The following is a 57,671-nucleotide window of genomic DNA, read 5'->3' on the forward strand; positions in this document are numbered from 1 at the left end:
AGGCAAAACAGCTGCAGCCGCAAGATTTGCTATCCCTTCCTCCATAAAAATGACACCTATTCCAGCTGGTTGGTTATCTGCAAAAGCGAGGTAAAAGACCCAGTTCTTATTGCCATAAAGCACCTCATTATTTTCAGCTATCCCCTGGCTGAGGAATCCAGGCATGCCAAATCCCTTTGTATAAACCTCGCCGAAAAGATCAAAATCAGTTCTTTGCATCCTGCGTATATCAATACCAGCATGAATGGGAAGGTCCTTAAGATCTGAAGGCTCCGCAAACAAAGTGGTATGGAAAGCACATTGATAAAATCCTTTTTGATGAAGCATCTTCAGTAAATCTGATGATCCGTTTGACGGTGTGATCTCCAATCGAATGGGAATCCCTTTTCCCTGGTAGAAATCAACTATTTGATCCAGAACTTCGGCATCGGCTTCCTTAAACCCCTTTACGAGATTGAAGGTTGGACCCGGAATATTCCTGGCAAAAAAAACGGTTGTCTGGCCAATTCTTTTAATCTCCACACCCATTGGGTTTCCATCCCGATTTTGAATAGCTGTCAACCTGGAGTGCAGCACACTGGTCTCTGCCTGATCCAGCCTGTCAGCTAAGTCACTTTTCATCACTAGATTCATAATTTGCACCTCATTTATTAAACGTCAAGCCTTCCAAAAGAATGCAATATTTTATATCGCTTAACTGCAAGTATTCCTTTCCAATAATTGCGTGCGATTTGGAATTCATTATCAAATTGTCCCCAGCTCCAGGAAATATCCCATGTTCCTTCATTTGAGATCTGCTCAATATAGGAATCAAGATTATCATCAATTAAGTTTCCAAATTTCATAGAAAGAGAATCTTCAGGATGCTCAGCAAAATCCAATGGAGTGGCTGTATAGCCTAATCCCCAATCTCCTTTGTTCTTCCCGGCAGCTTTGTATGCAAGAGTATTCACTTTTTCAGTCGTATGCTTGAGAGAGTAATTAATTCGGGAATCAAATTCAGGTTCCTGCTTAGACATTAACTTTATCAACTGCTGAAAGTTATTGAGTTCATGTCTATCCATCTCATCAGCTTCCATTAAATATGCAACTGCATTCTTTACGGTTTCCCATCCTATTTCAGCAGCACTGCTTCCAGGCAGTGACCAATGCAATAAGAACCCGGCAAGCTCTGCACTTGGATTATAAGACCAAGTTTCCTGAACACCCTCGGTCCAATGCCACCAAGGAGCATGGGGGTAGTCGTTGTTTGAAGGCATCACTGATGGCCAAATTTTCTTCTCATGCATATAGCTGTGTTCCAAATAATTCACTAGTTTTTGTACAACATTTAACCCGGGTTTTGCTCCAATTTCCATCAAAATTTGTCCGGCCGTCCAGGAAGCCATCGGTGACGAGTAAGGTGACCAGAAATCAGGTTCAATGCCATGGCCGAATCCTCCATCTTCATTCTGAAAAGCTTCAATACATTTTATTACCCCTTCATCATTACGATCCTCAAAATGGTATGACCATAAAGCAGATTCAAGAGGCCTTGCATTCCTTTTTATCCATCTGCCTGTATTCTCAAATCTTTCTTTTGTTATCTTCATAAATAATTTCCTTTCTTAATTAGGAGCGTTTGATTACTTATTAGTTTTCTAGCTGGAATTTCAATTTCCTTTTTTAAACAATAAAAAAGGAAAAGAGTCAAAGCTCTTTTCCTAATCAATCCACTTTACAATATCATCGAATGGTCTGCGTGTTTTCGGCCTTGGGTCTTTCACCCTGTACCCAAATGCACACATTACTGACAGACCGAAGCTTCCTTCTTCAAGCAAACCTTCCTCGCCAAGCAGCTTATTCATTTTTTCAATGTCAAAGCCTTCAATAGGGCAGGAATCTATGCCAATTTGCGCAGCAGCGGTCATCATATTCCCAAGTGCGATGTAGCTTTGCTTGCAGGCCCAATCAAAAAGAGGGCGGTCTCCTTCCAGAAGATCAAAATCAGACTTCTGGAATTCCTCAATCCGCTGTAAATATTTTTCCATCATTTCTTCCGGCATACCCAGGGTATTTCTAAAGTGATCCTGCAAATACTGGGAATCATATTTAGTATCTTTTTTCGTTCTTGCCAGAACTAAAACAAAGTGGCTTGCTTCAGGCAGTTTACCGAATGCTCCCCAGGAGGCATTCTTAATTTTCTCACGGAGCTCCTGGTTCTGAACAACCACAAAACGCCACGGTTCAAAACCAAATGAACTTGGTGACAGACGGCCTGTCTCCAATATAAATTGAAAATCTTCTACGGGGATTTCTTTATTTGGGTCAAACTCCTTTGTCGCATGCCTGAATTGATAGGCATTCAGAATGTCTTCCTTTAAAGTTTCCTTTTCACGCAAACCCAAACACTCCTTTTCTGACTGTTCTAATTTTAACGTAACACATTACAGCATAACATTCATGAAATCAGCTTTTAGTCTGCCCTTTTCACCATCGTTCCTAGTCATTTGGGGACTGTCTTTGTAAATCCATAGACAGTCTGATCATGTCCCGGCAATGAATTCCATTTTCATGGATATCTTCTTTGTAATGCCGCACAAAAAAATCTCTATCGACCCCAGTGATTCTAAAACCGCATTTTTGGTAAAGAGCCAGCTGTACAATACTGGAATTCCCCGTACCAATTTCAAGGGTCTTATTTCCACCTTGAAAAGCATGCTCAATTGCATGCTGAAGAAGCTTTCTGCCGATGCCCTCTCCCTGGTATTTTTCACTAACGGCAATATTAACAATCTCACAGGTTCCTGGCCTTGTAGCAAGAAGGATATAAACGCCGACTGCTGCTCCGTTAAGTTCTGCAATATATGTTTTCCCTCGATTTAGATAATCCTCAATAAATTCAATTGAAGGATCTGCCAATAATAGCAGATTCATAGGAGGGGGCTCTGAATGGCCAATACTTCGAATCTTCATTACGTCCTCCTTTTTATGTCAAGCTGGCAAAATAATCTTCGAAAATACTTTCTGTTTGTTTTTTTGGATCAAAAACGGAATGTCCTCTTAAATCACGTCTTTGTATTCCCCTCTTCCTTGAGAAAGTTTTTCTCCTATCCACCTGAACATTCTTCCATTTGAAAGGTTCCCATGAATGCATATTACTGGAAGGCTGTCATTCTAGAATGCAGGTATCCATTCCAGATAATGAAGGGTAAAGCCTTCCTCTCTCTCTATAAAATGATGATCCATAGCAGTCATCTCCCCAGTGTATTTTTAATTGCTTTTATTATTTGATTTTCCTTTTCATGCTTATCGATATATTCAAAATATCCAATTCTATTTCCCCATGGATCCGAAAATGTAGCCCACTTAACAGGGACTTCTTTCCTTGTATGGATATCAAATGGTGTTATTTTTAATTCTGTAATTAGTCTTTCACGTTCCTGTTCAAGATCCGGCACGCCCAGCCTAATTGGACCGCTTCCTATACTGGGGGTACCCTCAGCTATCTGAAGCCAGCACCCTGTAATGAGTTCCCACTCTGCAAATCCTTCATGCGGAATGCAATCAGGCTTTTTATTAAACAGAGTTTCATACCACCACAGACCCTTTTTCATATCCAGAACCCGGAATTGAACCGTCATTTCATAGATCATTTCAGCCCCTCCAATCTCATGCCAAATTATGTAATTCGTTAAAATCATCACATTTCCTTTATTTTATTGTTTTTGAATGAAAGTAAAGGGAATTAAGAGTATTGGATAATAGAAAGGGAGTTGATTAAACATGCCAATTAATGCTTTGGTGTTAAACTGTACGCTAAAAAAGAGCAGTGAACCCTCCAATACCGGTGCACTTATAGATGAGGTTATTAAATTTTTTGATGAAACGGAAGTGGAAACAGAGGTTATTACAGCTGCAGACTTTAAGATTGGTTACGGCATTACTTCTGAAGCTGTGGATCAGGAGGATGAATGGCCGGATATTTTTAAGAAGGTGGAAGAGGCAGATATCCTTATCCTTGGTTCTCCCATATGGCTTGGCGAGCAGAGCAGCATCACCACTCAAGTTATCGAAAGATTATATGGGGGAAGCAGTCTGACCAATGAAAAAGGCCAGTATATTTATTACAACAAGGTTGGCGGCGTTGTGGTGACTGGCAATGAAGATGGGGCCAAACAAGTTTCCCGTTCTGTGCTATATTCACTCTCCCATATGGGATTCACCATACCGCCAAACGTTGACACCTATTGGGTTGGAGAGGCTGGTCCCGGCCCATCCTTCATTGAAGCTAAGGGCTATGAAAATGACTTTACAAGACAGCATGCCAAAATAATGGCCTACAATTTAATCCATTTTGCCAGAATGTTAAAAGCTCATCCTATACCTGCGGAAGGAAATATCGTCAAAGGCCAGTAACATTAATAAGAAGTAAAAAACCAGCATTGGCCCTAAATGCTGGTTTTTACTCTTTATTTTTTAGGAGAAATCTCCATTCCCAATTGATCTAATGCGTAGTTGATACCCTGCTGCAGAATAGAAAAACATGGAATTTGTGTTTGCTTATTACCGCTCTCGATTATTTGGAGGCTGAGATCCGGTGAAATCCCGACGAATATGCAGCTGCTGCCCAAAAGGGAAGCAGCCCTGACAAATTTCTTAAGGAAATCCAGAGTATATTGATCTACACCCTTTAATGCAGTTAAGTCCAGTATTAAATACTCAGCTTTATATCTGGGAAGATTCAGTAATGTTCTGTTCAGCAATTCCTCTGCCCGCAGCTCTTCATATCTTCCAACCAAAGGGATGACCAAAATGGAGTCGATCACAGGTATAATAGGAGAAGAAATCTCTTTAATGATTTCAGATAATACTCTGGTCTGCTCAGTAATTTCCTTTTCCAGCTCTTTCTGGGCGCTTTGAGTCCGCGCCTTTATCATTGAACTGATATTCTGGGAAGGTGTAATTTCGGATATAAAAAATTCATATTCGGAATACGGATCCCCCTGGACCTGGCTATGTCTCACCTTATACCACATATTTGTTTCAAACAGGCCGCTTAACACCCCTGCCCAATGTCCAGGCAAAAAAGCACCTTCTGTTTTTTTCTTTTGAGCCATATTAATCTTATATTCCCAGCCGCTGTTTACACGTACAATGGCTTTCTTTTCTTCAAGACAGAAGGAAACAATGTCTGTTTTTCCCCATCCGGCAGTTAGATAAATATTGGGCAGATGATTGATAATGTCTTCTTTTTCTTTATTCGATTCCAAATAAAATTTGCTGACAATTTTCCCTGTACGGTATCCAGCTGTTTCCATCACAAGCTCGGCCGACTTTTCACCAGAGATTTCTTCAATGGAGTCCAGCAGTGTCTTGAAAGCTGTGTTAACCCAAAATACCACTACTTCGTCATTCTCAAATCTAAAAGTTGCATCATCCAAATCCCAATCGAATAAAGATCCATTTACATTTATTTCATACTTGGAAGAGTTAGTCTCCATCGAATGCCCCCTCATTTAAAACATTCATTACTGTCTAGTCATCTATTTAAAGAACATTATTATTCTACCCTCCAGATTATTTCGGAGTCAAAAATGTATATGCTGCCGTTAAATTCTTATTAAATATGAAAAAAGGCCATGAAAAATAGCTGCTGAAATTTGCCGCCTGCGAGCCCAAAATCCATTCAACCTTCCGCATCTCATCATGCAAAGTTTTTATTCACCTCCAAAAAAGGATAGGCAAGCAAGTCTTCCCCGCTTATACCTACCCTTCTTCTTCCCACTTAATCGTAAATGTACTGCCTTTTGCCGAACTTTCTTTTAAAAATAAATTTGCGTTCAGAGCATTAGCCAGCAGTTTGCTGAAAGGAAGCCCCAAGCCAAGCCCTCTAACTTTCAGCTTCTTCTGTTCCCCCCTGTAAAAACGCTCAAAAATATAAGGCTGCTCCTCTGCGGCTATTCCTGATCCGTTATCATGAACCTCAATAAATCTTTCAGTTAAAATAACAGTAATGCTGCCATCTTCATCAATGGCATGATAAGCATTATTCAATAAATTAATCATAACCTGCTGAAGACGGTACGGGTCTGTTGATCTGCAAATGGTTTCAGCGGGCACTTTCACACTATAGTGAAAATGGCCTTTCTGTGATAAAGCCCATTGCCTCACAATATCATTCAAGAGCTTATTCATATCACAGATTTCAGGCCTGATTGAAAAGGCACCAGCCGATAATGAATTAAAATCGAGTAAATCCTCAATCATTTTCTGCAAACGGCTTACTTCTTTTAAGGAAATATCAAGAAATTCCTCTTTTTCTTCACCGCTTACAACATCGTCACGCACTGCCTGAATTAGGCCGCTTATAGATGTGACAGGTGTTTTCAAATCGTGTGTGACCCCAGCCAGCAATTCTGCCCTTAGTTTTTCTAGGTGCATTAGCCGCTCTGTCATTTCTTTAAACGATATGATTAAATTATGAATCTCTTCCTCATTGGCCCTGGCTTTCAGGTCGATTTTATAGTCTCCTTCGCTGACTTTCGAGGCAGCCTGAGCTACTTCCTGAATAGGCCGCGAAATTTTCCTCGAAAGAAAATAAATGACGCTCCATCCAAGCAATCCCAATCCTGTGAGCATGATAAATAACAGGGAATATTCCTGATTTACGTTCGTCAAATCATCTGCGCTTTGGACCACCACGACCCATCCAACCTGGTTATTGTCGAATGATATTACCGACTTGACCGCATACACGGCCTGCCCATCCTGTGTATCCAGTTTTTGGACATTCTTCTGGTTCTCAAGCAAATCTGCAGGCAAAGTACCGAGATTAGGACCAGCCTGGTTATTCCTCTGCATACGTCCAGTTTTCTTATATAAAATTTGTCCATTTAAATCACTTATAAAAACCTGGGGATCAAATTTAAATTCCAGGAGCTTCGCTCTTTCCTCAAGCATTCTGTTAAAAAAAGGATCGAATTCAATGCCGCCGTCCTGCTGTACGACACGCCCCGCTGTTTCATCAGCAACATACTGCAGCAAATTCAGCCGGTTTTCAAGGGTTGTCTGCCTGATCCACCACATAGATCCCGCTGCCAGTATGATAAGTCCGATGACAAGTGTAAAAAGATAGCGGGTTGTCCAATAGCGGAGCAGTGTTGTTCTTTTGTTACTTTTCATAAACATGGAATTGGTACCCCATTCCTCTGAGCGTCCTTATTTCACCTTCTGTTTCCGGCCAGTCCGTTAATGCCTGCCGTATCCTTTTTACGGCCAAATCGACAGCACGGTCGCTTCCGTCATAATCCATTCCCCAGACATGTTCAATCAACTGATCCCTGGTGAAAGTTCTGTTTGGCCTTTCAGCCAAAAACAGCAGCAAAGATAAATCCCGCGGAGTCAAACTTACTTCCTTGCCATTCAGGAAAATGGTATGCGCATCAAAATTTATCGTTAAGCTTCCATATTGCTTTATTTGATCATCCGTGTACATATTTGCTGATCGCCGTAAAACGGCATTCACACGTGCAACAACCTCATCCCCAATAAATGGCTTTGAAATATAATCATCTGCACCTGTATTCAAACCCTTCAACTTGTAATCGATATCCCCCAGCGCTGTAAGCATGATGACAGGACATGCGCTTTTTTCACGTATTTTTTCGAGTACACCCCAGCCATCCATGCCAGGCATCATAATATCCAGGATCACAAGCTGAGGTGAGTGATTGAAAAATTGCTCAAGGGCATTGGTGCCGTCATATGCTGTTAGAACTTCAAATCCTTCCCGCTGCAAATAGGCGCTTAAAACCTTGGAAATAGCTAATTCATCTTCTGCTACAAGGATTTTTTTCATTTTTACCTTCCTCCAATAAATTAACTATACAGAAAAATCCCCGAATTTGTACACGGGGATTTTTAAAACTTATTACAAAGAGCCTGAATCTGTACTTGTATCAGTAAGATCTTCTTTAGATACCCGCTGTTTCATGCTGCCATCTTTGCCATGCCCATAACTGCCTCTCATTTCCTTTTTGCCAAATCCTTTGATCCCCATAAATGTTTCTCCAAGAACGTCCTGTAATTTAGCACTGTCTTTTTCTTCTATTTCCTCTATTAGGTCTGCTGTTGATTTGTCATTGGTGGGAATACCCAAGTCCTTAGCGAGGTCTGCCACTTTTTTCTCCCTAACCTCTTTGGCGATTTGCTGAATGAATTTCCCATCTATAGATATGCCCAGTTCCTTCGCTTCTTTCTTGACCTTCACGGAAAAGACCTCTTGTGCAGCTTCCCTGATATCTTTGCCTTCTATGGAGATTCCCAGCTTTTCAGCCTCTTTTTTTACTGATGCTGTAAATATCTCTTCAGATAAGGTCTGCAAATCTTTTCCATCAGCAGAAATTCCAAACTCCTTTGCCTGCTTTTTTAAGGAAGCAGTCTGTATATCCTTCTTTAGAGTCTCCAAATCTTTGTCTTCAGTCGATACTCCCAGTTCTTTTGCCTTCTCTTTCAGCTTTGCTGTACCGATTTCTTCATGGAGAGCTTCTGCATTTTTTCCTTCTGTCTTGATGCCCAATTCTGCTGCTTCCTTTTTCAGCTTAGTAAGCAATACTTCTTCCTTAAGGTCTTCAGTGTCTTTCCCCTCTGTTTTAATCCCAAGCTCCTTCGCTTCTTTCAGAATTTCTGCTTCCCTGATTTCCCCAATTAATGTTTCAGCATCTTTTCCTTCTGTTTTAATATCGAGCTCTTCAGCCCTTTGAAGGATAGATTCAGAGTCATTAGTACCCCCCCTGCCTTGATGGCCAGGCCCCTTGCTTTTAAATTTCCAGCTTAACCCGCCTTTTTCTGCAGAAGTATCTGTATCTGCGGCAAAAGATGTTGTTGCATACCCCCCTGCCAGTAATAAACCGGCAAGGCTAAAACCAATGATTGTTTTTTTCATTACTATACCTCCTGATCATTTTCAAGGCCAAGCATTCTTAACCTCGACTTTACTATATCGGTGCAATATGTCAGGAAGATGTCAAAAAAATTTACTAATAAAAAACTGCACCTCCATTTGTTAGTTGTGTCTAACAAATGGGGTGCAGTTCAATGCCGCATTAATCGGCCAGACGGTTTTTTAGCCTGCTTCCCTTATTTCTTCATTGATAAATCTCTTCTTCTGGATAAAGATGAGCCTCATTGAAAGACAAACACCTGCAGCAAGAAGCCCGAACGTAAGGCCAAGCCAATATCCAGTAGCCCCAAGGCTGGTATGATGTGCAAGGACGTAGCCAGCAGGCAGACAGATCAGCCAATAGGCAACCAATGTGATTACAAAAGAAATATTCACATCTTTATATCCTCTTAATGCAGCTTGTGCAGTAGCTTGGATGGCATCGGAAATCTGGAAAAACAGGGCGTAAATTAGAAAATGGGCAGTTAAGGTAATAACAGCGCTATCAGTAGAATAAAAACCTGCAACTTCATAGCGGAAGAAAACAACCAGCAGCCCAGTAAACAAGGCAATCAATACGGCTAAATAGATGCCAAGCCAGCTGTAGGCTTTTGCATCCTTATACCTGCCTGCCCCCACTTCAAATCCGACTAACACTGTCTGCGCCATAGAAATGCTGATCGGGATCATATACAGGAAAGAAACAATGTTTAAGGCGGACTGATAGGCCGCAATAGTTGTCACATTGAACCTGCTGATTAAGATGGTCACCACGGCAAACATACTTGTTTCAAAAAAGATTGACAATCCCATGGGTACTCCAATCTTTAAGATTTCTTTACATTTATCCCATGAAAAATCATGAAGCCCGCTGAATATCGTATAGCTCGAAAAAGGCTCCTTCGTTTTTATTATAAAAGCAGTCATGACAAGGATGAACCAATAAGTGATAGAAGTTGCATACCCTCCTCCTGCTCCTCCCAATTCAGGAAATCCCCAATAGCCAAATATCAGGACATAATTCAGAAAGAAATTGATTGGAAGCGAACAAAACAAAATCACCATTACAACTCTCGTTTTGCCGAGTGCATATATGAAAGATCTTAAAACATTAAATATGAATAAAGGAATGATTCCAAAGCTGAGTCCCACAAGATAGCCCCGAGCCGTTGTTTCCACAGCATCAGTAAGATTCATACTCCCAAGCATCGGGTCAAGCAAAAATGAACCCAACAGGATGACGGCAAAGGCAATAACAAAGCCAAGAAATATTCCATTTTTCACGATAGCAGAAACTTCCTTGTTCTTTTTCTCTCCAAACGCTTGAGCAGCAATTGGAGAAACAGCCATTAAAATTCCGCTGAGCCCGGTAAAAACAGGATTCCAAATGGAGGAGCCTATCGCTACGCCAGCAAGGTCTGAAGCATTATATCTTCCCGACATGATCGTATTAAAAAAGACCATTGCAAACATGCCCAGCTGCGTGATTAGTATAGGAATCAGCATGATGGTAATTTGCCTGATCTTCTCCTGTAAAGTAAACGTCTGATACATCCTAAGGACTCCTTCTCAAAATAGTAAACACAAATATCATTATATTATATCTTTAAGAATAAAGACCTTACTTTTATACAAAAGAAAAAGAGCTGCAGAAGCTCTTTTTCCAGGACATCACTCATTTTCTTCTTCAACTATATATTTAAGTTTTTGCAGCTTATTATTCCAGAATTGTTCATAATAGGACAGCCATTGCTTCAATTCTGTCAGCGGCTCAGGCTGGAGATGGTAGATTCTTTCTCTGCCTGCCTTTTTCCCTTTTACTAACTCAGCTTCAGAAAGGATATGAAGATGTTTTGATATGGCAGTCCGGCTTATGGGAAAATGAGCGCTTATCTCTGAGATCGGGCGTTCTTTTTCGGCCAGCAGCCTCAATACTTCTCTCCTCGTTGGATCGGCGATTGCCTGAAACACATCATGTTTCCTGGCAGAAGCACCCATTATTCCTCAACAACCTTGCCAAGCTTCGCAAGAATTCCAGTCCATCCCTGAGACATTCTTTCACGGATAACCGCACTCTCGGCTTGAGCTTTCTCAACTAGTTCATCTGCCTGTTTCCAGCCGCCATGTATAAGCGTAAATTCAGTTTTGCCGCCCAAATCTTTCAATAGAAAAGATACAAACCAGCCATCTGTATCCCATTTAAAAGAAAGCCGATTAGGTTCATCCAGTTCTGTGACCTTACACGGGGACGGACCAAATGGGGACTGAATATGAAATTCATAGCCCAGCTCAGCCTTAAAATCATTTGGCATAAACCAGGCTTCAATCCCTTCAGATGTAGAAACTGTCTTCCAAACTTTTTCAATCGGTGCATTAAGTATAACTGTCTGTTTAATATCCTGAAGTGTTTCCATTTACATACTCTCCTTTAATTATAAAGTACAACCTTTTGGTTTCACTTAAATCATATACAACCTTTTGGTTTTATGTCAACTGGAATATTATGATGTTTCCTAAAATAAAGCCTAAATATGCAGGTTAATCCATATAATTTACAGAATTATTCTAATAACTAAAGGAGGGATCATGATGCAGGAAACGATTCAAGCCCAAAAACTTTCTGATCTGGAAACTGCGATTCTTACATATGTGCGACCCGATACTTTTCCGCTGGCTATAAGAGTTTTAAGAAAAGAGGAGGAACTGCCTGACAGGGTAAAACGTCCGGCAAGAGACTTTGGCAAAACATTCAGCATCTGCCAGGGTGTGACCATGTCAAGAAGATATGGCTGGTCCATTGCCATGGGCAAGGAAGACTTATCATGCCCAATTGCCAAAATCGCTTTTGGATTTGAAGTGGAACTGGACTATTACTCAAAAGGAAGCTTAACAGATGGCATGTATACAAAAACCTGTGACCTTGGTGCCTTAACCGAAGCGGCCGTTCCTAAGTTTTCAAAGGAGGAAGCGGGAACTATTTTAATGGCTCCTCTGGGGAGAGCAGCATTTGAACCGGAAGTAATCACTGTTTATGGGAATTCAGCCCAAGTCATGAGAATGGTTGCTGCTGCCCTCTATCATACGGGCGGTGAAATTACATCCACATTTACAGCTAGAGCTGACTGTGCCGATATCGTTATTAAGACCATAAAAACGGGTAAGCCACAGGTGATCCTGCCATGCTATGGCGATAGGGTTTTCGGGCAGACACATGATCACGAAATGGCCTTTACTATTCCTTTTTCAATGTCAGATGAATTTGCTGAGGGATTAAAGCAGACCCACAAAGGCGGTGTGCGCTACCCTGTCCCTACCTACCTTCAGTATGAGGCAAAGTATCCGGACACATATGAAAAGCTGAACGAAATGTTCGACAGCCTCCCTTGATTTATTGATGCTGGTGCCCTAAGAGAGGTACCAGCTTGTTTCATTTTCGGAAAAGGGTAAAATAGAAAAAGACAGCTATTAAGAAAAGAGTGAAAATTTTGAGCAGCTTATTCCCATCCCTATATGATTTGGCCATGCTGCCTCTTGAAATAAGAAAATTCCGGAAAATCAGAAGTGAAATTCTTTCCATGGCGGACGGACGGGTACTTGAAGTTGGCGCCGGCACAGGCATTAACTTCCCATTATACAAAAATGCGGCTCTGGTCGATGCCATTGAACCAAGTCAGGCAATGATTGAAAAATCTATTCCACGCAAGAATGCGGCTGGTGTTCCTATCCATATCCACCGGCAGTCTGCTGAAAATCTTGAATTCGCAGACAAAACATTTGATTCAGCAGTTGCCACTCTTGTTTTCTGCACCATACCAAACCCTGACAAAGCACTCGCGGAGATCAGACGAGTCTGTAAGCCAAAGGCAAAAATACTATTCTTTGAACACGTAAAAATGGAGCAGCCCGCTCTGGCATTTGCCCAGGAAGCCTTAACCCCTCTATGGAAACGAATTTGTGACGGCTGCCATCTAAACCGTGATACACTTCTGGCTATACAGGATTCCGGCATGAAGGTTACAAACGTGACTTCCTATTATAAAGGATTGTTTCTAGTAGTGGAATGTGAGAATAGCGATGGCAGTCGTTGATTTTTTATAAGCGGCACCAATTGTGATTATTTGGGGATTGCAACTCTATTTTTGTTGATAGCAGCTGATTAGCTGCGGTTTTTCTCCCTCTTACCTTTTTACGCGTTAATCCAGCTGGTTAACTACCATTTTCCTCCTCCACACCACATTTTTGGCGTTAATGCGAAAGATTATTTCCCATTTTAAAATCATGATCTCTTTCGGCTTTTTTCAGAGTACAAATTCAGTTCTCCACAAAAAAGAAGGCCGATTCAATCAGCCTCCTTTTACTACACCTTTTTTAATTCGTAGTTCCGGTTATCCACCAGCTTCTTATCATCCTTCTTAATTGAGCCTGCCGCTGTTAATTCCAGGATTGGTTTGACCCTGATCACGTCCTGAATTTTTGATGAAAGCTCAGAGTCCAACCCTTGCTCAGATTCTACGAAAATAGTAAGCTGATCCTGCCCGTTCTCATTTGTGACAAAAGCCTGGAAAACCGAATACCCTGCTTCATTCAAAACCTGTGCAAGCTGTTTTTCTCGTACAAACATTCCTTTAACCTTTACTCCATCACTAACACGCCCCAGCACTCCTGCAATCCGTTTTCCCTCGTACCCTTTAACCCAGCGGGAGAGGTCGCCTGTGCCAAAGCGGATGAGCGGGTAGCTTTTATCAAATAGAGTGACAACCACTTCACCTTCTCCATCTGAAACCTCCCACCCAGTCTGTGGTTCACAGATTTGTACAATGGCAGAATCAGTTATTCTCAGGCCAGGGCCCTGCTTGTCTTCAAAAGCAATGCACCCGCAATCGGCAGTTCCATAGCCTTCATATACCGAAATCCCATTGTCTTCACACCTTTTCCGCATTTGTTCAGTCAGCATTTCAGCAGTGAAGAATACTTTGTTAATCGCTATTTCGTTACCAATCTTCCATCCTTTCTCTTCAATGGCATCGAGCAAAAGGTTAAAGAAGCTCGGAGTTCCCACATAGCCGGTTACCAGGACATCCTTCATGATTTGGATCTGCAGCTCCCGATTCCCGGTTCCGGCCGGAATTACAGTTGCACCTAATTCACGAAGTGCCGAGTCAAACATAAAGCCTGCCGGTGAAAGATGATAGGAAAATGTATTCTGTACAATATCATCACTGTTAAACCCGGCTGTCCTGAGAGCTTCTGAAAAACGCCAAAAATCCTTCTCAGTGGTTTGCGGATCATAAATTGGACCTGGTGACATAAAAATCCGTGCCATCTCATTTGGCTTTACAGCTGCAAGGCTTCCGAAGGGCTGGTCTGCTGATTGCAATTCCGGCAATCGATCTTTTTTAAGCACGGGAATTTTTTGTAAATCCTTGAGAGATAGAATGTCACTTGGAGAAATGCGTGCCTCTTCAAGCTGACTTTTAAATCCTTTGGCTCTGTCATATGCATGCTGAATCACTTCCTTCAGCTTTTCCACTACAGCCACCTCTTTCTTCTTTTATAAGATTTAATATCTTTATAGCTTTTCCGTCCCTTATCTCCCATACCAAGGTAAAATTCACGCACATCCTGATTGGAAAGGAGCCGGTCCACCGTTCCATCCATTACAATCCGGCCGTTTTCCATGATGTATCCATAATCGGCAATCGATAAGGCAACATTGGCATTTTGCTCAACTACCAATATCGTGGTACCCTCTTCTTCATTGATTTTTTTGATGATCCCGAAGATCTCTTTTACCAATAGCGGGGCCAGTCCCAATGAAGGCTCATCGAGAAGCAGCACCTTTGGCTTTGCCATAATCCCCCTGCCAATGGCCAGCATTTGCTGCTCTCCTCCTGACAGATATCCGGCCTGCCTGTGCTTCAGCATTTCAAGCTTTGGAAAGTAATGATAAACTTTTTGAATATCACTTTTAATATTCTTCCGGTCTTTCCTGGTATGTGCACCCGCAATCAGGTTATCTTCCACAGAAAGGTGCTTGAACACGCGCCTTCCTTCCATGCACTGAAAAATCCCTTTCTTTACGATGGTTTCAGCATCGCTAACATCAATGCGCTCCCCATACAACTCGATAAATCCGTCTGTCACTTCACCATTCTCACTCTTCAACAGTCCGGAAATGGCTTTAAGGGTGGTGGTTTTCCCTGCGCCATTGCTGCCGAGCAAAGCAACTATTTTCCCTTTCGACACCACCATCGACATCCCCTTTAGTACAAGGATGACCTTATCGTACATCACTTCGACATTGTTAATTGTCAGCATACATCTGTCCTCCCAGCTTTATTAACTCTTTCTCTATTTATTCGTTCCAAGGTCAAGTTCTGAATTATTTGTTGTTTGCTGGTTTTCCAGGTTTGTTTGCAAAACCTGAGATTTATTTGCGAATGCCAAGCGCTTGTTTGCCAAATTTCGAATTTATTTGCATAGTTCACAATTTAGCGATATTCCAAGCCTGTAAAAGTTAACAGGAGGCGGGTAAAAAACCTCGCCCCCCATCATTTTAGTAGCCGATATAATCAGTGAACACTTCAAACTGCCCGTTCTTCACTTCTGCCAATCGAATTTGGTTGGTGCCAGCATGATTGTCAGGTGAAAAAGTAACTGGAGCGGCTAGACCGCCAAGATCCAGATTTGAGATTTTCTCCAGGCCGGCACGGATTCCTTCACCTGAAGTCGGGTCTTCAGCAAGTTTTAGGCCTTCAACCATAATTTTGGCGGAAACCCATCCCTGGATAAATTTCTGGTTCTTGTCTTCCAGCTTTTCACCCTTGCTTTCTACGAACTTCTTGATTTCTTCCATTCCAGGAAGATCTTCATAAGGGAATGCATGTGTGACAACCCCGATAAATCCTTCAGCCGCATCACCCGCAATTGGAAGCAAACCTTCACCTGCAGCCCAGTTTAAACCGATGAATTGTGTATCAAGGCCAAGCTTTTTAGCATCTTTTAGAATCGTTGCGGTTGCCCCCCAAGTTTGGTTGATAATCGCATAATCAGGATTTTTCTTTTCCATGTTCAGTAATTGGGAGGTTGCATCAAGTGTTTTCAGGTCAACTATTTGCTCATCAACAATTTCAATGCCATTTTCCTTTGCATAATTCTTGGCATCTTCAATTGGGGATTTTCCAAAAGCCGTATCGTTGTATATTAATGCTACAGTAGGTGTGCCGCCAGTGTGATTGTCTTTTATCCATTTCAGTACGGATCTTGCCTGATCTGAGTATGAAGCTGCGGCCAGGAAGTTATATGGGCTTTCGTCAATATTTTTTAGATTCTCTGAGTATGAAGCCGAGATGAATGGAAGTTTGTCAGCTGCCACCTGCTGGCGAAGCGCTTCTGTGTCACCTGTCCCCCATCCTAAAATGGCCGATACTTTATCTTTTGATTTCAATTTCTGATAAAGTTTTTGGGCTTCAGGAATTTTATAAGCATAGTCATCACCGATTAATTCGAGCTTATATCCATTGATCTCCTTTCCTGCAATGGATTCAAAAAATGCTTTTTCACCCTCTGCATATGGTGTTCCAACATCCCCGGTACCGCCCGTAAGGTCAAAGATACCGCCGATTTTGACTGTGCCTTTCTTGTCACCCGATGCTTCCTCGCTGCCTCCTGAACAGCCAGCCAGCATTCCAGCCATTAATGTTGCTGCCAATAAACCTTTCCAAACCTTCTTCATAATGTTCCCCCTCATTTTTACCTCTTTTTTATAAAAATTTGAAAGTTTTACTTTCAAAATTTTCAGAAATTATTACCCGGGAATTAATAAGAAAATGGCCATAGTTTAAAGTAGTCTTTAATATTTTTCCATATTTTCGCGAGTCCCTGCGGTTCATAAATCAGGAATAAGATAATCACTAGGCCAAATACTACCTCTTTCATACCTATTAAGACTGCAGATAAGTCTGGAAAAACCCCGCTCATCATTTCTACACCTGATCTTAGAACAACTGGAAGCAATGTAATGAAAACAGCTCCGTAGATCGACCCGAATACACTCCCTAATCCGCCGACCAGTATGATTGCTAAGTATTCGATGGACACTGTAATGCTGTATAGCTCTGGACTTACAACCATGGTATAGTGGCCCAGTAAAGCTCCGGCAATGCCAACGAAGAAGGAACTCACAATAAATGCCAATACCTTATACTTAAACAGATCGATTCCCATCACTTCTGCTGCTACATCACGGTCACGTACTGCTATGAATGCCCTGCCGACCCGCGACCGGAAGAGGTTCAGGGTGAAGGTGGCCGTAATAATCAGCACTGCAAACATCAAATAATAATAGCTCCGCTCACTGTAAAAGACAAAACTGCCAAGTTCAGGCCTTGATAGAACCATTCCGGCTGTTCCGCCTGTCAGCGCATCCCAGCGGGAAATAATAAACAAAATGATTACCTGTGCTGCCAGTGTCGCAATGGCTAAATATAATCCTTTTAGCCTTAAGGAAGGCAATCCGAATAGTCCGCCTACAATCGCCGTCACAATGCCGGCTGTCGGCATGGCAATCCAAAAGCTTAATCCAAGCTTGGCTGTCAGAATGGCCGACGTATATCCGCCTACTCCGAGAAACGCGCCTACCCCTATGGAAATCTGGCCCGTAAAGCCCGTCAGGATGTTCAGGCCAATCGCACCAATCGCGGCAATTCCGCAAAGCGTTGCCAGTCCAATGATATAATCGGATGCAAACATCGGAAAGACTGCAAATATTGCCAGAAGAATGAATACCCGCATCCTTACTCTGGAGATTTTCCAGATGGCCATATCTTGTTTATAATTTACATGGAATTCTCCACAATCCATTACAAAAGGATTTCTCATCGGTTACACCCTCTCGATTTCTTTTTTTCCGAACAAACCATATGGCTTGAACATAAGGATAAATACGAGGATGACAAACGGCATAACCTCTTTCAGACCGCCACCAACCAATGGATCCAGATATCCGCCAGTCAAGCTCTCAAGAATGCCGATGATCAGTCCCCCGATGATGGCCCCGGGGATACTGTCAAGTCCTCCTAAGATGGCAACCGGAAGTACTTTTAAGCCGATCGCTGAAAGGGATGCATTAACACCATTTATGTTCCCGAGAAGGATGCCACCAACCGCAGAAACAATTGCAGCAATTGCCCAGGCAACTGCGAAAATCATCTTAACGCTGATACCCATTGACATAGCCGCCTGCTGATCATCTGCGGTTGCCCTCATCGCAATTCCCAGCTTCGAATATTTGAAAAAGAGGGTGAAAATGATAAGCATAGCCACAACGATTAAAAGTGACCATAAATAGACAGGTGCAATGACAATCTCACCAAGATTAATCGGCTGTTCTGAGAAGATTTTTGGAAACACACGTGTTTCATGTCCCCAAATAATATGGACAATCCCAGCAAGAACACTCGATAAACCGATCGTCGCCATTATCATCGATATGACCGGCTCTCCAATAAACGGACGCAGAACAATACGTTCAATGACAAATCCTAAAACGGCACTGAACATAAGCGCAATTAAAAGGGCTGCAATAAACGGAATGTTGTAGGCTGTAATAAGCGTTAAACATACATACGTTCCAATTAAAAGGAACTCTCCTTGTGCAAAGTTGATGGCGTCACTGGATTTATAAATAAGCACAAAACCCAGTGCCACAAGTGCATAAACACTTCCTACAACTATTCCTGTTACGAGCATCTGCAAGAAAAAAGTCATTAAGCTGCCCCTCTCCTTCATCCAAAAAAATGACTTGAAGCGTTGTTTGGATGGTTTGTTCCATGCCATCACGATACTTGATCGTGCCATTGACACGTATTTTTTTGTCCTCTGTATAAAGACCATCGATTAAGGCCTGATATTTTCTAGCAACAAACTGCCTGCGGACTTTCTTTGTTCTTGTAAGCTCTTCATCATCTGCATCCAGTTCTTTATAAAGAAGAACGAATTTTTTCACCCGGGCTTTTTCAGGCAGGGTCTGATTGATTTCCTGCACCTGTTTTTCGATCAGTTCCAGCACTTCCGGTTTGGATGATAAATCGGTATAAGTTGTATAGCTGATTTGATTTTTCTCTGCCCAGCGCCCTACATTTTTCATATCAATATTGATCATGGCAACCACATATGGGCGATCCTTCCCGATTGCTACCGCTTCCTGTATGAACGAACTGAATTTCAGCTTATTTTCGATAAATTGCGGGGAGAACATCTCACCTGTATCAAGGCGAATGACATCTTTAATACGGTCAATGATATACAAATGCCCATCTTCATCCAGCCTCCCTGCATCCCCTGTATGTAGCCAGCCATCCTGAATGGTTTCGATTGTACTTTTCTCGTTTTTATAGTACCCTTTGCAGACGCTTGAGCTTTTGATCAGAATTTCTCCTTCATCAGAAATTTTCACTTCTGTTCCAGGAATAGGAATTCCAACACTGTCCAGCTTAATGTCTCCGTCCCTGTGCACAATAGATATGCCTGAAACTTCTGTCTGCCCATAAATGCTTTTCACATTGACTCCTATGCTGTGGAAGAACTCAAATACATCTGGGCCTAAAGGGGCACCTCCGGTATAAGCGCGCTTGATCTTCAGGAGTCCGAAATGATCGCGAATCGCACTGAACATCAGATAATCAGCAATTCTATAGAGAACCTTCGTTCCAGTGCTGACAGGTTTGTTTTCAAAATGTGCTTTGGCTGCCTTCTCGCCTATCGGCTTGCACAAATTATATATCTTTCTTTTTAGCCAGCCGCTGTCCTGAATTCTGACCTGAAAGCGAGATACCATATCTTCATATATTCTTGGAGGTGAAAACATAACCTGTGGCCCAATTTCCCGAAGGTCTTCCAATACGGTTGCCGGCTCTTCAGGGAAATTAATCGTCATCCCATTGTATAAGCCCATAGCAAAGGTCATCATCTGTTCCCCGATCCAGGCAAGCGGAAGGAATGATACATATTCATCCTTATCAGTCAGCGGATCGATGTCTGATAGGTTTTTAGCCATGTCTATCAGATTCCTGTAAGTAAGCATCGTTCCTTTCGGATTGCCTGTCGTTCCTGAAGTATATGATAAAATAGCCACGTCATCTGCAGAACCTTTATCAACTTCCTGCGCAAATAAATCAGGCTGCTCAGTGTGATAAACCCGTCCCATTTGCAGAACCTCTTCAAATTCAAAAAGGAAATCCTCCCGGTAACTTCTCATGCCCCGTGAATCATAATAAATAATCGTTCTGACTTTAGGAATGGAGTCTTTAATCTCCAGAAGCTTATCCACTTGCTCCTGATCTTCTGCTACTATTATAGTTGCGTCACAATTATCAATGATGTAACTAAGTTCAGCAGGTAAGGATTCCTGATAGATTCCGACTGAAATGCCGCCCAAGCTTTGCACAGCAAGCTCACTGATTACCCATTCAGGTCTGTTATCGCCAATAATGGCTAGCTTATCCTCCCTTTTCAGACCTAAAGATGCCAACCCCAAGCTGAAATTCATAACTTTCTCCAAGAACGCTTCATACGTGATTTCATTCCAAATTCCAAATTCTTTTTCTCTTAAAGCAACTTGTGACCCTTTTGCGTAAGCCCTTTCAATCAGCAGCTGCGTAAATGTCATGCTCATAGAATCGCTCCCCCCTCCTAAAAAATAAAACTAACTTTTAGCCGAATTATCTGTTATACGGCATTCTCTTCTCCCAGATAAGCTTCTATGACTCTAGGATTATTCTGAATCTCTTCGGGCGTCCCGTAGCCAATCAGTTTCCCGAAATCAAGAACTGCAATGTGATCGGATAAATCCATAACAACTCCCATGTCGTGTTCAATTAATATAATGGTTGTATTCATTTCTTCATGAATGTCGATAATGTATCTGGCCATGTCCTCTTTTTCTTCACTATTCATGCCTGCCATCGGCTCATCCAGAAGAAGGATGTCAGGTTCCAGTGCCAGAGCCCTGCCGGTTTCGACCCTTTTCTGCAATCCATACGAAAGAGTTCCCACGGGAGTATTGCGGATATCCTCAATTTCAAGAAAATCGATTACCTGCTCAACTTTTTTCCGATGTTCAATTTCCTCTCTTTGCGCCTTTCCCCAATAAAATCCTCCTGCAAGAAGCCCGGTTTTCATTCTGGCATGCCTGCCAAGCATCAGATTGTCCAAAACAGATAAATGCGGAAAAAGTTCGATGTTCTGGAATGCCCGGGCAATACCCATACTGGCTCTTTTGTGAGGTTTATAGCGGGTAATATCTTCCCCTTTGAAGTGGATGGAACCAGATGAAGGCTTGTATAGTCCGCTAATGCAATTCAGCATACTTGTCTTCCCTGCCCCATTTGGCCCAATAAGCGAAAAAATCTCTCCTTCCTGCACTTCATATGAGACATGATCGAGAGCTACTACACCTCCAAACCTTAAAGTAGCATCTTTTATCTCTAAAATCCCCAATCTTTCAACCCCCTTTATTTCGATAAGCAAAGTATTTTTTATAAAATTATGAATAGTTTAAATATTCTTTACATGTTTATTTTCTCCTTTTAATATTTAAAATATTTTTCAGTGCTAAGCTATTTTTCATTTCTATGTGATTGAGAATATTGATATGACAAATTCCTTATGTGTAAGTATTTTTCACTATGAGCTAAGTCGTAAATAGTATGCACACTCTTTATGTAAATAGAAAGAAGAATAGCTGAACACAATGTGCCCAGCTTAGTTTGGTCTTAGTCCAGCTTCACCCATTATGAAGGCTGCTGATGCCCCGCTTTTGGATTACTAGTTAAATCACGACTAAATCATTTCCTCTCTCAGATTTTCCTTAAATGTATGTGCTGTCCCTTTTTTGGCATTTTACTGCAGCATGGCAGGTTTGCAACAGATCCATTAATTTCTTATTGGCTGGTGATTAAAAAAGTGCCGCTTACATAACAATGCTAGTAATTCGAAATTAAATAAAAGGAGAATCTGACTTGATCTGTTTGTGTGAAGAGCTTTCCTTAGCCTATTGCGGCCGAGAAAGAAAAATAGCCATATTAGAAGATAAACATACTGTTTTAAAAAACTTTGGTCTAAACGATGAAAGCTGGCTGAGCTTTTGGAATATTGACTGCAGACTCCTGACTATGTTTTATCGATCCCTGGATGCGCATTATGAATGGTTTATTGTCGTCTATGATTATGAAAAGTTCTGTTCAGACAGAGAAATAAAAGAAGCCATAATTTTGCATGAAATTGGACATATTACCTATCCGGCTGGAAAGAATATAATCTGTACAGATACTGAAGTTCAATGTGATCGGGTAGCTATTGATTACGGCCAGAAGGAAGGAATCAAGAAGATTTTGGACCTCACCCTTATAATGGCACGCTCGCTTAATAATGAAGTGCTGCTGAATATGACAAAAGAAAGACAAAAACAATTACACTTTATATAATCCAAGCATTTAAAAATTTTTTCAGCAGTACATGTAGCACGGCAAGTTTTGCATGATCTTTAGATGATCGAGTTCTAAATGTTCCGAAGATAGGAGGGCAACCTGCAGTTCACTAGGTTTCTGGGGCCAGGCAGAATCCCATGATACTTTTAATGTGGATTACATATGAAATTTATGGTACTCTTTAATCTTAGAATAGGAAGTGATGATATTGATAAAAATTGAAATTCCCGAGCCAAATCTCGTCATTACAAGAAGCAGGCAAACGGGGCAGGCAGGAGAAAGTGACCTTAGCAGTGTCTATGGTTTCACAGATTATCATAAGATACCAAGAGACAAGGGCGGCATGATTCTGTTCTTCGATGCGAATGAAGATCTGCTCTTTGCTGGGAAGGCACGAAAATTAAGGCAGCGCGTGAAAAAGCATTTTGAAGATAATGTTTCCCCAATAAAAAATCATCGTGATAATGTCTATAAAATTGCAGTCATTTACGTTGAAGACAGCATGGAGCGCGAAATTTATGAGACTTATATCATTAATACCCTTCATGCAAAATATAATATAGACAAAGTATTTTACAAATAAAAAGGCCATTCCGGCCTTTTTTTTGTAAAAAAGTATAACTTTAAACTTCGATAACTTTCCTGCGCAAGCAGCCCCCCTCGAGGTGCCGAAGGTGGGCAAGGCGCTTTCTCTTTTCTAATTAATCGATATCTTTTTTGTTTTTACCTTTAATGAACCGGTAGGTCAAATATGCAATGTATAGCGGAATCGCAATATAAATTAAATCGGGGAATGGTCCATAGGAGCCCTTATAAATAACGTACAGGACACTTCCTAGAAAAATGGTAACAATCGTCCCGTATTTTGGAAGAGGAACTTCCTTAAAGCTGGGGATCCGAATTCTGCTTACCATTAGAAAGCATAGGGCAGTAAACACAACAGTTGTGATGATATTGGGAATACGGTCACCAAAAAGGGTCAGTATGGCCATGATCCCTCCTGCTGCTGTTATCGGAACTCCTATAAAATAATTTAATGAGGACTTTGGGGGACTGATATTGAATCGGGCAAGCCGATATGCCCCGAATAAAGGAAAAAGACCTGAAACAATCAATCCAAGAATTCCAAATTGAAAAAAATATGTATAAAAGACCAAAAATGAAGGGGCAACACCAAATGTAACAATATCTGCCAGCGAATCAAGTTCTTTTCCAAGCGTACTATCCGCTTTCAGCATTCTTGCCAGCCTGCCGTCCATGCTATCAAGCATCATGCCGATTAAAATTAATATTGCTGCATTTTTAAATTCGCCATTGGCTGCCATTCCGATTGAAAGAAAACCGCAATATAGATTACCCAAAGTGACTATATTGGGGATTGTTTTAATAAAACGCACTAGTGACCATCACACTCCAAAAATAGAAAAAAGTTTATTTTAATATATATTCCCCTTCATTATACCATTTAATCTCAGCAGCATCCCCTCTCTTTCGAATATTCAAAGGCTAAAATCCATTTGGAAGAGTGACTCGACTTAATCTCGCAAGTGTCACAATTTTTGAGGCATGAAACATGAAGAGTCCCTAATCATCTTCATGATTAGGGACTCTTCATTCTTTCAGGACATACTTTAATTTTCTGTCATAAATTTAATTTCTCTGCTGACATTCCAGCAATAGTGTTTAAGACTTCCTCATTATGTTCTCCCAGTTTTGGAGGGCCATCCACTGCCGAGTCCATTCCTCCATGCATTTTAACGAAAGGGTAATTCCCGTCTCGTTCATAAATCCTCCTAAAAAGTGGAAAGTCTTTTAATTCACCCGTCTCCAATACCGGAGTCAGGCAGCAATCAACTCTTTGCCCGAATTCAGTCCACTCTTTTAATGTCCTGCTTTTAAATAATTCGGTCATCTCCAAAAATACAGGATTATTGCCAGAGGCACGGGAGAAATGGGAATCAATCCAATCCTCTCTGCCGGCACTCCTGCAGAAGTTTATCCAGAACTTCGGCTCTAATGCAGCAAGTGCAGCAAACCGCGCATCCTTTGTCTCATAAATGGAGTAGGCGACGATTTCCCCGCTTAGTACCGGAAGTCCATTTGGATAACCCGTTTCTTTTTCAATCAGCAAATGGTTTCCCATGATGGAAGCCATCACTTCAGCAATGGAAATGGAGTGATGCCCGCCTTTGCAGGAAAGCAGGGCTGCCAGTATCCTTTCGCTCGCAGCCATTCCTCCCATAAAGTCCGCTATTGTATTGGACGGGTGAACAGGACGGCCGCTGCGGTCCTTCAGCTGGGAAAGGGCGCCGCTTACTGCCATATAGTTCAAATCATGACTGCCTAAATATTGAAAATCTTTATTCTCCCCGTAGCCTGTAAGGGAGCAATAAACGATAGCAGGTTTATGTCTTTTTACAGTCTCATAATCAAGTCCGAGTTTTTTCATGACTCCTGGCCGAAAGCTTTCCAGCACGGCATGACTTTCAGAAATCAGCTTTAGGGCTGCACTTCTTCCTTCCTCACTCTTCAGATTGAGTGTAATGCTTTTTTTACCTCGGTTGTTGGCGGCAAACACTGCTCCTGTACCCTGTATTTTAATATCCAGCTGCCTTGCGGGGTCACCCGTCAAAGATTCAACCTTAATCACTTCAGCTCCAAGCTCTGCAAGCCTCTGGGAAGCAAACGGACCAGGAAGATAATTGGAAAAATCGATTACTCTTATGCCTTTTAACATCATGCATCCCTTTCTTCCGGCTAAATTTTTCCGTCAGCGAACAGATCCTCCAGCTGCTTGCGGAGCATAAACTTCTGTATCTTTCCGCTCGCATTCCTTGGCAGCGCTTCACAGAATACGTATTTTCTTGGCCGCTTATAATTAGCGAGTTCATCACTATTCCTGCACAGTTCATCCAGCTCATTTTCAGATAGTGCCGGATCTTTTTTTACGACAAATGCTGTGACCGTCTCACCCCAGCGGTCATCAGGCTGGCCAATCACTGCCACATCCAGTACGCCAATATGCGTATATAAAATATCTTCCACTTCCCGGGGGTAAATGTTTTCTCCGCCGCTAATGATCATATCATCGACTCTGTCTTTAACGTACAAATAGCCTTCATCATCCAGATATCCTATGTCACCAGAGTGGTACCAGCCTCCATGCATGGCAAGGCTGTTTGCCTCATCCCGATTGAAATAACCATTCATCATGCATGGACCTTTTACAATGATTTCACCTGTTTCCCCTGCCGGCACCATATCATCAGGATCAGATGGACCATTTTCATTCGGTCTTACAATCCTTATTTCATGGTTTAAACATGGCTGTCCTGCAGACCCTGCTTTCCGGATCTGATCATCTTCAGATAAAAACGTAATGGCAGGCCCCATCTCGGTCATTCCATATGCCTGTACAAGGGAGATGCCTAATTTTTCCCGGCATGCATACACAAGTGCCGGCGCCATTGGAGCTGCTCCATACAGTCCCAGCTTCAGGCTTTCCAGATTATAATCGCTTAAGTTTTCCTGCAGCAGCATATTCCACATGGTAGGTGCTGCAAAAAACTTTGTAATCTTCTCATCTGAAATTAACTGTAATACTTCTTTTGCATCAAAGTGATGGAGGATGGTATTTTTAGCCCCCACATGCACCCTCGGCAAAAAGGCACAGTGAAGCTCTGCACAGTGGAACATTGGAGCAGTCACAAGACCATTGTCACTGCTTTCAAGCTTTGTGGCTCCTATTACGATTAAACTTTGTTCAGCCATATCCCGATGCCTGTGTACAACTCCTTTTGGCCTACCAGTGGTACCGCTCGTGTACATAATCGCGTACAAGTCATTTTCGTCAATTTCTATTTCGATTTCGTCGTGCGATGCTGCATCCACTTTTTCCCGATAGGATGAAGCATATCCGGGTGCATTGTCATCAATGAACCAGAAGGCAGTATGAGGAAAACGTTTAGCAATTGGGGTAATGCCGGATTCCAGCATTTGTTCAAATAACACTACTTTTGGATCTGCATCCTGAAGGATATAAGCAACTTCTTCTGACATCAGCCTAAAGTTGATGGGATTAAAAATGGCACCGATTTTTGCACATGCAAAGAATGCTGTTGCAAGTTCCTCTGTATTAAAAAGGTAGGTTGAAACCCTGTCGCCCTTTCTGACGCCGTCATTCATTAAGGAATTCGCCAATTTATTGATCTCAAGACTCCATTCCTTATAGGTAAGACGAAGATTTTTCCTGACATCATACAGGGCTTCTTTATTCGGAAACTTTCCGGCAGTTAAATCAAAAATTCTCCCAATAGTAGTAGTCATTTTTATTCCTCCCCATTTTTCAGTCTAATCGTTCAATAATAGTTGCATTCGCCATTCCAAGGCCTTCACACATGGTCTGCAGTCCATAGCGCCCCCCTGTTCTTTCCAGTTCATGCATCATGGTAACCATCAGCCGTGCACCGCTGCCCCCAGAGGATGGCCGAGTGCAATGGCTCCGCCGTTTGGATTAAGCTTTGCGGGATCGGCTCCTGTTTCTTTCAGCCAGGCGAGCGGAACAGGAGCGAATGCTTCGTTCACTTCAAACACGTCGATGTTCTCAATAGCCAGTCCAGCTTTCTTTAACACTTTCTCAGTTGCCGGTATCGGTCCAGTCAGCATTAAAGTAGGATCAGAGCCAACTGCTGTACGGGCAAGAATCCTGAACCTTGGCTTCATTCCAAGCTCCTCTGCTTTATCCCGTGACATAATTAATAGTGCAGCGGCCCCATCGCTGATTTGACTTGAATTCCCTGCATGAATGACTCCATTCTCTTTAAAAACAGTTCGTAAGCTTCCTAGTGCTTCCAGCGAAGTTTCCTTTCTGGGGCCGGAGTCCTCCGATACCGTCATAAGCTGCCCATCAGACAATGTCACATCTAAGGGTGCAATCTCTCTCTCAAAACGCTTTTCCGCCTGTGCTTTTAAAGCCTTTTGGTGGCTCTCTAATGAATAGTGATCAAGTTCTTCTCTTGTAAAACCATATTTTTCAGCAATGCGTTCAGCTGATAAACCCTGGTGAATGATTTCATGTCTGTCTGTCAGTTTTTCACTGAATCCTGCACCCTGATAACTGGAGCCGATAGGGACACGGGACATGCTTTCGACACCGCCTGCGATCACAATATCCATGTCTCCCGCCAAAATCGCCTGAGCTGCAAAATGAACAGCCTGCTGGCTGGAGCCGCATTGACGGTCAATGGTGGTCCCCGGCACTTCAATCGGAAAACCGGCTATCAATGCTGCGACCCTTGCAATATCCCCTGTTTGTTCGCCTATTTGCGAGACACATCCAAGAATGACATCATCAATGAAATGCGGATCTATGCCTGCACGTCCGACAAGTGCCTTTAGTGCTTCAGCAGCCAGATCATCCGCCCTGATATCTTTTAAAAAGCCGTTTTTTCTTCCTACTGGTGTTCTTACACCTTCGACAATGACAGCTTCACGCATGTTTACTCCTCCTTATAAACCCATGTTCTTCGCAATAATAGTTTTCATGATTTCATTTGTACCTGCATATATACTGGCAACTGGTATATCCCTGTATCTCCTCGCAATCTCGTATTCTTCCATGTAGCCATAGCCGCCGTGAAGCTGCATGCATTCTGCGGCAATATTCCGGGCGTTTTCAGTAAGCTTCCATTTCGCCATGGAGACCTTTGTAACTACATCTTTCCCTGCCATATGCTCTGTGATCAATTGATCAAGAAACGACCTTCCCATCTCAATATCTGTTGCCATTTCGGCAATCTTAAATTGAGTGTTTTGAAACTGGCTGACCGGTTTTCCGAATGCCTCGCGATTCTTAACATAATTCATTGTTAAATTAAGCATTTCCTCTGCAGCCACCTGGGCAGCGATTGCAACGACAAGTCTTTCCTGCTGCAGCTTATCCATCAAATACAGAAAACCTTTCCCTTCTTCTCCAATCAGATTTTCTTTCGGAACCATGCAATCTTCAAAAATTAACTCTGCCGTATCCTGACAGTGAAGGCCAACCTTGTTTAATTTTCTTCCTCTTGAAAACCCCTTTGTTCCCCTCTCGATCGCAAGCAAGCTTACTCCTTTATGCCTGGGAACTGCATTGGGATTGGTTTTACAGGCTATGATGATTAAATCGGCATGAATTCCATTGGTTATAAAGGTCTTTTCACCATTCACTATGTAATGGTCCCCATCAAGCCTTGCTGTCGTTCTGATGCCGGCTAAATCAGATCCGGCGCCAGGTTCAGTCATTGCGATAGCAGTAATGATTTCACCTTCTGCACACTTTGGCAGCCACCTTTCCTTTTGCTCATCTGTTCCATAAGCAGTAATGTAAGGAACAACAATATCATTGTGGAGCCCAATTCCCACCATGCCTGAACCAACCCGTTCAAGTTCTTCATTAATGACTACTGAGAAGCCCCAATCAACATTGCTTCCGCCATATTTTTCATCAATATCAGGGCATAAAAAACCTTGCTCCCCCATCTTGTGCCAAAAATCCCGGGGAATGATCCTGTCCTCTTCCCATTTGTCATAATACGGATATGCTTCCTTCTCTAAAAACTTACGCAGAGATTCCCGAAAAATTTCATGCTCTTCCTGTATGTATGAAGCAGCCATATTATGATCCTCCGAATCTAAAATTTTTTTGACATAACACAAAGTATTATTCACTGCCTTTGTAAAGGCTTACAATTATATTGTACAATAATTATCTATATTTTTAGAACATTTAAAATTCATTTTTTTAAAATATCTGTCTTTCGTAAAGTCTTTTTTCGTATAAATTTTTTTCGCCTATCATTGTTGTCCGTTGATTTACGCTCCAGGCTGCTCTCTCCAATCAACTAATTAATTAATATACAAAAAGCAACAAACCTTGCGGAAACTGCCTTTGTATAAAGAACAGCTCTCTCTTTATTACTTTGGCTGCATACGGATGCCGCCATCCAGACGGATCGTTTCTCCATTCAGCATCGGATTCACTAAAATACTCTCTGCCAGCCTGGCATACTCCTCAGGATATCCCAGCCTTGAAGGAAAAGGCACCATTTGCCCCAAGGAATTCCTTGCCTCTTCAGGCAGCGAATCAAACATAGGTGTATTAAACAAACCGGGGGCAATTGTCATAACACGAATTCCATAACCCGCCAGCTCTCTGGCAATTGGCAAGGTCATGCCAACCACACCGCCCTTTGATGCACTATATGCAGCCTGGCCAATTTGTCCTTCAAAGGCTGCTACGGAGGCCGTGTTAATAATGACGCCCCTTTCACCTTGTTCATTCGGCTCATTCTTTGCCATTTGTTCAGCAGCCAGCCGAATGACGTTAAAAGTCCCGATCAGATTAATCGTAATGACCTTTTGGAATATCTCCAGTGTATGGACTCCCTTTCGGCCAATCAGCTTGGCGGCAATTCCTATGCCGGCACAGTTAACGGCAGTATTAAAGCTGCCAAATTGTTCAGATGCAAATGCCACTGCTCTTTTTACGTCTTCTTCTTTTGTTACATCCGTTTTCAAAAAAAGAACATTTCCCCCCAGTTCCTTGATAAGATGGCTTGCCCGATCCTCCGCCAAATCTGCAATAAGAACTTTTCCGCCGCAGCCGGCTATTTTTCTCACAGTCGCCTCGCCAAGCCCTGAGGCACCGCCAGTGATAATGGCCCTGCAATCTTTCACTTCCATAGTGAACCTCCTTTTATTAATCAGGTTTTTCTATGAAGACATTTCCATTAGGAATGCAGATTTTCCTGCTGAGTGGCCGAATTCCTGCTGATTATTTATCAATTCCCTGTAATTGCACAAAAAAACAGCTCCATTTCAGAAGCTGTTTTTCTATGCCAAATACCGATCGCCAAGAATTTCTCTAAGGTGCTGCCTAACCCGATACAATTTTGTTTTGACAGTGTTTGGGTTGAGATGGAGAATGTCCGCTATTTCTTTCTCTTTCAGCCCGTGCTTTGTTTTAAGCAGGAAAACCCTTTTCTGTTCATAGGAGAGGGAATCTACATAAGCATATATCTGCTCCTCAAGCAAATTGACTTCTGCTTCAAGCCCGGCATCAATATATTTATTTCCCATGCAGTTTTCAAAATCAACGGAATCCTGTATTCTCTCATTTGTCCTTCTTTCTTTTCGGACAAAATCAATCGCAGTTCTGGTTGCAATCGAGGATAACCAGGCCCCCAGCTTTTCCTGATCATCAATGCTGTCCATTTTTTTATATGCTTTGAGCAGCGATTCCTGCACAACATCCTGTGCAAGATAATGATCCCTTGTTATATTATAAGCAATATGATAGAGCCGTTTATTGTATAGCCTGCAGATCTCTCTCATATCCACTGAAGGTTTAATCACTTTAATCCCCCTCTCCTATAGGTTTCTAACCTTTTATTGGAGCCGTTCTTTTATAAAGGCTGGAACTGTTTTTTCTGTGAAGCTTTTAATATCAATTGTCCTTTGCTCATCAAAATAGAACGCAATAATATAGTCTCCATCAATGAATCCTTCTGAATTTTTCAAGCTGCTTTCTAATTGTTCCTTATCCGTTAATTTGACGGCAGATTTGCTATTTCTCATTTCTTCAAAAACTTCTTCATACGAGTACCCGGCTGCAAAATTGATATCGATATCCTTCGCTTTTGCAGCCAAAGCATAAGAGATATCATTGCTGTTCACTCTTGCTTCATTCAATAGTGACTTTTCTTCCAGCCATTCCTCAAACCTTGCATAAGAAGGATACCAAGGCATATATGCTTTATTGCTGTCATTATAAAAAATCTCAATGTGCGCATATGGCTCGTCACTTCCCTGGAGCTCTTCAAAGGAAGCAGAATCAACTTCTTCCGTCAATATCTCAATAGCCTCTTTTAGATCTTTATCGTCTGTAATGACCGCCCGTTTATTAACAGGTCCAGTTGGAGTAATCGTTATCTTTGTAGTGTCATCGGCTGAAACCTGATAGATTTCATTGGTAGCCTTTTTGTATTCATCGGATTCATAAATCAGCTTAAGAAATGGCTGGTATTCCTTTTTATTAATCCTGTAATCACGGATTAGCTTTTCGCCATTCTTCAGTTCATACACGATAAAAACTGAATCGCGGCCCGGAATCTGCGCAAGCCTGTTTTCGTCCTTTATAATCGTCTCATGAAATCTTCTGACCAAATCTATATTCTCGTATTCTTTCAAATATAAGGGTTCCTCATGATCGATATCACTATAAAGGTAAAAACTCTCGCTAAAATGAACCCGCTCAATTTCATTGCCCCGTGGTACACTTTTTTCATATTGAGTAAAATCAAATTGGAATAAGACGAATAAAGCCGCCATTAAAGCTGTGTATGCCAGCAATCCTTTCACATTAATGGTCACACGCCATGATTTTTGCAGAACCATTTCGGCAGCCGCATATCCAATCAATGCTCCAAACACGTAGCCAGCTATAAGCCAGCTCATGCCGCCGCGCATCTCACCGAAATATCCCCCCCCTAAAAGCATCGTGCAAAAAGTTACACCATATTTAAAGATGGGTTTTGTAATCGGAAAAACCAGGGCATGGGAGACAGCCTCCATCCTTCTCCTTTTATAGATCTGCAAACCAAGACAATACAGAGACAAAATAAGCAAGAGATAAATAGCAGCCTCTGCGCTTGAGGGAGTGCGCATGTTCATCTGAGATAATGCAATTAAGGGAGAAAACTTCTCAAATTTGCTTGCCATATAATATTGGTCTGGATAGCCAAATAAATAGAATGGCAAATTAATAGAGACTAAAATGATCATGCCTACAGGGAGCAAGAGGAAAATATACGTTAAGGCACCCTGAACGGCGGATAATCCCGTCAGCATTCCTACAGAAACTCCTGCCAGGTAAATCACAATATTAAATAAAAGAGTGATGCCCACCCAATTGAATATCTCCCCAATTGAATAGAACTCCTGCAAATTCATGGGCTGGTAAAGGATCAGGACTATTAAAGCAATGAGTAAAACAGGCGTAATTAATAGCATGATTCCTGATAAAGCATACTGATGGAAAATGGAATCCCGCTTGACTGGGAGGCTGTGCATTAAATCGCTATACTGTTTTACCTGTGTGTATCTGAATAAGAACACAGACAAGATCACCGGCACTGATATATTAAAAATAAACTGGATCTGGAAGTTGTATTGAAACAGATTGTCAATGTCCAGAAATTTCCGCTGTTCCTCTGAAGAATTCATTATTATATCAAGTGGAATAGCGAAGAACAGACCGAGAAAATATACAATGGAAACCCAGCCGACACTTCTGAAAATCGTTTTTAGAATTTCCCTCCTAACCAAGGATGTTTTGGACTGCATATCCAATGTCCCCCATTTCATAAATGAAGATTTCCTCTAATGTAAGGGGAAGCATGTCAAAAATCACTGGCTTAAATTGTTCTACATATGACGATATTTCCTTCGCATCTCCCTTTACAATGCAGATCATAATACTGCCTCTTTTTTCTTTATGAAGAATTTTCAGCGGATCGAAAATGGCTGGTACAGATCCTTTAAAAGCCACTTGAATCTTATGTGTATCTGTTTTAAGGTCATCCAGGTCTTTTTCCAGGATCATACGCCCTTTATGCATGATGCCAATAAAATCACATAAATCTTCCACTTCACGCAGGTTATGAGAGGAAATAAGAATGGTCATTTCTCTTTCGGCAACCTCGTCTATAAGCAGGCTTTTCACTTTTTTTCTCATAACCGGGTCCAGGCCATCCATAGGCTCATCCAAAATTAAAACTTCCGGCCTGGCAGACAAAGCAAGGATAAAAGCAGCCTGCCTTTGAATGCCTTTTGAAAATCTATGAATCTTTTTATGTATGTCCATTTCAAAAATTGCAGCAAGTTCCACAAAGCGGCCGTCATCCCATCTGCTGTAAATATTTTGATAAAATTGAGCCATTTGCTTAACTGTATATTGAGGAAGAAAATAGGGATGATCCTGAATAAAAAAGATCTTTTCTTTAATTACCGGATTTTCGAAGACCGGCTGGCCGTCAATAGCAACAGACCCCTCATCCTCCGCATAGATGCCTGCCAAAAGCTTCAAGAGCGTTGTTTTCCCTGCTCCATTTGACCCAAGCAAGCCGTATATGGACCCTTTATTGACTTCGATGGAGACATTTTCGACAGCATCCATCTCCTCGAATGATTTACGTACATTACGGATTTTGATCATCTTCTATCCCACCCCCTATAGCTGCTTCTAATTTCTGAATCATCTTAAATAATTCATCACTTGTGATTCCAAGATATATAGCTTCTGATAAAAGCTTTGAAAGCTCATTTCTCACTTTTTCTATTTTTTCACTGTTCAGATTGGGAGTCGCTGGACTGACAAAACTGCCCTTCCCCTTTATAGAATAAATATAGCCCTGGGATTCAAGTTCCCTGTATGCTTTTTGAATCGTATTGGGGTTGATTGTCAGCTGATGGGCCAGCGTTCGAACGGAAGGCAGCTGTTCATCTGCTGCTAAGACCTCGGTGATGATCAGCTCTTTAAGCCGCTCAACCAGCTGTTCATATATAGGCTTTCGGCTCCTTACGTCCAATTCAAACATACTTACCCTCCCATCTGTATACAGTGTACTATCATTCATAGTACAGTTAATACAGTAAGATTATATTACAAGTAATTGGAAAAGAGAAGAGGAAATATAAAAATATTTATAAAAAGAAAAAACTGGTTCAGCCAAAGGGCTAAACCAGTTATAAGTATTCTTATTTAGCAGATTTCACATTCACCGGAGGCGGAGGCAAAATCATGTTGGAACGTCTATTGTTTGTTGCGATGATATATACAGCTGCGACTGCGATGCCAACCGCAACGAAGGAACCAAGATTGAAGATTCCTTTTTGCGAATACCATACAATCGAGTAGCCGACTGATCCAGCCAGCAATGCATAATAGAAGAATGGGAACAGAGTCTTACGAATGACAGCGCCTTCTTTTCCGACAAGACCAACAACAGCTGATGCAGCCACCACGTTATGGACACATATCATGTTTCCAGCTGCTCCGCCGACTGCCTGAAGGGCTACAATCCAGGTTGCATCCACTCCTATCTGCGAACCAACATCATATTGGAATAAAGAAAACATCATATTACTTACAGTATTACTTCCTGCGATAAATGCACCAATACCTCCTATAAACGTTGCGAAGAATGGCCAGAATTCTCCAGCAAGAGCTGCGGCACCATTTGCGAGTTCGATCGGCATCTGATTATAGCCAGCATCTCCCCCGCCGGTATTGATGAAAACCTGTACCATCGGAACTGTGAAAATTAAAGCTGTTGAAGCAGCTACAGTTGTCTTTCCTGAATCTGCCCAGGCTTTTTTGTATGAACTGGAATTCATTCCATGAATAAAATAGGTGATAACGGATACAAGAATAAAAATGGTACCCGGCAAATACAGCGGCTGGAAACTTGAGGTGATGCCGGAATCAAAAATGTTTTCAAACTTAACAGTCCACGACTGAAGCCACCCTAAAAATGGAAGCGATTTCAATCTCGACAATACTAAAAACAGACCGACTAAAACATAAGGAGTCCAGGCACGCATCATGGTCATGCTTCCGCTTTTATGAGCAACTGCTTTGATTTCAAGTTTGCCGGTCCACTCAGGATCCCACTTGGATTTCTCTTCAAAATCCCAGACCTGATCCTTAGGAGGCATAAGAAAACCTTTTTTAGCTGCAAAAACAACAATTGCTAAACCAGCTAATCCGCCAATCATAGACGGGAATTCAGGTCCAAGAACATTTGCGACAATTACATAAGGGATTGTCATGGCAAAAGATGCGAACAGTGCAAACTTCCAAATTTTTATCCCATCTGTAAATGATTTGTTCTTGCCAAAGAATCTTGTCATTAAAGCTACCACAAATAAAGGAATTAATGTGCCTGCAATCATATGGAGAATAGCTACTTGTCCGGCAATTTGCGTTACCAGGCCAAGCAGATTATCTGTAAGGCTCGCATTGCCAGATAAGCCGGTCTGAACACCAACGAGCATAGGAGTACCTACTGCACCGAATGAAACTGGTGTGCTTTGAATGACCATCCCGGCAATTACAGCTGCCATCGCCGGGAAGCCCAGCCCAACCAATAGCGGTACAGCTACTGCTGCAGGAGTCCCAAACCCTGATGCGCCTTCAATGAAAGATCCAAACAGCCAGGCAATGATAATCACTTGAATTCTGCGGTCAGGAGAGATATCGGTAAATCCCTGGCGTATGGTCTTTAATCCGCCGCTTTCCTGCAGAGTATTCAGAAGCAGAATTGCACCAAAAATAATGTATAGGAGTGTTCCGGCGACAACCAGGCCATTAATGGATGCAGCCGCTACTTTTGCACCCGACACCTGCCAGACAAATAGCGCCAGTACAACTGCTACAAGGTACGAGATGGGCATAGCCTTACTTGCCGGCCATCTCAGTCCGACAAGGAATACTGCGACTGCGATTATTGGCAATAATGATAATAAAGCTAACATTCCAGTACTCATTAATTACTTTTCCCCCTTTTGTTTTGTAATAGCGAACAATAATTGCACTTTGTTGCGGACTACGAAACATGTTATATAACTATAATTGTTTTGTTATACAACAATGAACCAAGCTTATTTTTATTATACAAACATTTTTCATAATTTCAATAATATTTGGAAAATTTAATCTATGTATTTACACAAAAATATTTGTATGTATATACAAAAAAATTAGCCCAATATATCTTTTTATCAAGATATATTGGGCTAAAACCTAACTTATTCGGCTGACATGTCCCAGCCGGACGGAAATCCCTTGTCCTGTTCTTACCATTATAGATTTTAATGCATCAAGACGATCACTTGTCATTCTCATTGTCGGGCCTGAAATACTGACTGCAGCAATGACCTTGCCGAGGTGGTCAAAAATAGGAACGGCAACACATGTAATCCCGTATTCATTTTCTTCAAGATCAAGTGCATAGCCATTTTGCCTGACCTGCCCCAGTTCTTTCATAAATTCATCCTTATCCGTAATGGTTTTATCTGTATGGACCGGCATCCCTTTTCTTTCAAGGATATCAATAACAACACTTGAAGGCAGATGAGCCAGAATAGCTTTACCGACAGATGTGCAATGCATTGGAGCACGTTTTCCGACTTTAGAATGCATCCTTAGAGTCTCATTGCCCTCAAGCTTCTCGATGTACACAACCTCTCCCTGATCGTAAACGACCAAATGAATGACTTCATTAGTTTCATTTTCCAGCTCCTGCAAAAAAGGTCTTGCCTCTGCACGCAGATCGATTGATTCAAGCAGTTTTGAACTGATCTCCAGGAATTTATACCCTAATTTGTACTTGCCGGTCTCGCTATCCTGTTCTATAAATCCGTACTGAACAAGAGTAGAAAGAATACGATAAACAGAGCTTTTATTGATATCAATCTGATTGGCAATTTCCGTTACGCCAAGACCGCTTTTTTTCAGGCTGATCAATGTAATAATATCCAGTGCCCTGCTGACGGACTTGACCATGTTTTCTCTTTCCACAACACTCACCTCTGGTGCAAAAACCTTAATCGATTACAGATAGATTATACCGTTTTTGCGCTTTCACGTGCCACTGCAAAAGTATTCCGCAGAGTCCCAATCTCTTTGATCTCACATTCGATAATATCGCCTGACTTAACCATCTCAGCTCCAACAGGACTTCCTGTAAGGATTATGTCTCCTGGCATCAGAGTCATGACATTAGTCAGGTAGGAAATCATTTTTCGGATCGGGATAATCATTAACTCTGTGCTGCTGTTCTGTTTCTCTGAGCCGTTTAATTTTGCTTCCACTTTAACCTGAAACGGATCCAGTTCTGTTTCAATTACGGGACCAAGCGGAGTAAATGTGTCAAAGGATTTACCAATAGTCCAATGCCCATCATTATGGAAGAATTGAGGTGCAGTAACATCATTCCCCACTGTATAGCCAAAAACATAATCAAGCACATCTGACTCTGCTACATTTTTAGCTTCTCTGCCAATGACCACTGCCAGTTCGGATTCAAATTTCACCTCTTCAATGCCTTCAGGAATGATAATATCCTCATCTGGCCCTATAACAGAAGATACAGGCTTATAGAAGAATACAGGAATTTCCGGGAGTGTCTCAGGCAAATCTGATTTCACTGACACATAGTTAGCTCCAATTCCAATAATCTGATTTGGAACCAGGGGTGCAAGCTGTTTAGCAGCATCCTGAGAAAAACTCTGGCCAGTATATTCCCAATCTCCGAAAATATCACCTTTGATTTCTTTTAATTGGCCACCCTCTGAGACTCCTGTATATACTGCTCCATTAACTTCAAACCTAGTAAATTTCATCTTTTCCTTCTCCCCTCGATTTCTTTAAGTCTGCAGATCTTTAGAAAAACAGGGCATATCCATGCCCTGTTCTAAAACTACTACTGCTTAACAGCATACTTGGACTTCGCTTCAAGACGGCGGCGGTGCAAAATCGGTTCTGTATAGCCATTTGGCTGTTCATAGCCCTCAAAAACAAGGTCACATGCTGCCTGGAATGCAACCGATTGATCGAAGTCAGCAGCCATTGGGCGGTAAGCGGGATCTCCACTATTTTGTTCATCTACAACCTTTGCCATTTTCTTCAGTGTCTCAAGCACTTGCTCCTTCGTGCAGATTCCATGGTGGAGCCAATTCGCAACATGCTGGCTTGATATCCTTAATGTCGCACGGTCCTCCATTAATCCAATATTATTGATATCTGGAACTTTAGAACAGCCGATGCCCTGCTCAACCCAGCGGACAACATATCCCAGGATACCCTGTGCGTTGTTATCCAGTTCTTCTTGGACTTCCTCCGGATTCCATTGCGGATTTTCAGCAACCGGAATCTGCAGGATTTCATCACGAAGGTCCGAAATTTCTCCCAGCAGCTGGTTTTGCACCTTTTGAACTTCCACCTGATGATAGTGTAAAGCATGAAGAGTGGCAGCAGTTGGAGACGGTACCCAGGCAGTATTTGCTCCTGCGTTCAGATGGCCGATCTTCTGCTCCATCATGGCAGCCATCAGATCAGGCATAGCCCACATACCTTTTCCAATTTGCGCACGGCCCTGGAATCCTGTTTCAAGGCCTGTATTGACATTGGATTTTTCATAGCCTTTTAGCCAGGCTGTTGCCTTCATGTCATTCTTGCGGATCATTGGGCCAGCTTCCATGGAAGTATGCATCTCATCCCCAGTCCGGTCAAGGAATCCGGTGTTTATGAAGACGATGCGCTCCTTTACTTCACGGATGCAGGCTGCCAGGTTCAAAGATGTACGGCGCTCTTCATCCATTACACCAATTTTTAGTGTATTCCGCTCAAGTCCGAGCAGATCTTCTGTCCGGTCAAACAACTCGTTTGCAAAAGCAACCTCCTTGGAACCGTGCATCTTTGGCTTAACGATATAAATAGAACCTTCTGATGAGTTTTGATATGGGCCATTTCCAAGTAATGTATGCTTGCCAATCAGGCTGGTAATTACCGTATCCAGGATACCTTCCTGCACTTCATTTCCGTCTGCATCCAAAATCGCATTAATGGACATTAAATGTCCGACATTCCTGACAAACATCAATGAGCGTCCTGATAATGAGAACTCCTTTCCATTTGGAGAAACATACGAACGGTCAGGGTTTAATGTACGTGTCATTGATTTAGCGCCCTTCGTAAAGTTGGCGGAAAGGTCACCCTTCATTAATCCGAGCCAGTTACGGTACACAAGGACCTTATCTTCAGCATCAACTGCTGTTACTGAATCTTCACAATCCATAATTGTAGTAATTGCAGCTTCAAGCAAAACATCCTTTACTCCGGCATCATCCGTTTTTCCAATCGTGTGGACTCTGTCAATTTGAATTTCAAAATAAAGGCCATTATTCTTTAGAAGTACCGCAGAAGGCTGATCCTTCTCTCCCTGGTATCCGGCAAACTTTGCTTCTTCTTTTAGATTTGCAATTTCGCCATTATTAAGTACAACAGCCAGCTTATCTTCTTCCACTTTATATTGAACAGCATCTTTATGGGAACCGCTTGACAGAGGAGCGGTTTGATCAAGGAATTCCCTGGCAAACGCAATAACCTTTTCTCCCCTTACAGGATTATACCCGCCATCTCTATTTGCCCCGTTTTCTTCACTGATTGCATCTGTGCCGTAAAGTGCATCGTATAAGCTTCCCCAACGGGCATTCGCTGCATTGATCGCATAACGCCCGTTATTAACTGGAACGACCAATTGTGGTCCAGCCTTCACAGCTACTTCATCATCCACGTTTTCTGTAGTAATGTTAAAATCTTCGGCCCTTGGCTCAAGATAGCCGATCTCTTCTAAAAATGACTTATAGCTATTAAAATCAAAATCTTGATTTTCTCTGTGCCAATTGTTCAGCTTATGCTGAATTTCATCCCGCTTCGCCAGCAATGCTTTATTTTTAGGCGTCAGATCGTTTATAAGCGCTTCCAAGCCTGACCAAAATGGTTCCTGATCCACTCCGCTTCCCGGCAGTGCCTCAGAATTAATAAATTCATACAGCTCCCTTGCAACTTGCAGGCTTCCTGTTTTCACATAGTTCCCCATTATTCATTTCCTCCTTTGGTTGCTGCTTTACCATTTTAAGTTTAATGCGATTGTTTCTTATTACAAAACGGCGTTTCTAACTTTCTCTTAAAAAAATAATAGCATGTTTCCAAGTGAATTTTCAATAATTTTCACACAACTTTATTCTGCGATTTGATAAAATTTTCCAACATTCGGTAAATGCCCAGCCTTCTTCTAATTTAAGGCTGGGCATTTCTTATGAAATTGCCTGGGCCTTCATCTCTTTTTTGATTTCAGCACATCTGCCTGGCGATGGGAACAGCTTTCCGGCATTCAGCAGATTATGAGGATTAAAGACTTCCCGGATTTCTGTCTGGGCAGCTATTTCTTCTTCTGTGAAAACAAATCGCATTTCTTCCCTCTTTTCTATGCCGACACCATGTTCTCCAGTTATGGTACCTCCAACATCGGCGCAGACTTTTAGGCACTGGCTCCCAGCTTCAAGAGCTTTCTCTGATTCTCCTGGTATCCTTGCGTCAAAAAGGACAAGAGGATGCAGGTTTCCATCTCCCGCATGGAAAATATTAGCAATTCTCAACCCCGATTCACTGCTAATCTGGTTGATCCTGCTCAAAACTTCAGGCAGCTTGCTTCGAGGGATGACCCCATCCTGAACCAGATAATCAGGAGAAATGGCTCCCATGGCACCAAAGCCTGTCTTACGGTTCGCCCACCATCTTGCTCTTTCCTCTTCACTTCCGGCCGCACGGACTTCACGGACATTCCTCTTTCTGCAAACCTCAAGGATTTGGTCGATCTGTTCCTCAATTCCCGCTGCAATTCCATCCACTTCTATTAAAAGAACTGCTTCTATATCTTTTGGATGGCCTACCGGAAAAGCAGCAGCTTCCACCCCTTCAATAGCAGTCTTATCCATCATTTCAAGGGCTGCTGGCACAATACCCGCAGATATTATATCTGATACTGCCTGGCTTCCATCTTCAACCCGATCAAAGTAGGCAAGGACAGTCTGCTTTCCTTCAGGGTTTTTTAGTACCCTTACAGTTATTTTTGTCACAATTCCAAGGGTCCCTTCAGAACCTGTGATCAGACCCAGCAAATCATATCCGGGAGCATCGGGAATACCGTCTTTGCCAATTTCCACTATCTCGCCATTAGGCATGACCACTTCAAGTCCAAGAATATGGTTTGTAGTAACTCCGTATTTCAGACAATGGGCACCTCCGGCATTTTCTGCAACATTGCCGCCAATTGTACAGCAGTATTGGCTGGATGGATCTGGTGCGTAATAATAGCCTTTATCGGATATTGAGTTCGTGAGTTTCAGATTTACAAATCCAGGCTCCACTACGGCGCGGCGATTTTCAAGATCAACGCTAATAAGTTTTTTCATCCTTACCATACTGATTATTATTTCTCCATTAAGAGGTATGGCTCCGCCGCTCAGCCCAGTACCTGCCCCCCTGGCGAGAAAGGGGAGATTGTTTTCCGAGCAGTACTTGACAATTTCCGCCACTTCTTGTGTATTCTTTGGAAAAACGACGGCCTTGGGCAAGTGCTTATGGATCGTAAAGCCGTCACAGTCATAAGCAACAAGATCTTCCTTCTGGTAAAGAATGGAACGGGAACCGCCCACAATTTCAGCCAAATTTAAGATATGTTTGTCCTGTGATTTAATCCGATCTTTCGTTCTCACTCTTTTCCCTCCTTCACACGGTCTTCCTTTTGGTAAGCCCAGTCAAGAAGCTGGACAGTATGGACAATTTTCTGATTCCTGCCGTATTTTTGAACTCCCATTGCCATTTGCAGCATGCAGCCGGGATTTCCCATTGAGATCATTTCCACATCATCTGGAACATTTTCCATTTTGCTTTCAAGTACCGCATTGGCCATTTCCGGATTGGTAATATTGTATATCCCTGCACTCCCGCAGCAACGGTCTGAATTTGGCATGTGGACCATGTCTACACCAGGAATATCAAGGAGAATATCGCGCGGCTGCTGGCGGATTCCCTGACCATGCGCTAAATGGCAGGCATCATGGTAAGTTATTCTAGTGTTCATTTCAGCCTTTGGCTTTTCATAGCCTGTATCATGAAGAAATTTTGAAATATCCTCAACCTTTTTAGAGAACTCTTCCGCTTTTGCATGCAGTTCCGGGTCTTCCTTAAATAATTCTGCGTATTCCTTCATCATGCACCCGCATCCGGCTGCATTAACAATCACTTTATCAAAGTCTTTGAATGCTTCCATATTCTGCTTCGCCAGCTTCCTGCCCATATCACGGTCTCCCGCGTGAACATGCAGGGCACCGCAGCATGTTTGGCTTTGGGGAATGACAACATCATTTCCATTTCGGGTCAGTACATTTATCGTCGATTCGTTAATATCACTGAACATAACATCCATAACACAGCCGGTCAGCATCGCAACTTCCTGCTTTGTCTCCCCTTTTGCTTTGATTACTTTTACGTCTTTATATTTCTTTTTTACAGGCTCTTTCACCTCAGGCATGATGGATTCCATATCGACAAGGTGCTGCGGCATGATATTGATTAATTTGGTTTTCCGGACCGCTTTTTGCATGCCGCTTTTTTGATAGAATTTCAGAAGGCCGCCTAGCGTATTTAAGCGATTCTGGTGAGGGAAAAGGTCATGAAGAAAAAACTTGCTGATTGCTCCTTTTACACCAGTCAATGGCATTGCCTGCCGAATCTGGCCGCGTGCTTCCTCAATCAAACCGCCAACATCGACATCAGCCGGGCATGCAGTTGTACAGGCGCGGCAATCCAGACATTGAAACACAGGGTCCATGAATTGCTCATTTACTTGAAGTTTCCCTTCAGCCACAGATTTGATTAGGTGCACACGCCCCCGTGGAGAATGCTGTTCCTGACCTGTCTGTTCATATGTCGGGCATGATTCCAGACACATTCCGCAATGGACACAGTCAGCCCATTTCTTTTCATCTGGCGGATCACTCCATAAATAGTTTCCCAATCCCGACGTACATGGCGGTTCCTGCTTTAAATCGAGTTCCCGGACACTCATTTAAATCCCTCCTATGAATCTGTTTGGGCTTAATGTTTTATTTGGGTCGACCTTTGTTTTAATCCCCTGGAGCAAAAAGAAATAAGAAGGTTTATTTCCCCATACATCCACTTTTTTCCGAAGTTCAAATGGAAGGTGTTTTGCAATCGCGTATCCTCCATCTTTTTCAGCGATCTGCCTTACATTTACAGCAGCATTGGCGACATCTGGCTCTGCTCCTCTAATGGTCACTTGACTCAATCCATGACCCAGACCTCCATGTGATTCGATTTTCACATTGAATTTATCCTGCAGCAGTTCAGTTTCCTTTAATACTTTTACCGCGTCGAGATTTACAGTTCCAATTTTAAAGGAGGCTTCAGTTTGGATTGGCAATTCTTTATGTGCCCCATTAGGGATGTGCCTATAAAAGCGGTCCCAAAACAAATCCGCGTTTTCCTTAGAGCTTATACTCAATTTCGCATCTTTCGGCAGCATATTTCCCACAAAAACTTCCTGATAACGAACTGAACTCTCCACATCTTCAAAACTCATGGCAACGGTGTAGGAATTTATTCCGGCAAGCTTATCTGAAAGTGCCGGATTCAGCAGCTCAAGCGAAACCGGTTCAATCATAGAATCCAAAACCTTTACTGCAAACGCCTTTATTTCCTCGAGATCTCCTGTTGCGAACGAAACGAGAACCAAACTCTCACATTTAGGAATTGGGCGAAGCTTTAAGGTTATTTCAGAAATTACACCAAGTGTTCCCATCGATCCTATAAACAGTTTATTCATGTCATAGCCGGCAACATTTTTTACAACTCTGCCGCCGGAGCGTATTACCTTTCCATCTGGGTAAACTGTCCTTAATCCAATGACTGCATCACGGGCTGAACCATAGCCCAATCTTTTGGGTCCGCTTTCATTTGCTGCAATGACTCCGCCTATTGTGGCATTTTGGGGCCAAAAAGGATCGAGAGATATTTTTTGATTATGCTTTGCCAGATAATCCTGAAGGTCTTTAAAACGAGTACCGGATCTTACTGTTACTGTCATATCACCAGGTGTGTGTTCCACAATCCCTGTATATTTTTCAAGCGATAAAAGAAGATCTGCTTTTTCATTTAAGCCTCCGAATCCGCGTTTTGTGCCACCGCCCATAATGTTGATGGTTAGACCATTCAAATCTGCATGCTTAAGTACAGCTGCAATCTCATCTTCTGTTTCCGGTAAAACAAGCAATTCCCCAGAGTTGCCTAATCGGCTTGAAACTTCATATTTACTTATCTGGTCTTCTCTAAAATAAGTCTTTAAAGTACTTATCGATTCTGCTGCTATCAACATATACACCCCGCTTGTTTCGTAATAACAAACAATGTTTCTAATAAATTTCAAAAAAACGTTATTGTTCCTGCAGGATACTTATTTGTAAAAGCTTCTCAACCAGCTCTAAATGTTCAATCATATTCTTATGTGCCTGATCCGGCTGCTTATTTTTAATAGACAAATAGATACCCAGATGCTGCTCTTCAATCTTTTTGGCGATATCATCCCGTGTTTGAAGATATTGATGGAAATCGATCATGGATTTTTTCAATGTTTCAGATATAAATTGCACAAATTGGATAAGTATATCATTGCCTGCTGCATGGGCAATCGCCATATGAAACTGATAATCTTCCTCCCATCCATGGATGGCTGCATCGGAAATCAGCTTATTCATCTTAGCCAACTGTGCTTCCGACCGATTTGCGGCTGCCATTTCAGCGAGACCTGTTTCAACCATTTTTCTTGCCTGGAATAACTCGTGGATGTCTTTAATGCCAGGATGCAAATGAGGACTTTTAAAAAGCTTTGATGAATCAAATCGGGATATGTATGTGCCTTCTCCCTGTTTTACATGCACAATTCCTTTGCCTTGCAGTGAGGTTAGAGCGTCCCTGACAGCTGATCGGCCGACACCAAACAGTTCGCATAATTCTCTCACTGATGGCAGTTTTTCTCCCGGCTTAAAGGATCCTTTGACAATCATATCTTCAATTTGCTCTGCAGCAATTTCAGAAATTTTTCGCGTTGAAATCTTTTTTACATTCAATCCTCTTGCCTCCTTTCTTGCAGACGTCACATATCTGATATGTTATATGTTACTTCCTATTAAATCACGGCAAATTGTAATAATCAATAAAATATTTAGAATTTATTAAAAATTCCTATCAGGATCCGAACATAGGGTTCATTCGGACAGATGTAGAAGAAATCCGGGAGGTTGAGTCCGAATACATTCCTCATTCGGACAGGTGTAGAGGATATCCGTGAAATTGAGTCCGAATTCAGTGCTCATTCGGACAGATGTAGAGAATATCCATGAAATTGAGTCCGAATTCAGTGCTCATTCGGACAGATGTAGAGGATATCCATGAAATTGAGTCCGAATACGATGCACATTCGGACAGGTGTAGAGGAAATCCGAGAAAACAAGTCCGAATACATTGCTCATTCGGACAGGTATAGAGGATATCCGTGAAATTGAGTCCGAATACATCGCTCATTGGTTAAGCCCATATAATTGTGTAAAAAGAAAATGAGTCAAATTAATTCCTTTGGTCAACAATGTTATCAGCGACGAAAACAATGTGGAGGAATTAATTATGACTCAATTACAGTTTAACCTAAATCTTGACATTTTAAAAGAATCCGTCATGGATTCAAACATCGACTCAGTGATCAAAGCATCCATTGTTCTGGTATTGAATGAGTTCATGGAAAAAGAACGTGATCATCATCTGAAAGCACATGCCTACGAGCGGACACCAAGTCGTCATGACTACCGCAACGGATACTATGACCGCGAACTTCTATTAAGCATCGGAAAGATCGTACTAAAAGTACCTCGTACCAGAAGTGGTGATTTTTCTACCACTGTGTTTGAACAATACGCTCGATGCGACCAGGCTTTCGTCCTTTCTATGCTTGAAATGGTCGTGAATGGGGTTTCCACTAGAAAAGTTTCCAATATCGTGGAACAACTCTGTGGTCATAAGGTATCCAAATCCTTCGTATCCACTCTTACAGAGAAGCTGGATCCAATAGTGAATCAATGGGCAAACCGGCCTCTAAATACTATGTATTACCCTTATATCTTTACAGACGCCATGTATATTAAAGTAAGGGAGTACAATCGTGTTGTTTCTAAAGCAGTCTACATTGCCACTGCCGTTGATGAGAATGATAGACGGGAAATTCTTGGCTTAAGAGTAGATCATGTGGAGAGTTGTGAAGCGTGGCAAAGATTCTTCCAGCACTTACAGTCAAGAGGATTACAATCACCAAAGCTAATCATATCCGATGCCCATAAGGGCTTACAAGCAGCCATAGGGAAGGAATTTGTAGGCTCTGCCTGGCAGCGATGCACAGTTCATTTCAAAAAGAACATCATCACTCATATGCCGAAAAAAGATATGGATGAAGTGAAGATCGCGCTAAAAAGAATATTCGAAGTAGCGAAAGTGAAAGATGCGAGGAGATACAAAACAGAGTTCATCGATAAATACAGAGATAATCCAAAGCTGGATAAAGCGATTGAGATATTAGAAGAAGGTTTTGAAGATGGAATACAATACCTAAACGAAGAAACCATGTACCATAAGCATATTCGGAGCACAAATTCACTAGAAAGAATAAATGGAGAGGTCCGCAGGAGAGAAAGAGTCATTAGAATTTTTCCTAACACACAATCAGCTTTCAGGTTAATCGGAGCTGTCCTGATGGATTATGCAGAGGAAGTTGGAAAAAGAATAATTAAAGAAAAGAAGAAGTAGGGTCCGCGAAGCGAAATTTTTGAAGTAGTGGAAGGGGGGCCCCCCTTCCACTACTTCAAAAACATAACAGCTGTATAACTTGCCTTTTCCTAGGAATGAATTTACACAAAATAGTGGGCTTGACTTCGCTCATTCGGACAGATGTAGAGAATATCCATGAAATTGAATCCGAATACATTGCTCATTCGGACAGATGTAGAAGTAATCCGAGAAAACAAGTCCGAATACATTGCTCATTCGGACAGGTATAGAGGATATCCGTAAAATTGAGTCCGAATACATTGCTCGTTCGGACAGGTGCAGAGGATATCCATGAAATTGAGTCCGAATACGATGCACATTCGGACAGGTGTAGAGGAAATCCGAGAAAACAAGTCCGAACCTGAGGTTCATGCAGGCACGGTATCATAGAATCTGATAAAGAAGTTATTACAATCTCCCTCTTAGCTGAAAGCAAGAACCTGGAGTGAAAATAAACTTTCAAAATTTACAACGTAAAACAACAATCTGTGTGAAAACAGCAAAAAAACCTGACTTCCACGTTTTCACATGAAAGTCAGGTCAATTTTTCTATTCTATAACGCGTACAACTCGGCCATTAAACTTAGTTTTCCAATAGCCGCTGGACATGTTTGCAACCGCAACACCCGTTGAGCTTTGTGAACCGATGAATTTACCGCCGCCGAGATAAATGCCTACATGGCCGTCCCTTTTATAAGTATCAAAGAAGACAAGATCTCCCGCTCTCATCTGGCTTGCTGAAACCTGGCGCCCAGCGAATTTAAGAGAATCTGTGCTGGCTCCTACACTAATTCCAGCCTGTGAGAATGCCCAGTGTACAAAGCCTGAGCAATCGAATCTTCCATTGGCGATATCATAAGCATTTCTGCCGCCGCCAAACACATAAACAGAATTACCGATATATTTATTTCCTGCAGTTGTCACAATGCTGATTGCACTGCTGCCATTAACAGTTGGCTTTGGAGCTGAGCTTGCTGACCCTTTTGCTTTTTGGGCAGCAGGAGATTGCTTTTGGGCAGAAGCTGAACCTGCTGGAGCTGAACCTGCTGTCTGTGCAGCTGGTGCTGTTTGCGCTGCAATGCTTTGTTCGATTTGAGCAATCATAGAAGCATATTTAACATCTTCACTTTGCAGCTTTGCCTTCTTATCTGCAATTGAATTTTCTTTTTCTTTTAGCTGCTGGATTAATGAGCTATTTTGCTGCTTTTGCTCTTCCATGATGGACTGCATGCCTTTTAATTCGGTCATCATGCTGGTTAATCCCGCTAACTCTTTTTCCACAGCAGCCTTCTTTTCTTCAAATGCCTTTTTATCCTGTTCCTGTTCTTCCAGTAATTGTTTGTCTGCCTGAACAAATGTGGTTACTGCTCCGACACGGTCAACAAAGTCACTGAAACTGGAAGCACCAAGAAGAACATCTAAATATGCCACTGTTCCGCCGCTTTCCTGAAACGATTGTGCACGCTGTTTTAGGATAGCGCTTCTCTTTTCGATTCTTTCCTCAATGATAGCCATTTCTGCCTTCAATTGATCTACTTCTGATTTAGTGCTTGCAATTTTAGTCTGCGTTTCTGCTATTAATTTATTATTATCTTCAATCGCCTTTTCTACTTTACTAATTTTAGTATTTAACTCAGCGATTTCTTTAAGTACACTTACCAATTCCTTATCCGCTTCAGCCAATGTGGCCTGCAAGCTGGAACGCTGCTGCTGAATTTGGCTTTTTTGATTTTCCAGTTTATGGATTGATTCAGCATTTACACCTGGGATTGAAAAAGCACTTCCAAGCCCAAGGATAATAGTTGTATTTAAAACGAGGAGCCTTTTTCTCAAAGTCATTACCCTGCTTTCTTATATGTAATTGGCCATTTATTAGCCGTATCAATATCAAACTATTTATCTATGTATATTTTTTAAGCGATTACAATAAAAAACTCTAGTAAATTTGTCTTTCCATGGAGGATTATACCATCCTTATTTGACAGACTTGTTATAGCAATATTACAAAAATATTTCAAACGTGACATTAAACCCCTTTTTTCGCCATCCTTATATGACATAATTCCCTATTTTACTGAGAGAAGATACCCAACGACAGTTGTGCACTGTTTTCCAAAAAATAAAAAAAGACTGGAATCCGCATTATAACTTCCGGATTTCAGTCTTTCGTGAATACTTTTTAATCCATAAATTTTCTTTGGATATCCTGATCGAACACAAATACCGACATTCCAAAATCCCGTTCGATATCTATATCTACAAACAGGTCAATTAGTTTTGCCTGGAGAAATTCTTCCATTTCAGCCGGCCGGTTCTTTTTATACATCTCCTTGACCATTTCTGTTCTGGCAGCCCTAAGCATTTGCTTTCCCTCGTCTGCACTTGCTATGAATTTTTCCACAGGAGATAAATTACCTTCCATTTCACATATAGCCCAATGTTTGCAGAAAGTTGTCCTAACTTTGCTAGGTCCTTTGCCCATATGTTTTTTTCGGAAGGAGCGCACTAAATTACTGAATTCAGCTTCATACTTGTTCATAATCCAACCCTCATATACCCTATTATCATGTATAATTCCATTTATACATGTTCAATACAGGTTTCACTTTAATAAGTTAATCAATTAATACAATAATTGTCAAACTAAACAATTTTAATTTCTTGTTAAACTGAAATTATATGCTACTATTTTGTTAGTTGAAAGGTTCTAGGAGGAAGAATTATGGATATTCTAAGCAGCAGAAAAATTGTCAGATTTCAGAATGGAGTTCTGCAGGATGCAGAAGATTCAATTGTTTCCGAACACCCTCTCACAATTCATCTAAATGGGGAAGAGTTCGCAACAATGGTCTGCAGCCCAGAGAATATTCGGGAATTAACAATCGGCTTTTTAGCTTCTGAAGGCTTTATCAGGAGAATTGAAGAAATCAAGGATATTCAAATAGATGAAAGCAAAGGATTTGCGTATGTGGAATTACATACCCAAACTACTACAGCAAGCCATGAGTTTCACTCCAAACGGTTTATTGGTTCATGCTGCGGAAAGAGCAGGCAATTTTACTTTCACAATGATGCCAGGACAGCCAGAACTTCTACATCTAAGCTGACCTTGTCTCCCAGCCAGTGCATTTCATTTATGAAACAGCTGCAGGATGGCAGTCTGACTTTTCAAGAAACCGGTGGAGTACATAATGCTGCCCTATTTTCTGCGAATAATATGATTGTCAGCAGAACAGACATTGGCCGTCACAATGCTCTAGATAAAATTCTGGGGTACTGCATTGAGAACAGGATTCCTGTTAGGGATAAAGTCATTGCTTTCAGCGGCAGAATATCTTCGGAAGTTTTGCTTAAAGCCTCCAAGATCGGAGTAGGCATCATCCTATCAAAATCAGCTCCGACTGATCTGGCCATAAAGCTGGCAGAAGATCTTAACATCACAGCCGTTGGCTTTATTCGCGGTCAGTCTTTTAATGTTTATTCTCATCCTGAAAGGATCGTTGCAAGGGCGGAAGATTAATAAGAAGAGGGTATCCAATTGCACACGCATATGGGTATCCTCTTTCTCTTTTTCAAAAAATCTCTATTTTTAAGCTCATTTTCACACATAGGTGAACATCTTGATGCAGATACTAAAACCATGAAAAAAGCAAGTCAAAGCTTTGCTTAGACTTGCTATCTATTAAAACATAGGATGAGGAGGGTCTATTCCCAGAACCGTTTCACCATCTACGGTTAACCATATGTAATAATGGTCAATTTCCGTTTTCAGGACTTTCTCTATCTTTGCAATCAAACTTTCCTGCAATTCAAATGACAATCTTGCTGTTTCTTCTCCTAATTCATAATTTTGAAGTCCCATCAAATCAGCTATATATCTTGCTTGTTCATACGATACTTCTACATATTTATCATATTCAGGTAAATATGCTGCCTCTGATGTCTTTGCGTTGAATACAAGCAATAACATCAAACTTACTAAAACAAATGCTGCTTTCTTCATTTTTGTTCCCCCTTAAATTTTAACTAATTTGTCTTTTATTTTAAAAAATGTATCAACAATATCTGGATTGTACATGGTGCCCCGATTTTTTCTAAGTTCATCTATTGCTTCAAGTACGCTTCTGCCTTTCTGATAAACCCGATCAGTAGTCATTGCATCAAATGAATCTACAACCGAAATAATTGCTGCCTCAATTGCAATTTCATCCCCTTTAAGTCCTTTGGGATATCCAGTGCCATCATATCTTTCATGATGCTGCTCTACCACTTCGCCTGCTTCTATTAAACTCGGTAAACCTGTCTCTTGCAGTATTTCTCGTCCAAACGTAGAATGCTGTTTCATTAAATCCCACTCATCAGAGGTTAATTTACCTGGTTTTTGAAGAATCTCTACTGGCACCTTCACTTTTCCTATATCATGTAAAAATGCAGCAAGATTAAGTTTTAAAATTTGCCGGGAATTTAAATCAAGTGCATCTGCCATGAGCATTGACATTTTTGTAATTCTATCGCAATGATCGCTTGTATATCCATCTTTCTCTTCAATTGATATGACCAAATCTCTTAATTCATTTGTCACTCTGCTATAGTAATGAAAAACTGGATTAGATGTTACATATAAAAATTCTGATTGACCTATTGATTGAAAAATATGGTGTTCAGTTACTGGGCATCTTTGAAACGAATCACCAGCACTGATTGTTTTTTCTCCATTAGAATCTTTTAAGAGCAGTTTACCTGAAAGCAAATGAAGATATTCCAGCGTTTCACCGCCTTCTAACGGTTCAAGTCCCCACCTGGCATCAGGCTCCAGCTTATGATAAATAACCTCTGTCCCATCCCCCGAAGCAATCAGGGAGATTTGCAAGCCTTTCATGTGGACTGTTTCAATGAAACTATCTTCATTTATAATGCCCACTTTATTACCCTCTTTCTTATACTTCTCAAATGATGTATGTATTGGGTGGCAAACTAATAAACTTTCCTATATTGCCATTCTAGTACATGATTTTCCATTTTTCCACAAAAATTTTGCTATAAAATTGATATTAAAGAGAATATTGACAATATTCAAGGCTATTTGCCTAAACTTATCATTTCCAATAAAAAACCAGTGACCCGAAATTGCGGTCACTGGCTTTATTTCATTCTCTTTTGTTGGGAGGGACATCTCTTTCGTTTTTCTCCATTTTGTGCATTTTCTGGTCTTCTGGAAGCTGGGTGTTTCTTTCCATGTCACTTGTGTCTTCCCCCATTCCTTTTAGGAAAGTAATCAGAAGCGTAACTGCCCGATTGACTTCCGGATCTTTTAATGCCTTTACGAGATCAAGATAGCTTGTTTTTTCATCTGTATCTTTATATTCCGCAACTCTTGCAACTCCGGAGTTTAACTTTAGCAGCAAGGGTTCAAGCTGCTGGACATTTATGGTACCAAGAGTTCCAACCATTAAAAGCAGGTTTTTGATTGTATTGGTAGCTTCCGGTTTATCTACTGCTTTAACAAGTACATTTAATACTTTATCTCCCTGTCCAAATAGTCCATTCAATAATGAGAGAACTCCCCGATCATGCATATGTCCGACAGCTGTAAGAAGCTCAAGAATAGGTTCCTTATTTTCGATCAGGGCATTCTCCACTTCTTCCAGGTCTTTTTTTCGTTTATCCTCGGGGGTTAACTCAAAACGCTTGATGCTATTAATCGCTTTAGCCATGCTGCTTCCGCTCCTTTTTCACCATTTCTCCAGGGAAGATATAATCTTTTCTTGCCCATTTCTTTTCAACATTTACACCAATTTGCGGCTGCGGATTGCCATAGCGGTGATTAATTCTAGGAAGCGGATTGCTTCCTTCTTCACTCAGGATTTCAAGCTTTACTTTCGTTTCCTTATATGCCGGTGTATCGGTATCCTTGTCGGCATAACTGCTTGTTAATAAATTTATGGCGGCTTCGCCTCTGTCATTCATAGGAAGGTAAACTTCCTTCCCTTTAACCCTATCCGTTATATGGCACTTTACTTTCACATTGCCATATGGGGATGTCAAACGAACAAGTGTACCGTCTTTCAACCCTCGTTCTTCGGCTAGTTCAGGTGATACCTCCAGGAAAACTTCTGGTGTTTTCGAGCTGATTCCTTTTGACTTGTAGGTCATATTGCCTTCATGGAAGTGCTCCAGAAGACGCCCATTATTGACATGAATATCATATTCCATTGGATATTCAAGAGCAGGAGTCCAATCTACTGGAAAGAGTCTTGCCTTGCCATCCGGGAAAGGAAAGCCTTCCGTGTAGAGGAGAGGACTGTCCGTTCCATCCTCAGCCACCGGCCACTGCAGACTATTGTATCCTTCCAATCTATCATAAGTAACTCCTGCGTACAGTGGCATAAGTCCAGCTGCTTCTTCCATTACTTCACTTGGGTGCGTATATGTCCAGCCCGCTCCCAGCCGATTAGCCACTTCAATGATAATCTGCCAATCCGGCTTCGAATCCCCAAGCGGCTCGAACGCCTGGTAAAGACGCTGAATTCTCCTCTCTGTGTTTGTAAACGTTCCTTCCTTTTCCAAACTTGGACTTGCAGGAAGCACTACATCGGCAAACTCAGCTGTACGGGAAAGGAAAATGTCCTGCACCACAAAGAAATCAAGCTTTTCAAAAGCAGCCTGCACATAATTGATATTTGAATCCACAAGCCCCATATCTTCACCCTTCAGATACATTGCTTTCAGCTTGCCTTCATGAATTCCTTCTACCATTTCGTGATTATTCAATCCTGCCTTTTCCGGAAGCTTTGCTCCCCAAGCATTTTCAAATTTCCTTCTCACATCAGGGTCTGAAACCTTTTGATAACCAGGCAAACTATCTGGGCTGCTTCCAAAATCACCTGCCCCCTGCACATTGTTGTGGCCCCTTAAAGGATAGGCACCTGCGCCAGGTTTAGCGTAATTGCCTGTTACAAGAAGCAGATTTGAAATAGCTGTACTTGTATCACTGCCTCCAAGATGCTGTGTGACACCCATTGCCCATAATGCAGAAACACTATTGGCTTCATGAATCATTTCTGCCATTTTGATTAAATTGCCTTTGGAGATCCCGGTTGTTTCTTCTGCAAATTCAAGCGTATATTTCTCCAGGTTTGATACAAATTCTTCAAGGCCATTTACTTTTTCCTTCAGAAACTTCTCATCCGCCCAACCCTGGTCGATAATATATTTGGTAATGGCAGAAAGCCATACCATATCCGTACCCGCACGAGGACGCACAAACAGATCAGACCGCTCTGCCATTTCATGTTCCCTTAAGTCAGCTACAATTACTTTTTGGCCGTTTAGTTTCTGGGATCGCTTCACCCTGGTAGAAAGAACAGGATGGGATTCAGACGTATTTGAACCAATAATCAGCACTAATTCAGAGTTTTTAATATCTTCGATTGAACCAGCATCCCCTCCATATCCCACAGTTCGGAATAACCCTACAGTTGCAGGGGTCTGGCAATATCTTGAACAGTTATCGATATTATTTGTCCCTATGACTGCCCTGCCAAGTTTCTGCATTAAATATGATTCCTCATTGGTACATTTAGATGAGGTAATAAAGCTCAATGCATCTGGGCCATGCTGTTCCTTAATTTCTGAGAATTTTCGTGTAATCATTTCCAATGCTTCTTCCCATTCTGCTTCACGGAATGAATCACCTTCCCTGATTAGCGGCTTCGTTAATCGTTCCTCACTATTCACAAAGTCCCAGCCAAATTTCCCTTTAACACATGTAGAGATTCCGTTGGCAGGTGCTTCTGCCTGAGGCTCCACCTTCAGTATTTCTCGGCCCTTTGTCCATACATCAAAGCTGCAGCCGACACCGCAATAGGTGCAGACTGTTTTGGTCTTTTTAATTTTCTCTTCCCGCATTGCCGCTTCCATATCAGATATAGCCAGGATGGATCCATATCCCGTTTCAACATTTTTAGTGATTTCAATCATTGGACGAAGGGTGTTTTTAGCAATGCCAGTCAGAAATCCTGCTTCCCCCTCCATTCCCTTTTCCATCATGGCATTACATGGACAAACCGTAGAGCAGTGTCCACAGGAAACGCAGGAGGACTCGTTAATTGGCACATCATTATCCCAGATAACCCTTGGTCTATCCCGCTCCCAATCAATAGTAAGGGTTTCAGTAACCTGGACGTCCTGACATGCTTCCACACATCTTCCGCAAAGTATGCACTGATCGGGATCGTATCTGTAAAATGGATGAGATTCATCCTTATCATAAGGCTTTTGATCAAACGGGATGCTTTGATGATTGATTTTCATCGCCTTAACCGTATTATGTATTTCACATCCCCCGTTGTTATAATCACAAACCGTACAATACAATTCATGATTAAAGAGTATCTTATCCATGGCAATGGTCTGCGCCTGTTTTACATCTGGATCCACAGTATCAATTACGTCTCCATCTTTCATTTTTGTGGAGCACGAACGGACGAGTTCTCCATTGACAGAAACAATACAGGTATCACAGGTTTCTATTGCTCCAAGGCTCGGATGGAAGCAAACCTGAGGAATTTCAATCGAACTATCGTTTAAAAATTGCAAAACGGTTTGATCCTGCTTTGCCTTGATTTCTATACCATTTATCTTTATATTGAGAGATTCTGGCAAATCAATCATCCTTTCAATGAATCTGTTTCTTAGGTTTTCACTACCCTTGCAAGAAAAAGTTAAACGTTTAGTTAAAGATATTGGCAGATAACTCCAGGCATTCTAATAAAAAAATAATCGCGAAAAAAATAACGGCTGCATATTCCCTCAAAAGAAAAAACACCTCCCAATGGAAGATGCCTTCTTATATTTATCTCCTGCTTTTCAGCTTTCTTTTTACAGCCGGAACAACATATTTTTTTACTAATGAAGCACCGTTTTTTACAATGAATGCTTTTATTAATCTTTTCAATGCCATGAAAGGATCCCTCTTTTCGGTTTGAACATTTCATTATATTCTTTACCTTTTTAGTATGTCCGCTAAACATTAAATGCAAAAAAGCCCTTGAGACAAGGGCTTTCTGCTTTATAAAGGCAATAGGGAAATTTTCTCTTTTTCTTTCAGCTGTTGAATCATGGTATACCAATCCTGCGGTTTAGCAGATAAAACAGAATAATATTCTGTTAAGAAATTAATGACTAATTCAGCATGAATTTCTGTGATTTCTTCATCAGATGGCATGAAGCAAAAATCAAGTCCTTTAACTGCTTCCCCATCATTTTTCCAGGAAGGATGAAGATAAGGAAAATCAAGCTTTTTATAGCCCATATGAGACAAAACCTCACGGCGGACGAATGGGTTCATTGGCTTGGCACCGCCAAATTCATGGTCTTCAATCCCATAAGGATCATAAATTTCTGCAAACATGCCAAATAGCTCTTTACCGTTTTGGCGGGCAAGTTCCGTCAGATCCTTGGATCGATTTCCTGCAAGGAAACGGCCAATGCTTAGTCCCTGACGGCCAATGATGGTAAAATCAGTCATGGCAATATTCCATTCCGGATAGTAGCGATATTCGGTAGCACCAACCACATCACCTTCATGAACAGCCGCAAACACACGAATTCCCGAATCTTCAAGAGGTTCCTTCCATAGTTCAAACTCAAGTACTTCTTCAGGAGGAAAGACTTCTTTCATTAACTCATGCATTTTAACAAAGAGCGGATCATGAATACTCGTAATTCTGATATATTCCAATGTACTATCTCCTTTGCCGCTTATACTTTAAATGGATTCTTCCACTCCATTAAGGCACCGTAATTAAGTGACTCTTCATCTTCTAAATAATTTTCTGCAACAGTGAGCGGAGTTCGGCCGCACCTCAGCAAAAAAGTGATAACCGGATCTTTCTTTTTCCCATTGATCAATTGCTGAAGATATTCCTGGGCAGACAATTCATGGGCAAATTTATGGTAGCCTGGCATCCGCCCCCCACCAAGCAAGCGATCGAGACCTAAGTTTATGACAACCTGATACATAGCCTGCATCATTAATTTGCCCAGCCCAAGTTTTCGGAACTTGGGGCGGACACTTATATCAACAATATATAGTGTGTTGCCTTGAGGACTATGATTGCGAATATAGCCGCTGTCTGTTATTTCTTCCCATGTATGCTCCGGGTGTGAAGGGTCAAAATCAACAATCAGCCCGGTTAAAGACCCTGCTAATACTCCTTCAACTTCGATGCAAAGTGCACCATCCGGAAAGAGCTCCACATGGTTAGTCAATTGCTCCTTATTCCACCATAAATCTGAAGGAAAAGGGGGCGGAAAGCATTCTGCCTGAATGTCAATTAACTGATCAAAATCCGCTTTAGTATAATTCCTGATTACAGCCGGAACCGGCTTATCCCCGTCAAACACATAAAATTCGCTTCTATATGACATTTTTCAGCCTTCGATATTTTCTTTTTCCCAGTCTACATACAGATCTGTTCTGCGGTCGCGCCAAGTCGTAACAGAGCCTCGTTCGCGGACTTCATATAAAAGGCTAAGGTCAAGATCGGCAGTCACAATCATATCGTCATTCAACTCGCCTTCCACCATAATCCCCTTTGGCGGAAATGGAATATCATTTGGTGTAATGACAGCTGCCTGGCCGAAATTGGCACGCATAAAGTCGACAGTAGGCAGGGAACCAATTGTTCCTGTGACCACAACA

At 41.7% G+C, this 57,671-nt stretch carries 52 protein-coding genes and 1 pseudogene (2 of these 53 running past the window's edge); 7 read left to right on the top strand and 46 right to left on the bottom strand.

Annotation, left to right across the window (positions count from 1 at the left end; genetic code table 11):
* From ACXAD1_RS15230 to ACXAD1_RS15250, 5 genes are all read right to left on the bottom strand, one after another.
* Positions 1 to 633: the 5' portion of a GNAT family N-acetyltransferase gene (locus tag ACXAD1_RS15230; protein WP_474910510.1), read on the bottom strand. Its footprint begins 177 nt before the window's first position; 633 of the gene's 810 nt are visible here — the first part of the coding sequence; it begins with the start codon at positions 631 to 633; the stop codon falls past the left edge of the window.
* Between the two features lie 17 nt (positions 634 to 650).
* Positions 651 to 1,592 carry a hypothetical protein gene (locus ACXAD1_RS15235; RefSeq protein ID WP_474910511.1) on the bottom strand — a complete coding sequence of 314 codons (942 nt, stop codon included), beginning with the start codon at positions 1,590 to 1,592 and terminating at the stop codon, positions 651 to 653.
* A gap of 111 nt (positions 1,593 to 1,703) precedes the next feature.
* Complete coding sequence (locus ACXAD1_RS15240) at positions 1,704 to 2,381, bottom strand: NAD(P)H-dependent oxidoreductase (RefSeq protein WP_370221637.1); 678 nt, start codon at positions 2,379 to 2,381, stop codon at positions 1,704 to 1,706.
* 100 nt (positions 2,382 to 2,481) lie between these two features.
* On the bottom strand, positions 2,482 to 2,955 hold the full coding sequence (locus ACXAD1_RS15245) for a GNAT family N-acetyltransferase (RefSeq protein WP_206843539.1): 474 nt from the start codon (positions 2,953 to 2,955) through the stop codon (positions 2,482 to 2,484).
* A 278-nt stretch (positions 2,956 to 3,233) separates the two neighbouring features.
* A complete protein-coding gene (locus tag ACXAD1_RS15250; protein WP_206843537.1) occupies positions 3,234 to 3,635 on the bottom strand; it encodes a VOC family protein in 402 nt (133 codons plus the stop codon).
* A 130-nt stretch (positions 3,636 to 3,765) separates the two neighbouring features.
* Between ACXAD1_RS15250 and ACXAD1_RS15255 the strand changes: the two genes are divergently transcribed.
* Positions 3,766 to 4,398, top strand: a complete 633-nt coding sequence (locus tag ACXAD1_RS15255) for a flavodoxin family protein (protein ID WP_211202651.1) — start codon at positions 3,766 to 3,768, stop codon at positions 4,396 to 4,398.
* 53 nt (positions 4,399 to 4,451) lie between these two features.
* On the opposite strand, the gene ACXAD1_RS15260 is transcribed toward ACXAD1_RS15255, so the two are convergent.
* From ACXAD1_RS15260 to ACXAD1_RS15290, 7 genes are all read right to left on the bottom strand, one after another.
* Positions 4,452 to 5,483, bottom strand: a complete 1,032-nt coding sequence (locus ACXAD1_RS15260; protein WP_474910512.1) for an STAS domain-containing protein — start codon at positions 5,481 to 5,483, stop codon at positions 4,452 to 4,454.
* A 265-nt stretch (positions 5,484 to 5,748) separates the two neighbouring features.
* Entirely contained in the window at positions 5,749 to 7,170 is a 1,422-nt protein-coding gene (locus tag ACXAD1_RS15265) for a sensor histidine kinase (protein WP_370221640.1), read from the bottom strand.
* Entirely contained in the window at positions 7,154 to 7,840 is a 687-nt protein-coding gene (locus tag ACXAD1_RS15270; RefSeq protein ID WP_206843528.1) for a response regulator transcription factor, read from the bottom strand. The genes ACXAD1_RS15265 and ACXAD1_RS15270 overlap by 17 nt, the downstream gene beginning before the upstream one ends.
* A 72-nt stretch (positions 7,841 to 7,912) precedes the next feature.
* On the bottom strand, positions 7,913 to 8,926 hold the full coding sequence (locus ACXAD1_RS15275) for a hypothetical protein (RefSeq protein ID WP_474910513.1): 1,014 nt from the start codon (positions 8,924 to 8,926) through the stop codon (positions 7,913 to 7,915).
* A 180-nt stretch (positions 8,927 to 9,106) separates the two neighbouring features.
* Entirely contained in the window at positions 9,107 to 10,477 is a 1,371-nt protein-coding gene (locus ACXAD1_RS15280) for an MATE family efflux transporter (RefSeq protein ID WP_474910514.1), read from the bottom strand.
* 117 nt (positions 10,478 to 10,594) lie between these two features.
* Positions 10,595 to 10,921, bottom strand: coding sequence for an ArsR/SmtB family transcription factor (locus ACXAD1_RS15285; RefSeq protein WP_206843520.1), 327 nt, complete (start codon positions 10,919 to 10,921; stop codon positions 10,595 to 10,597).
* A complete protein-coding gene (locus ACXAD1_RS15290; RefSeq protein WP_206843518.1) occupies positions 10,921 to 11,337 on the bottom strand; it encodes an SRPBCC family protein in 417 nt (138 codons plus the stop codon). Before ACXAD1_RS15290 ends, ACXAD1_RS15285 begins: the two co-directional genes overlap by 1 nt.
* A 172-nt stretch (positions 11,338 to 11,509) precedes the next feature.
* Between ACXAD1_RS15290 and ACXAD1_RS15295 the strand changes: the two genes are divergently transcribed.
* The gene (locus ACXAD1_RS15295; RefSeq protein ID WP_474910515.1) at positions 11,510 to 12,310 is read left to right on the top strand and encodes a DUF169 domain-containing protein; all 801 of its coding nucleotides are present in this window, start codon (positions 11,510 to 11,512) and stop codon (positions 12,308 to 12,310) included.
* Between the two features lie 98 nt (positions 12,311 to 12,408).
* Entirely contained in the window at positions 12,409 to 13,011 is a 603-nt protein-coding gene (locus ACXAD1_RS15300) for a class I SAM-dependent methyltransferase (RefSeq protein WP_474910516.1), read from the top strand.
* A gap of 269 nt (positions 13,012 to 13,280) precedes the next feature.
* On the opposite strand, the gene ACXAD1_RS15305 is transcribed toward ACXAD1_RS15300, so the two are convergent.
* The 7 genes from ACXAD1_RS15305 to ACXAD1_RS15335 all read right to left on the bottom strand — a co-directional run bounded on the left by ACXAD1_RS15305 (position 13,281) and on the right by ACXAD1_RS15335 (position 21,421).
* A complete protein-coding gene (locus ACXAD1_RS15305) occupies positions 13,281 to 14,453 on the bottom strand; it encodes a phenylacetate--CoA ligase family protein (RefSeq protein ID WP_474910517.1) in 1,173 nt (390 codons plus the stop codon).
* Positions 14,453 to 15,241 (bottom strand): ABC transporter ATP-binding protein, encoded by a 789-nt coding sequence (locus ACXAD1_RS15310; RefSeq protein ID WP_474910518.1) that lies wholly within the window; start codon positions 15,239 to 15,241, stop codon positions 14,453 to 14,455. The genes ACXAD1_RS15305 and ACXAD1_RS15310 overlap by 1 nt, the downstream gene beginning before the upstream one ends.
* 238 nt (positions 15,242 to 15,479) lie before the next feature.
* Positions 15,480 to 16,658, bottom strand: a complete 1,179-nt coding sequence (locus ACXAD1_RS15315; RefSeq protein WP_206843511.1) for an ABC transporter substrate-binding protein — start codon at positions 16,656 to 16,658, stop codon at positions 15,480 to 15,482.
* 83 nt (positions 16,659 to 16,741) lie between these two features.
* On the bottom strand, positions 16,742 to 17,803 hold the full coding sequence (locus ACXAD1_RS15320; RefSeq protein WP_206843509.1) for a branched-chain amino acid ABC transporter permease: 1,062 nt from the start codon (positions 17,801 to 17,803) through the stop codon (positions 16,742 to 16,744).
* 3 nt (positions 17,804 to 17,806) lie between these two features.
* The gene (locus tag ACXAD1_RS15325; protein WP_206843507.1) at positions 17,807 to 18,691 is read right to left on the bottom strand and encodes a branched-chain amino acid ABC transporter permease; all 885 of its coding nucleotides are present in this window, start codon (positions 18,689 to 18,691) and stop codon (positions 17,807 to 17,809) included.
* Positions 18,603 to 20,597, bottom strand: coding sequence for an AMP-binding protein (locus ACXAD1_RS15330; RefSeq protein WP_474910519.1), 1,995 nt, complete (start codon positions 20,595 to 20,597; stop codon positions 18,603 to 18,605). Before ACXAD1_RS15330 ends, ACXAD1_RS15325 begins: the two co-directional genes overlap by 89 nt.
* Positions 20,598 to 20,650: 53 nt before the next feature.
* Positions 20,651 to 21,421, bottom strand: coding sequence for an ABC transporter ATP-binding protein (locus ACXAD1_RS15335; RefSeq protein ID WP_474910520.1), 771 nt, complete (start codon positions 21,419 to 21,421; stop codon positions 20,651 to 20,653).
* A gap of 521 nt (positions 21,422 to 21,942) precedes the next feature.
* On the opposite strand from ACXAD1_RS15335, the gene ACXAD1_RS15340 reads away from it, so the two are divergent.
* Together ACXAD1_RS15340 and ACXAD1_RS15345 are read left to right on the top strand one after the other, a co-directional pair.
* Positions 21,943 to 22,407: a hypothetical protein gene (locus ACXAD1_RS15340; protein WP_474910521.1), complete on the top strand. Its 465-nt coding sequence runs from the start codon at positions 21,943 to 21,945 to the stop codon at positions 22,405 to 22,407.
* A 211-nt stretch (positions 22,408 to 22,618) separates the two neighbouring features.
* Positions 22,619 to 22,993 carry a nucleotide excision repair endonuclease gene (locus ACXAD1_RS15345; RefSeq protein ID WP_474910522.1) on the top strand — a complete coding sequence of 125 codons (375 nt, stop codon included), beginning with the start codon at positions 22,619 to 22,621 and terminating at the stop codon, positions 22,991 to 22,993.
* Positions 22,994 to 23,111: 118 nt separating this feature from the next.
* Here ACXAD1_RS15345 and pssA read toward each other — a convergent pair whose 3' ends face one another.
* From pssA to ACXAD1_RS15435, 18 genes and pseudogenes are all read right to left on the bottom strand, one after another.
* Entirely contained in the window at positions 23,112 to 23,807 is a 696-nt protein-coding gene (gene pssA / locus ACXAD1_RS15350) for a CDP-diacylglycerol--serine O-phosphatidyltransferase (RefSeq protein ID WP_206843495.1), read from the bottom strand.
* Positions 23,808 to 24,052: 245 nt separating this feature from the next.
* Positions 24,053 to 25,147, bottom strand: a complete 1,095-nt coding sequence (locus ACXAD1_RS15355) for a CaiB/BaiF CoA transferase family protein (RefSeq protein ID WP_474910523.1) — start codon at positions 25,145 to 25,147, stop codon at positions 24,053 to 24,055.
* A gap of 20 nt (positions 25,148 to 25,167) precedes the next feature.
* Positions 25,168 to 26,736, bottom strand: coding sequence for a fatty acid--CoA ligase (locus ACXAD1_RS15360; RefSeq protein WP_474910524.1), 1,569 nt, complete (start codon positions 26,734 to 26,736; stop codon positions 25,168 to 25,170).
* Between the two features lie 19 nt (positions 26,737 to 26,755).
* Positions 26,756 to 27,906: pseudogene (locus ACXAD1_RS15365) on the bottom strand (thiolase family protein).
* Between the two features lie 12 nt (positions 27,907 to 27,918).
* On the bottom strand, positions 27,919 to 29,064 hold the full coding sequence (locus ACXAD1_RS15370; RefSeq protein WP_206843489.1) for an acyl-CoA dehydrogenase family protein: 1,146 nt from the start codon (positions 29,062 to 29,064) through the stop codon (positions 27,919 to 27,921).
* A 300-nt stretch (positions 29,065 to 29,364) separates the two neighbouring features.
* A complete protein-coding gene (locus ACXAD1_RS15375) occupies positions 29,365 to 30,132 on the bottom strand; it encodes a 3-hydroxyacyl-CoA dehydrogenase (protein WP_206843484.1) in 768 nt (255 codons plus the stop codon).
* A gap of 150 nt (positions 30,133 to 30,282) precedes the next feature.
* Positions 30,283 to 30,804, bottom strand: coding sequence for an RNA polymerase sigma factor (locus tag ACXAD1_RS15380; RefSeq protein WP_370221649.1), 522 nt, complete (start codon positions 30,802 to 30,804; stop codon positions 30,283 to 30,285).
* A gap of 33 nt (positions 30,805 to 30,837) precedes the next feature.
* A complete protein-coding gene (locus tag ACXAD1_RS15385) occupies positions 30,838 to 32,793 on the bottom strand; it encodes a DUF6449 domain-containing protein (RefSeq protein WP_370221650.1) in 1,956 nt (651 codons plus the stop codon).
* Entirely contained in the window at positions 32,768 to 33,664 is an 897-nt protein-coding gene (locus ACXAD1_RS15390) for an ABC transporter ATP-binding protein (RefSeq protein WP_370221651.1), read from the bottom strand. The genes ACXAD1_RS15385 and ACXAD1_RS15390 overlap by 26 nt, the downstream gene beginning before the upstream one ends.
* Positions 33,648 to 34,046 (bottom strand): GntR family transcriptional regulator, encoded by a 399-nt coding sequence (locus tag ACXAD1_RS15395; protein WP_206843477.1) that lies wholly within the window; start codon positions 34,044 to 34,046, stop codon positions 33,648 to 33,650. Before ACXAD1_RS15395 ends, ACXAD1_RS15390 begins: the two co-directional genes overlap by 17 nt.
* Positions 34,047 to 34,206: 160 nt before the next feature.
* On the bottom strand, positions 34,207 to 35,997 hold the full coding sequence (locus ACXAD1_RS15400) for an L-lactate permease (RefSeq protein ID WP_474910525.1): 1,791 nt from the start codon (positions 35,995 to 35,997) through the stop codon (positions 34,207 to 34,209).
* A 256-nt stretch (positions 35,998 to 36,253) separates the two neighbouring features.
* On the bottom strand, positions 36,254 to 37,030 hold the full coding sequence (locus ACXAD1_RS15405) for an IclR family transcriptional regulator (RefSeq protein ID WP_474910526.1): 777 nt from the start codon (positions 37,028 to 37,030) through the stop codon (positions 36,254 to 36,256).
* A gap of 44 nt (positions 37,031 to 37,074) precedes the next feature.
* Positions 37,075 to 37,854, bottom strand: coding sequence for a fumarylacetoacetate hydrolase family protein (locus tag ACXAD1_RS15410; RefSeq protein ID WP_370221654.1), 780 nt, complete (start codon positions 37,852 to 37,854; stop codon positions 37,075 to 37,077).
* Between the two features lie 80 nt (positions 37,855 to 37,934).
* The gene (locus ACXAD1_RS15415) at positions 37,935 to 40,112 is read right to left on the bottom strand and encodes a malate synthase G (RefSeq protein ID WP_370221655.1); all 2,178 of its coding nucleotides are present in this window, start codon (positions 40,110 to 40,112) and stop codon (positions 37,935 to 37,937) included.
* Positions 40,113 to 40,329: 217 nt separating this feature from the next.
* Positions 40,330 to 41,790, bottom strand: a complete 1,461-nt coding sequence (locus ACXAD1_RS15420; protein WP_206843443.1) for an FAD-linked oxidase C-terminal domain-containing protein — start codon at positions 41,788 to 41,790, stop codon at positions 40,330 to 40,332.
* Complete coding sequence (locus tag ACXAD1_RS15425; protein ID WP_474910527.1) at positions 41,787 to 43,145, bottom strand: (Fe-S)-binding protein; 1,359 nt, start codon at positions 43,143 to 43,145, stop codon at positions 41,787 to 41,789. The genes ACXAD1_RS15420 and ACXAD1_RS15425 overlap by 4 nt, the downstream gene beginning before the upstream one ends.
* On the bottom strand, positions 43,146 to 44,468 hold the full coding sequence (locus tag ACXAD1_RS15430) for an FAD-binding oxidoreductase (protein WP_370221660.1): 1,323 nt from the start codon (positions 44,466 to 44,468) through the stop codon (positions 43,146 to 43,148).
* A 61-nt stretch (positions 44,469 to 44,529) separates the two neighbouring features.
* Positions 44,530 to 45,222: a FadR/GntR family transcriptional regulator gene (locus ACXAD1_RS15435; RefSeq protein WP_370221658.1), complete on the bottom strand. Its 693-nt coding sequence runs from the start codon at positions 45,220 to 45,222 to the stop codon at positions 44,530 to 44,532.
* A gap of 553 nt (positions 45,223 to 45,775) precedes the next feature.
* Between ACXAD1_RS15435 and ACXAD1_RS15440 the strand changes: the two genes are divergently transcribed.
* Positions 45,776 to 46,945 carry an IS256 family transposase gene (locus ACXAD1_RS15440; protein ID WP_474909389.1) on the top strand — a complete coding sequence of 390 codons (1,170 nt, stop codon included), beginning with the start codon at positions 45,776 to 45,778 and terminating at the stop codon, positions 46,943 to 46,945.
* Between the two features lie 570 nt (positions 46,946 to 47,515).
* Here ACXAD1_RS15440 and ACXAD1_RS15445 read toward each other — a convergent pair.
* Positions 47,516 to 48,805, bottom strand: coding sequence for a coiled-coil domain-containing protein (locus tag ACXAD1_RS15445; protein WP_474910528.1), 1,290 nt, complete (start codon positions 48,803 to 48,805; stop codon positions 47,516 to 47,518).
* A gap of 340 nt (positions 48,806 to 49,145) precedes the next feature.
* Positions 49,146 to 49,505: a Na-translocating system protein MpsC family protein gene (locus ACXAD1_RS15450; protein ID WP_206843400.1), complete on the bottom strand. Its 360-nt coding sequence runs from the start codon at positions 49,503 to 49,505 to the stop codon at positions 49,146 to 49,148.
* Between the two features lie 183 nt (positions 49,506 to 49,688).
* Between ACXAD1_RS15450 and fdhD the strand changes: the two genes are divergently transcribed.
* A complete protein-coding gene (gene fdhD / locus ACXAD1_RS15455) occupies positions 49,689 to 50,486 on the top strand; it encodes a formate dehydrogenase accessory sulfurtransferase FdhD (protein ID WP_206843398.1) in 798 nt (265 codons plus the stop codon).
* 162 nt (positions 50,487 to 50,648) lie between these two features.
* On the opposite strand, the gene ACXAD1_RS15460 is transcribed toward fdhD, so the two are convergent.
* The 7 genes from ACXAD1_RS15460 to ACXAD1_RS15490 all read right to left on the bottom strand — a co-directional run.
* Entirely contained in the window at positions 50,649 to 50,969 is a 321-nt protein-coding gene (locus ACXAD1_RS15460) for an 8-amino-7-oxononanoate synthase (protein WP_474910529.1), read from the bottom strand.
* Positions 50,970 to 50,981: 12 nt separating this feature from the next.
* On the bottom strand, positions 50,982 to 51,887 hold the full coding sequence (locus ACXAD1_RS15465; protein WP_474910530.1) for an HD-GYP domain-containing protein: 906 nt from the start codon (positions 51,885 to 51,887) through the stop codon (positions 50,982 to 50,984).
* A gap of 226 nt (positions 51,888 to 52,113) precedes the next feature.
* Positions 52,114 to 52,680: a helical membrane plugin domain-containing protein gene (locus ACXAD1_RS15470; protein WP_206843375.1), complete on the bottom strand. Its 567-nt coding sequence runs from the start codon at positions 52,678 to 52,680 to the stop codon at positions 52,114 to 52,116.
* Complete coding sequence (fdhF, locus tag ACXAD1_RS15475; RefSeq protein WP_474910531.1) at positions 52,673 to 55,639, bottom strand: formate dehydrogenase subunit alpha; 2,967 nt, start codon at positions 55,637 to 55,639, stop codon at positions 52,673 to 52,675. The genes ACXAD1_RS15470 and fdhF overlap by 8 nt, the downstream gene beginning before the upstream one ends.
* A gap of 397 nt (positions 55,640 to 56,036) precedes the next feature.
* Positions 56,037 to 56,708 (bottom strand): GNAT family N-acetyltransferase, encoded by a 672-nt coding sequence (locus ACXAD1_RS15480; RefSeq protein ID WP_474910532.1) that lies wholly within the window; start codon positions 56,706 to 56,708, stop codon positions 56,037 to 56,039.
* A 20-nt stretch (positions 56,709 to 56,728) separates the two neighbouring features.
* Positions 56,729 to 57,397: a GNAT family N-acetyltransferase gene (locus ACXAD1_RS15485; protein WP_474910533.1), complete on the bottom strand. Its 669-nt coding sequence runs from the start codon at positions 57,395 to 57,397 to the stop codon at positions 56,729 to 56,731.
* Positions 57,398 to 57,400: 3 nt separating this feature from the next.
* Positions 57,401 to 57,671, bottom strand: partial view of a carbon-nitrogen hydrolase family protein gene (locus ACXAD1_RS15490; protein ID WP_206843365.1) — the 3' end only. The gene runs 605 nt beyond the window's last position; the window shows 271 of its 876 coding nt (coding positions 606-876); its start codon lies off the right edge, out of view; its stop codon occupies positions 57,401 to 57,403.

It is taken from the genome of Cytobacillus sp. ABV4_503 (genome assembly GCF_056158445.1).

Bases quoted from the DNA above. Each gene is read 5' to 3' on its own strand.
- ACXAD1_RS15235 (WP_474910511.1), bottom strand. From the start codon at position 1,592: ATGAAGATAACAAAAGAAAGATTTGAGAATACAGGCAGATGGATAAAA.
- ACXAD1_RS15245 (WP_206843539.1), bottom strand. From the start codon at position 2,955: ATGAAGATTCGAAGTATTGGCCATTCAGAGCCCCCTCCTATGAATCTG.
- ACXAD1_RS15250 (WP_206843537.1), bottom strand. From the start codon at position 3,635: ATGATCTATGAAATGACGGTTCAATTCCGGGTTCTGGATATGAAAAAG.
- ACXAD1_RS15255 (WP_211202651.1), top strand. From the start codon at position 3,766: ATGCCAATTAATGCTTTGGTGTTAAACTGTACGCTAAAAAAGAGCAGT.
- ACXAD1_RS15260 (WP_474910512.1), bottom strand. From the start codon at position 5,483: ATGGAGACTAACTCTTCCAAGTATGAAATAAATGTAAATGGATCTTTA.
- ACXAD1_RS15265 (WP_370221640.1), bottom strand. From the start codon at position 7,170: ATGTTTATGAAAAGTAACAAAAGAACAACACTGCTCCGCTATTGGACA.
- ACXAD1_RS15270 (WP_206843528.1), bottom strand. From the start codon at position 7,840: ATGAAAAAAATCCTTGTAGCAGAAGATGAATTAGCTATTTCCAAGGTT.
- ACXAD1_RS15275 (WP_474910513.1), bottom strand. From the start codon at position 8,926: ATGAAAAAAACAATCATTGGTTTTAGCCTTGCCGGTTTATTACTGGCA.
- ACXAD1_RS15280 (WP_474910514.1), bottom strand. From the start codon at position 10,477: ATGTATCAGACGTTTACTTTACAGGAGAAGATCAGGCAAATTACCATC.
- ACXAD1_RS15285 (WP_206843520.1), bottom strand. From the start codon at position 10,921: ATGGGTGCTTCTGCCAGGAAACATGATGTGTTTCAGGCAATCGCCGAT.
- ACXAD1_RS15290 (WP_206843518.1), bottom strand. From the start codon at position 11,337: ATGGAAACACTTCAGGATATTAAACAGACAGTTATACTTAATGCACCG.
- ACXAD1_RS15295 (WP_474910515.1), top strand. From the start codon at position 11,510: ATGATGCAGGAAACGATTCAAGCCCAAAAACTTTCTGATCTGGAAACT.
- ACXAD1_RS15310 (WP_474910518.1), bottom strand. From the start codon at position 15,241: ATGCTGACAATTAACAATGTCGAAGTGATGTACGATAAGGTCATCCTT.
- ACXAD1_RS15315 (WP_206843511.1), bottom strand. From the start codon at position 16,658: ATGAAGAAGGTTTGGAAAGGTTTATTGGCAGCAACATTAATGGCTGGA.
- ACXAD1_RS15320 (WP_206843509.1), bottom strand. From the start codon at position 17,803: ATGAGAAATCCTTTTGTAATGGATTGTGGAGAATTCCATGTAAATTAT.
- ACXAD1_RS15325 (WP_206843507.1), bottom strand. From the start codon at position 18,691: ATGACTTTTTTCTTGCAGATGCTCGTAACAGGAATAGTTGTAGGAAGT.
- ACXAD1_RS15330 (WP_474910519.1), bottom strand. From the start codon at position 20,597: ATGAGCATGACATTTACGCAGCTGCTGATTGAAAGGGCTTACGCAAAA.
- ACXAD1_RS15355 (WP_474910523.1), bottom strand. From the start codon at position 25,147: ATGTTAAAAGGCATAAGAGTAATCGATTTTTCCAATTATCTTCCTGGT.
- ACXAD1_RS15360 (WP_474910524.1), bottom strand. From the start codon at position 26,736: ATGACTACTACTATTGGGAGAATTTTTGATTTAACTGCCGGAAAGTTT.
- ACXAD1_RS15370 (WP_206843489.1), bottom strand. From the start codon at position 29,064: ATGGCTGCTTCATACATACAGGAAGAGCATGAAATTTTTCGGGAATCT.
- ACXAD1_RS15375 (WP_206843484.1), bottom strand. From the start codon at position 30,132: ATGGAAGTGAAAGATTGCAGGGCCATTATCACTGGCGGTGCCTCAGGG.
- ACXAD1_RS15385 (WP_370221650.1), bottom strand. From the start codon at position 32,793: ATGCAGTCCAAAACATCCTTGGTTAGGAGGGAAATTCTAAAAACGATT.
- ACXAD1_RS15390 (WP_370221651.1), bottom strand. From the start codon at position 33,664: ATGATCAAAATCCGTAATGTACGTAAATCATTCGAGGAGATGGATGCT.
- ACXAD1_RS15395 (WP_206843477.1), bottom strand. From the start codon at position 34,046: ATGTTTGAATTGGACGTAAGGAGCCGAAAGCCTATATATGAACAGCTG.
- ACXAD1_RS15400 (WP_474910525.1), bottom strand. From the start codon at position 35,997: ATGAGTACTGGAATGTTAGCTTTATTATCATTATTGCCAATAATCGCA.
- ACXAD1_RS15410 (WP_370221654.1), bottom strand. From the start codon at position 37,854: ATGAAATTTACTAGGTTTGAAGTTAATGGAGCAGTATATACAGGAGTC.
- ACXAD1_RS15415 (WP_370221655.1), bottom strand. From the start codon at position 40,112: ATGGGGAACTATGTGAAAACAGGAAGCCTGCAAGTTGCAAGGGAGCTG.
- ACXAD1_RS15425 (WP_474910527.1), bottom strand. From the start codon at position 43,145: ATGAGTGTCCGGGAACTCGATTTAAAGCAGGAACCGCCATGTACGTCG.
- ACXAD1_RS15440 (WP_474909389.1), top strand. From the start codon at position 45,776: ATGACTCAATTACAGTTTAACCTAAATCTTGACATTTTAAAAGAATCC.
- ACXAD1_RS15445 (WP_474910528.1), bottom strand. From the start codon at position 48,805: ATGACTTTGAGAAAAAGGCTCCTCGTTTTAAATACAACTATTATCCTT.
- ACXAD1_RS15450 (WP_206843400.1), bottom strand. From the start codon at position 49,505: ATGAACAAGTATGAAGCTGAATTCAGTAATTTAGTGCGCTCCTTCCGA.
- fdhD (WP_206843398.1), top strand. From the start codon at position 49,689: ATGGATATTCTAAGCAGCAGAAAAATTGTCAGATTTCAGAATGGAGTT.
- ACXAD1_RS15460 (WP_474910529.1), bottom strand. From the start codon at position 50,969: ATGAAGAAAGCAGCATTTGTTTTAGTAAGTTTGATGTTATTGCTTGTA.
- ACXAD1_RS15470 (WP_206843375.1), bottom strand. From the start codon at position 52,680: ATGGCTAAAGCGATTAATAGCATCAAGCGTTTTGAGTTAACCCCCGAG.
- fdhF (WP_474910531.1), bottom strand. From the start codon at position 55,639: ATGATTGATTTGCCAGAATCTCTCAATATAAAGATAAATGGTATAGAA.
- ACXAD1_RS15485 (WP_474910533.1), bottom strand. From the start codon at position 57,397: ATGTCATATAGAAGCGAATTTTATGTGTTTGACGGGGATAAGCCGGTT.